Annotated in this window: 47 protein-coding genes and 1 pseudogene (1 of these 48 running past the window's edge); 25 read left to right on the top strand and 23 right to left on the bottom strand. The window is 34.2% G+C overall.

Translation table 11 applies throughout. The annotated features are described in order from the left end of the window. Positions 1-75: 75 nt before the first annotated feature. From AAYQ05_RS08525 to AAYQ05_RS08535, 3 genes are all read right to left on the bottom strand, one after another. The gene (locus AAYQ05_RS08525; protein ID WP_343542645.1) at positions 76-291 is read right to left on the bottom strand and encodes a hypothetical protein; all 216 of its coding nucleotides are present in this window, start codon (positions 289-291) and stop codon (positions 76-78) included. 451 nt (positions 292-742) lie between these two features. Then, positions 743-1,747 (bottom strand): LLM class flavin-dependent oxidoreductase, encoded by a 1,005-nt coding sequence (locus tag AAYQ05_RS08530; RefSeq protein WP_343542646.1) that lies wholly within the window; start codon positions 1,745-1,747, stop codon positions 743-745. A 95-nt stretch (positions 1,748-1,842) separates the two neighbouring features. Further along, the gene (locus AAYQ05_RS08535; RefSeq protein WP_343542648.1) at positions 1,843-3,057 is read right to left on the bottom strand and encodes a polysaccharide deacetylase family protein; all 1,215 of its coding nucleotides are present in this window, start codon (positions 3,055-3,057) and stop codon (positions 1,843-1,845) included. Positions 3,058-3,224: 167 nt separating this feature from the next. Here AAYQ05_RS08535 and AAYQ05_RS08540 point away from each other — a divergent pair, with 167 nt between their 5' ends. The 4 genes from AAYQ05_RS08540 (at position 3,225) to kdpA (ending at position 7,286) form a co-directional block, all read left to right on the top strand. Then, the gene (locus AAYQ05_RS08540) at positions 3,225-4,568 is read left to right on the top strand and encodes a sigma-54-dependent transcriptional regulator (protein WP_343542650.1); all 1,344 of its coding nucleotides are present in this window, start codon (positions 3,225-3,227) and stop codon (positions 4,566-4,568) included. A 352-nt stretch (positions 4,569-4,920) separates the two neighbouring features. After that, positions 4,921-5,202 carry a DUF7674 family protein gene (locus AAYQ05_RS08545; protein WP_343542651.1) on the top strand — a complete coding sequence of 94 codons (282 nt, stop codon included), beginning with the start codon at positions 4,921-4,923 and terminating at the stop codon, positions 5,200-5,202. A gap of 182 nt (positions 5,203-5,384) precedes the next feature. After that, a complete protein-coding gene (kdpF, locus tag AAYQ05_RS08550) occupies positions 5,385-5,462 on the top strand; it encodes a K(+)-transporting ATPase subunit F (RefSeq protein WP_343543137.1) in 78 nt (25 codons plus the stop codon). A 105-nt stretch (positions 5,463-5,567) separates the two neighbouring features. Then, entirely contained in the window at positions 5,568-7,286 is a 1,719-nt protein-coding gene (kdpA, locus tag AAYQ05_RS08555) for a potassium-transporting ATPase subunit KdpA (RefSeq protein WP_343542653.1), read from the top strand. A 97-nt stretch (positions 7,287-7,383) separates the two neighbouring features. Here kdpA and AAYQ05_RS08560 read toward each other — a convergent pair whose 3' ends face one another. Beyond that, the gene (locus AAYQ05_RS08560; protein ID WP_095928794.1) at positions 7,384-7,743 is read right to left on the bottom strand and encodes a four helix bundle protein; all 360 of its coding nucleotides are present in this window, start codon (positions 7,741-7,743) and stop codon (positions 7,384-7,386) included. Positions 7,744-7,811: 68 nt separating this feature from the next. Here AAYQ05_RS08560 and kdpB point away from each other — a divergent pair, with 68 nt between their 5' ends. The 8 genes from kdpB to AAYQ05_RS08600 all read left to right on the top strand — a co-directional run bounded on the left by kdpB (position 7,812) and on the right by AAYQ05_RS08600 (position 16,486). Beyond that, a complete protein-coding gene (kdpB, locus tag AAYQ05_RS08565; protein ID WP_343542655.1) occupies positions 7,812-9,869 on the top strand; it encodes a potassium-transporting ATPase subunit KdpB in 2,058 nt (685 codons plus the stop codon). Between the two features lie 136 nt (positions 9,870-10,005). Further along, positions 10,006-10,557 (top strand): K(+)-transporting ATPase subunit C, encoded by a 552-nt coding sequence (locus AAYQ05_RS08570; RefSeq protein WP_343542656.1) that lies wholly within the window; start codon positions 10,006-10,008, stop codon positions 10,555-10,557. A 377-nt stretch (positions 10,558-10,934) separates the two neighbouring features. After that, positions 10,935-12,014, top strand: a complete 1,080-nt coding sequence (locus tag AAYQ05_RS08575; protein WP_343542659.1) for a porin — start codon at positions 10,935-10,937, stop codon at positions 12,012-12,014. A gap of 82 nt (positions 12,015-12,096) precedes the next feature. Then, on the top strand, positions 12,097-13,221 hold the full coding sequence (locus AAYQ05_RS08580; protein WP_343542662.1) for a sensor protein KdpD: 1,125 nt from the start codon (positions 12,097-12,099) through the stop codon (positions 13,219-13,221). Between the two features lie 76 nt (positions 13,222-13,297). Next, positions 13,298-15,013: a sensor histidine kinase gene (locus AAYQ05_RS08585; RefSeq protein ID WP_343542663.1), complete on the top strand. Its 1,716-nt coding sequence runs from the start codon at positions 13,298-13,300 to the stop codon at positions 15,011-15,013. A gap of 59 nt (positions 15,014-15,072) precedes the next feature. After that, entirely contained in the window at positions 15,073-15,309 is a 237-nt protein-coding gene (locus AAYQ05_RS08590) for a hypothetical protein (RefSeq protein WP_111376112.1), read from the top strand. Beyond that, entirely contained in the window at positions 15,291-15,590 is a 300-nt protein-coding gene (locus AAYQ05_RS08595) for a type II toxin-antitoxin system RelE/ParE family toxin (RefSeq protein WP_343542669.1), read from the top strand. The genes AAYQ05_RS08590 and AAYQ05_RS08595 overlap by 19 nt, the downstream gene beginning before the upstream one ends. 134 nt (positions 15,591-15,724) lie before the next feature. Continuing rightward, a complete protein-coding gene (locus AAYQ05_RS08600) occupies positions 15,725-16,486 on the top strand; it encodes a phosphatase PAP2 family protein (protein ID WP_343542671.1) in 762 nt (253 codons plus the stop codon). Between the two features lie 155 nt (positions 16,487-16,641). Here AAYQ05_RS08600 and AAYQ05_RS08605 read toward each other — a convergent pair whose 3' ends face one another. Genes AAYQ05_RS08605 through AAYQ05_RS08615 form a run of 3 tightly spaced genes read right to left on the bottom strand, consistent with a single transcriptional unit; the run spans position 16,642 to position 18,433 of the window. Continuing rightward, positions 16,642-17,091 (bottom strand): GNAT family N-acetyltransferase, encoded by a 450-nt coding sequence (locus AAYQ05_RS08605; protein ID WP_343542673.1) that lies wholly within the window; start codon positions 17,089-17,091, stop codon positions 16,642-16,644. 12 nt (positions 17,092-17,103) lie between these two features. Beyond that, positions 17,104-17,631, bottom strand: a complete 528-nt coding sequence (locus tag AAYQ05_RS08610; protein WP_343542675.1) for a hypothetical protein — start codon at positions 17,629-17,631, stop codon at positions 17,104-17,106. Between the two features lie 28 nt (positions 17,632-17,659). After that, positions 17,660-18,433, bottom strand: a complete 774-nt coding sequence (locus AAYQ05_RS08615; RefSeq protein WP_132989572.1) for an XRE family transcriptional regulator — start codon at positions 18,431-18,433, stop codon at positions 17,660-17,662. Positions 18,434-18,523: 90 nt separating this feature from the next. Here AAYQ05_RS08615 and dinB point away from each other — a divergent pair, with 90 nt between their 5' ends. The 6 genes from dinB to AAYQ05_RS08645 all read left to right on the top strand — a co-directional run bounded on the left by dinB (position 18,524) and on the right by AAYQ05_RS08645 (position 26,116). After that, positions 18,524-19,705: a DNA polymerase IV gene (gene dinB / locus AAYQ05_RS08620; RefSeq protein WP_343542680.1), complete on the top strand. Its 1,182-nt coding sequence runs from the start codon at positions 18,524-18,526 to the stop codon at positions 19,703-19,705. Next, positions 19,705-22,758, top strand: coding sequence for a DNA polymerase III subunit alpha (locus AAYQ05_RS08625; protein WP_343542681.1), 3,054 nt, complete (start codon positions 19,705-19,707; stop codon positions 22,756-22,758). Before dinB ends, AAYQ05_RS08625 begins: the two co-directional genes overlap by 1 nt. Positions 22,759-22,879: 121 nt before the next feature. Next, positions 22,880-24,259 carry an exonuclease domain-containing protein gene (locus AAYQ05_RS08630; RefSeq protein ID WP_343542682.1) on the top strand — a complete coding sequence of 460 codons (1,380 nt, stop codon included), beginning with the start codon at positions 22,880-22,882 and terminating at the stop codon, positions 24,257-24,259. Between the two features lie 40 nt (positions 24,260-24,299). Next, positions 24,300-24,926, top strand: a complete 627-nt coding sequence (locus tag AAYQ05_RS08635) for an alpha-ketoglutarate-dependent dioxygenase AlkB family protein (RefSeq protein WP_177210624.1) — start codon at positions 24,300-24,302, stop codon at positions 24,924-24,926. Positions 24,927-25,083: 157 nt separating this feature from the next. After that, a complete protein-coding gene (locus AAYQ05_RS08640) occupies positions 25,084-25,545 on the top strand; it encodes a DUF1810 domain-containing protein (protein WP_177210625.1) in 462 nt (153 codons plus the stop codon). 160 nt (positions 25,546-25,705) lie between these two features. Next, complete coding sequence (locus AAYQ05_RS08645; RefSeq protein WP_343542686.1) at positions 25,706-26,116, top strand: MFS transporter; 411 nt, start codon at positions 25,706-25,708, stop codon at positions 26,114-26,116. Positions 26,117-26,180: 64 nt separating this feature from the next. Here the strand turns inward: AAYQ05_RS08645 and AAYQ05_RS08650 are convergent, their stop codons facing one another. After that, positions 26,181-27,593 carry an APC family permease gene (locus tag AAYQ05_RS08650; protein ID WP_281631401.1) on the bottom strand — a complete coding sequence of 471 codons (1,413 nt, stop codon included), beginning with the start codon at positions 27,591-27,593 and terminating at the stop codon, positions 26,181-26,183. A 336-nt stretch (positions 27,594-27,929) separates the two neighbouring features. On the opposite strand from AAYQ05_RS08650, the gene AAYQ05_RS08655 reads away from it, so the two are divergent. The 4 genes from AAYQ05_RS08655 to AAYQ05_RS08670 all read left to right on the top strand — a co-directional run bounded on the left by AAYQ05_RS08655 (position 27,930) and on the right by AAYQ05_RS08670 (position 31,399). Continuing rightward, a complete protein-coding gene (locus tag AAYQ05_RS08655) occupies positions 27,930-28,316 on the top strand; it encodes a DUF5958 family protein (RefSeq protein WP_343542690.1) in 387 nt (128 codons plus the stop codon). Between the two features lie 105 nt (positions 28,317-28,421). Continuing rightward, complete coding sequence (locus AAYQ05_RS08660; protein ID WP_343542691.1) at positions 28,422-29,180, top strand: methyltransferase domain-containing protein; 759 nt, start codon at positions 28,422-28,424, stop codon at positions 29,178-29,180. Positions 29,181-29,595: 415 nt separating this feature from the next. After that, positions 29,596-31,020 carry a sensor histidine kinase gene (locus tag AAYQ05_RS08665; RefSeq protein WP_343542693.1) on the top strand — a complete coding sequence of 475 codons (1,425 nt, stop codon included), beginning with the start codon at positions 29,596-29,598 and terminating at the stop codon, positions 31,018-31,020. Next, on the top strand, positions 31,010-31,399 hold the full coding sequence (locus tag AAYQ05_RS08670) for a response regulator (protein WP_343542694.1): 390 nt from the start codon (positions 31,010-31,012) through the stop codon (positions 31,397-31,399). Before AAYQ05_RS08665 ends, AAYQ05_RS08670 begins: the two co-directional genes overlap by 11 nt. Here AAYQ05_RS08670 and AAYQ05_RS08675 read toward each other — a convergent pair. Next, a complete protein-coding gene (locus AAYQ05_RS08675) occupies positions 31,396-32,553 on the bottom strand; it encodes an NlpC/P60 family protein (protein ID WP_343542695.1) in 1,158 nt (385 codons plus the stop codon). The two genes, AAYQ05_RS08670 and AAYQ05_RS08675, sit on opposite strands and share 4 nt — an antisense overlap. A 245-nt stretch (positions 32,554-32,798) precedes the next feature. Here AAYQ05_RS08675 and AAYQ05_RS08680 point away from each other — a divergent pair, with 245 nt between their 5' ends. Beyond that, positions 32,799-34,178: a Kelch repeat-containing protein gene (locus AAYQ05_RS08680; RefSeq protein ID WP_343542696.1), complete on the top strand. Its 1,380-nt coding sequence runs from the start codon at positions 32,799-32,801 to the stop codon at positions 34,176-34,178. A 70-nt stretch (positions 34,179-34,248) separates the two neighbouring features. Here the strand turns inward: AAYQ05_RS08680 and AAYQ05_RS08685 are convergent, their stop codons facing one another. The 4 genes from AAYQ05_RS08685 to AAYQ05_RS08700 form a co-directional block, all read right to left on the bottom strand. Beyond that, positions 34,249-36,513, bottom strand: coding sequence for an aconitate hydratase (locus AAYQ05_RS08685; protein WP_343542697.1), 2,265 nt, complete (start codon positions 36,511-36,513; stop codon positions 34,249-34,251). Positions 36,514-36,640: 127 nt separating this feature from the next. Further along, the gene (locus AAYQ05_RS08690; protein WP_343542699.1) at positions 36,641-39,412 is read right to left on the bottom strand and encodes a bifunctional aconitate hydratase 2/2-methylisocitrate dehydratase; all 2,772 of its coding nucleotides are present in this window, start codon (positions 39,410-39,412) and stop codon (positions 36,641-36,643) included. Positions 39,413-39,792: 380 nt separating this feature from the next. Then, entirely contained in the window at positions 39,793-40,746 is a 954-nt protein-coding gene (locus AAYQ05_RS08695) for an AAA family ATPase (RefSeq protein ID WP_198857519.1), read from the bottom strand. A 78-nt stretch (positions 40,747-40,824) separates the two neighbouring features. Continuing rightward, positions 40,825-42,255 (bottom strand): peptidylprolyl isomerase, encoded by a 1,431-nt coding sequence (locus tag AAYQ05_RS08700; RefSeq protein WP_343542704.1) that lies wholly within the window; start codon positions 42,253-42,255, stop codon positions 40,825-40,827. A gap of 610 nt (positions 42,256-42,865) precedes the next feature. On the opposite strand from AAYQ05_RS08700, the pseudogene AAYQ05_RS08705 reads away from it, so the two are divergent. Continuing rightward, positions 42,866-43,024: pseudogene (locus AAYQ05_RS08705) on the top strand (alpha-amylase domain-containing protein); the annotation flags it as partial. A 148-nt stretch (positions 43,025-43,172) separates the two neighbouring features. After that, entirely contained in the window at positions 43,173-44,765 is a 1,593-nt protein-coding gene (locus AAYQ05_RS08710; RefSeq protein WP_177210637.1) for a peptide chain release factor 3, read from the top strand. 90 nt (positions 44,766-44,855) lie between these two features. Here AAYQ05_RS08710 and AAYQ05_RS08715 read toward each other — a convergent pair whose 3' ends face one another. From AAYQ05_RS08715 to secE, 10 genes are all read right to left on the bottom strand, one after another. After that, on the bottom strand, positions 44,856-45,590 hold the full coding sequence (locus AAYQ05_RS08715; RefSeq protein ID WP_343542707.1) for a hypothetical protein: 735 nt from the start codon (positions 45,588-45,590) through the stop codon (positions 44,856-44,858). A gap of 350 nt (positions 45,591-45,940) precedes the next feature. After that, a complete protein-coding gene (locus AAYQ05_RS08720; protein ID WP_055094614.1) occupies positions 45,941-46,252 on the bottom strand; it encodes a DUF3467 domain-containing protein in 312 nt (103 codons plus the stop codon). Between the two features lie 10 nt (positions 46,253-46,262). After that, positions 46,263-50,570 carry a DNA-directed RNA polymerase subunit beta' gene (rpoC, locus tag AAYQ05_RS08725; protein ID WP_343542712.1) on the bottom strand — a complete coding sequence of 1,436 codons (4,308 nt, stop codon included), beginning with the start codon at positions 50,568-50,570 and terminating at the stop codon, positions 46,263-46,265. A 259-nt stretch (positions 50,571-50,829) separates the two neighbouring features. Beyond that, positions 50,830-54,642, bottom strand: a complete 3,813-nt coding sequence (rpoB, locus tag AAYQ05_RS08730) for a DNA-directed RNA polymerase subunit beta (RefSeq protein WP_281631391.1) — start codon at positions 54,640-54,642, stop codon at positions 50,830-50,832. A gap of 265 nt (positions 54,643-54,907) precedes the next feature. Then, positions 54,908-55,279, bottom strand: coding sequence for a 50S ribosomal protein L7/L12 (gene rplL / locus AAYQ05_RS08735; protein WP_008466917.1), 372 nt, complete (start codon positions 55,277-55,279; stop codon positions 54,908-54,910). Between the two features lie 92 nt (positions 55,280-55,371). Next, positions 55,372-55,875, bottom strand: coding sequence for a 50S ribosomal protein L10 (gene rplJ / locus AAYQ05_RS08740; RefSeq protein WP_111422296.1), 504 nt, complete (start codon positions 55,873-55,875; stop codon positions 55,372-55,374). Positions 55,876-55,897: 22 nt separating this feature from the next. Further along, the gene (gene rplA / locus AAYQ05_RS08745) at positions 55,898-56,587 is read right to left on the bottom strand and encodes a 50S ribosomal protein L1 (RefSeq protein ID WP_025572415.1); all 690 of its coding nucleotides are present in this window, start codon (positions 56,585-56,587) and stop codon (positions 55,898-55,900) included. Positions 56,588-56,600: 13 nt separating this feature from the next. Beyond that, the gene (rplK, locus tag AAYQ05_RS08750; protein WP_008466923.1) at positions 56,601-57,038 is read right to left on the bottom strand and encodes a 50S ribosomal protein L11; all 438 of its coding nucleotides are present in this window, start codon (positions 57,036-57,038) and stop codon (positions 56,601-56,603) included. 67 nt (positions 57,039-57,105) lie between these two features. Continuing rightward, a complete protein-coding gene (nusG, locus tag AAYQ05_RS08755) occupies positions 57,106-57,657 on the bottom strand; it encodes a transcription termination/antitermination protein NusG (protein WP_008466925.1) in 552 nt (183 codons plus the stop codon). Positions 57,658-57,667: 10 nt separating this feature from the next. Then, positions 57,668-57,671 carry the end of a preprotein translocase subunit SecE gene (gene secE / locus AAYQ05_RS08760; RefSeq protein WP_008466927.1) on the bottom strand. 194 nt of this gene lie beyond the right edge of the window, so only the last 4 of its 198 coding nucleotides appear in the window; its start codon lies beyond the right edge, outside the window — the gene reads right to left on this strand; it ends in the stop codon at positions 57,668-57,670.

Below are 57,671 nucleotides of genomic sequence, written 5' to 3' on the forward strand. Positions count from 1 at the left end.
AGAAAGCATTTCCGAATCCCGCAAGCTTTTCCGAATCTTTTTTTTCTGAAAATTTCTTTTCTTCAGATCCTTCCTTCATGCCGGTATTTCGATGAACGCCTTCGCTGTTGCGGGTGCAAAAGTAGAACCTTTTTCCGCTTTTCCAAGCTTTTTTACCGGGTTTTTTTGATCTTTTTTCGCCTTTTTTCTTAACGCGCTGATAACAGACGCTTTACAGTCCGAAGTTTTTTGCCTCTCCGTAGCTTTTTTCTGAACTGCGCCGCGGTTTTCATGATTTTGGGACGTTTTCATCTGCAGATTTTATCGGGTTTTTAGGCTTTACCCACTCTTTTCCGGAAAAAAGACAGGGTTCAAGGCTTCCTTAAAATGCATTTTCTGATCCCGCAAAGGCGCAAAGGCGCCAAGTTTTCCCTTTTTGGGCTCTATTCTGCTTAGGATTCATCTCCATCCCGCATCATTTCTTCTGAAAACCGATGCCCCTAGCCCCGATAGGAGCGGAAATCCTTTTGCTTTTTTCTTTAAAAAGCAAAAGATTGAAGCGCATAGCGGGAAATAGCTCCTTATTAAGGCACATTACAATTCAAAAACGCTACAGCTGTGCTTAGCAGAACAATCGAGTTTTTCTCCTTATATATATCTATAAAAAATAAACCCGACAGATTTTAAAAAACTATCGGGTTCGAAATAAGAATTATTCTTATATATAATAGAGAGAAAAAACTATACTATATATAATACTTATTTATTCATTCAAAGCATCTATTACCTCTTTGGTAATTTGAATGCTTTTTAACTTGGCCTGATGATCGAAGATTGGACTTGTCACCATTAGTTCGTCAATTCGGGCATAGTCAATAAACTTTCTCAAATCGGCTACTAGCTGTTCTTTGTTCCCTGTAAAAGTTCCTGCTGTCATTTGATTCACATGAAAACGTTCTGCTTCGTTCATAATATCATCTAATGACGAAACAGGAGGCTGCAAACCTTTGCGATCATTTCTAATTAGGTTTAGGAACATTTGATACAAACTTGTAGATAGTAATTCTGCTTCCTCATTTGTATCTGCTGCGATGATATTTACACACGCCATTGTTTTGGGTTTGTCTAAATACTCCGATGGTTGGAAATTTTCTCTGTAAAATTCAAATGCCTGGATCATTAGTTTTGGCGCAAAGTGTCCTGCAAAAGCATAAGGCAATCCATAAGCCGCCGCTAAAGCAGCACTGTCCATACTTGACCCTAAAATCCAGATTGGCACATTTAATCCTTCGGCTGGAAATGCACGAACTTTTCCTGTAGCATTTTCAGATGAAAAGTATTCTTGAAGCTTGCTTACATTTTGCGGAAATCGCTGTGCTTGTTCGAAAAAGTCTTTTCGAATCGCTTCAGCAGTTGGCTGATCTGTTCCTGGAGCTCTTCCTAAACCTAAATCAATTCGGTTGGGGTAAAGAGTTTCTAGTGTTCCAAATTGTTCTGCTACTACCAAAGGTGAATGATTTGGAAGCATGATTCCGCCAGAACCTACACGAATATTCTGGGTTTGACTTGCTACATATCCAATTAAAACAACCGTCGCTGTACTTGCAACGTGTGCCATATTGTGATGTTCTGCCAGCCAAATTCTTTTGTATCCTAATTTATCGGCTAATTGCGCAATGTCTTTTGTTTTTTGGAATGTTTCTGTTGCATTACTATCTTCAGTGATAATCGCAAGCTCTAATATTGAGACTGAAATTGGGTTTTTCATATAAATTAAGGCTAAAATGCAAAATTAACTCATTTATGCGAATGCCTTTTGTTTTCTAATGTTAATAGAATTATAATATTTGTAGCTACAAATGTTTATTGTTTCAATTTCAGATGAATTAGTTTATGGTTTGTTTTACCATCATCTTTAATAATTAAATCTTTGCCAGATTCTATTTCAAATTTTGAAGAAGCATCAATCAGTAGTGAAATTTCACGATATCTAAATACTTCAGGAATTTCAGGAATTACAATTTTCACTTCTACATCTTTTCCTTTTTGCTTGTAATCTATTTTTATTCGGTCTCTTAACCAAATATATTCGTAAACTTCTTGCCATGACGCCATCCAAATAGAATCGTTTCCTTTTTCTCCGTATTTGTTGGCAAGCGTTGTCATATAATATTTGAAATCTGGAAAACGCATGCTTAAATTCCACAAGTTTGTATTTCCCGTTCCGTGCGTGAATTCGTTAAACCAAATTGGATTTGGCTGTTTTACAATCGAATCTAAAGTTTTTAGATAACGATCCATGGTTTTAAAAGTGATTGTATCATTTGAACTCTGAACAAAAGTTCGAGCAGAAATCATTTTATCTAAATCTATTTTTGAATCCACTTTAAAAACGGGTCCTACACCGTAATAAGAAGCAACAGATAAATTTCCATTGGCCAAAGCCTCTTTTTCATATTCCAAATAATATTTCTCATCACCTTCTCCACCTGGAACTACAAAATGCGACATTGCAAAATCAAGATTCTGTTTTATTGAGGTTGTATTTTCGGTTACCTCAGCCAAATAATTTGTTCCGTGTTTTGTTGCATGATGAAAACCATGGTTTAAAATATCCCAACCGGCGTTATACATTTCTTTGATTTCAGGCCAGGAAAGATGCCCACGATTTTCTGGCAAATCTCGAATTGCGCCACCATTAATAGCCAATGCCAATTTAAACGGAATTTTATTTCCAAATCCGTCCGAATAATAAAGACCACTTGAAGTTGTTCCGTCTCCGCCTTGATCAATTTTCCATTCGTTTTTATCTGGATTACTGATTTTTCCGCCATTCAATAACGGAAATGCAGTTAAGTATGCTGACCGATATCCATCATCGAGCGTAAAACTATAAGCGAAATGTTTGTTGTATTTTAAAGGAGTAACTTTAATTTTGACTTTTTCTTCCGATTTTAATTTTATTTTGAATGAAATCGTTTTTGATTTTGAAGAATCTTTTTGAATAATTCCGTTTGAAAAACCATTAAAGCTTCCAAAGATCACGGCAGCGATAATAAGTAGAATTCGTTTTGACATAAATTTTAGTGGTTCTTTTACGATCTAAAAGTACATTTCTTTTTGAAAAAATATTTTAAAACTGATCCTGTCCTTAAAAATAATTTGTTCTGAATCAAAAAAGAGAACAGATTTTAAGCCTAAATTTGTACATCAAAACACCAATTCGGTTTTAGCTTATCTGCAAAATGACACACAAAATTTTAATTATAGACGACGAAGAAAAACTGAGAAGTCTGCTAGCGAGAATTATAAAATCAGAAGGATTTGAAGTTTTTGAAACCAAAGATTTAAAATCGGGTTTTAAGAAATTGGAACAAACCGAAATTGACGTCGTTTTGTGTGATGTAAAACTGCCGGATGGAAATGGTGTTGATTTTCTTCAGAATATAAAAGGAAGTTTTCCTTTGACAGAAGTTATTCTGCTGACTGCTTTTGGAAATATTCCAGACGGCGTTCAAGCAATGAAAAATGGTGCTTTCGATTATATTGTAAAAGGCGACGATAACGATAAAATTATTCCGCTTCTTTATAAAGCCGTAGAAAAAGTACAATTGCAGAAAAAAGTTCAACAGCTTGAAAAACGAATCAATGATAAATATTCTTTCAATACCATTATTGGAAAATCAAAAGGAATTGAACAAGTTATTGATTTGGCTCAAAAAGTAGCCAAAACCGATTCGACTGTTTTACTTATGGGAGAAACTGGAACGGGAAAAGAAGTTTTTGCACAAGCAATTCATGAAAACAGTAATCGTGCAGGGAAATCTTTTGTGGCATTAAACTGCAGTACTTTCACAAAAGAAATTTTAGAAAGCGAACTTTTTGGTCATAAACAAGGCGCTTTTACGGGAGCTGTAAAAGATAAAAAAGGTTTTATTGAAGAAGCAAACGGCGGAACTTTATTTCTGGATGAAATTGGTGAAATGCCAATTGATCTTCAAGCCAAATTATTGCGGGTTTTAGAAACAAGCGAATATATTCCAGTTGGAGATACGACTCCTAAAAAATCAAATTTCAGATTAATTGCAGCTACAAACCGAGATTTAAAAACAGAAAGCGACGAACATCGTTTCCGTTCTGATTTGTATTTCCGTTTGAATATCTTCGAAATTAAACTGCCTTCTTTAAGAGAAAGAATTAAAGATATTCCGCTATTGGCCAATTATTACGTGAAGCAATTTTCTGAAAAAACGAATAAAAAGGCATTACAGATTGCAGATGACTTTTTACAAAAACTGGAAAACTATTCTTGGCCAGGAAATATTCGTGAACTTAAAAATGTAATCGAAAGATCGGTTATTTTGAGCAATGGAGATATTTTGACTTCGGATGTTCTGCCGTATGAAATGCAACATCAGACTGAAAATAATTCAAAACCCATGTCGGCTTTCTCGATGCAGAGTGTTGAGAAATTGCATATTCAGAAAGTTTTAAATTATACAAAAGGAAATAAAGCTGAAACGGCACGATTATTAGAAATTGGGATTGCTACCTTATATAGAAAGCTAGAGGAATATGGGATTCAATAACAATTACAAAAAATCAATTTTCAAAGCTTCAGAGAAGCGACATATTTATAACATAATTTAACCGCATTTATTAAAAGCTCCAGCGGAGTGGCACCCACACAATCTAAAAAAATATGTCACCCCGCTGGGGTTCTGATAAACATGGTTTCATTATTTTCTATAAACATGTCGCTTCTCCGAAGCTTAAATAACATATCAAAACGAGAAAAGCTTATCAAAATGATAGGCTTTTTTTATGCCTAATTTTTGGCACAAAGCTACATTCCTTTTATTCACAACACTTTACACATAACCTGATTATTTCGGAACATATTTTGGCATAAGGAGAGAGAACATTAAAAATTCATTCCAAATGAAAAATCAAGTAACCTCAATCTACAAACAAGCCGAACGGTTTGCTGAGATAACCAAAAAATCTATTATTTCTGGAAATATCGTCAGAGCGAAAAAATGTCTAGCTCTTGCCGAACGTTTGTTTATAACTGGAAGCATCGAAACTAAAAATGCAATTTCTAACGTATACGTTTTTTCGGTTTCGTCTTTTATGGAAATGCGTAACTGCAATATTTCACATCTTTTCCCTCAAACTCTTAAAGCGGAATATATTAAGCAGGTTAATGCTTCGGGAGTTTAATGTGAAATGTTGTTTGTGAGATGTGAGATGTACTGATCACTTTTCACAAATTACAATTTACAAATCTAAAATCTAAAATCTAAAATAATTATCCTATGATCACTTTTCTTTTACTCGCATTAGCTGTTGTGCTGTTTGCCATTTGTTTTCTGTCAATTGAATTCTTTGAAAAAATCTAAATCATGACTACACTATTTATCATTTCAATCGCCGTTTTCGTGTATTTGATTTATGTACTAATCAAACCCGAAAAATTTTAAATCATGTAAAAAGTGAAATGCTTTAAGTGAAATGTAAACGCAAATTTTATTCATCAACTCATTTTACAAATCACCTCTCATTTTTCACTAAAAAATATAAAAATTATGAACACAGAATTATTAGGCGTCATTGGTATTTTTATCGTAACTATTGTTTTAGCGATTCCTTTAGGAAAATATATTGCTAAAGTTTATTTAGGAGATAAAACTCTTTTTGACCCGATTTTCAATCCAATTGAAAAATTTATTTTTAAAATCAGCGGTATTAATTCGGCTGAAGAAATGAACTGGAAGCAACACTTAAAAGCACTTTTGAGTATCAATATGGTTTGGTTCTTTCTTTGCTTTTTTGTCTTATTGTTTCAGGGTTCTTTACCTCTTAATCCAGATAACAACCCTTCAATGACGCCAGATCTGGCATTTAACACTGCTATTTCATTTTTAGTCAATTGTAACTTACAACATTATTCAGGCGAAAGTGGGGTTTCTTACCTTTCGCAAATCGTCTTGATGTTCCTTCAATTTGTTTCTGCCGGTATCGGAATGGCTGCGGCCGCCATGATTTTTACAGCAATGAAAGAAAGAACAACAGAAAAACTGGGTAATTTTTATAATTATTTCATCAAAAGCTGTACTCGTATTTTATTGCCGCTTTCAGTAATTGTGGCTATCGCACTAGTATTTAGCGGAACTCCGATGACTTTTGAAGGTAAAGATGCCATTACAACACTACAAGGTGATCACGTAGAAGTTTCTCGCGGACCAGCAGCAGCGTTTATTGCGATTAAACATATTGGTACAAATGGTGGTGGTTTTTTTGGAGCCAACTCCTCACATCCATTAGAAAACCCAACTTATTTTACTAACGGAGTTGAACTTTGGGCCCAAATGATTATTCCGTTTGCGATGATTTTTGCTCTTGGATTTTACCTCAACAAAAGAAAATTATCCAATATTATTTTTGGTGTAATGACAGTTGGATTTTTACTCTTGGTTGTTCCAACCGTTATGAGTGAAATCAACGGAAATCCTGCCATCGAAAAAATGGGTATCGCACAAGCAACCGGAGCGATGGAAGGAAAAGAAGTTCGGTTTGGCCCAGCAATTTCAGGATTCTGGAGTATTGCTACAACGGTAATTTCTACAGGTTCTGTAAATAGTATGCACGATAGTTCTATGCCTATTTCTGGTGCTATGCAATTATTATCGATGATGGTAAATGCCTTTTATGGCGGATGCGGTGTTGGTATTTTGAACTACTACATTTTCATTATTCTGGCTGTATTTATCTCGGGATTAATGGTTGGTCGAACTCCCGAATTTTTAGGCAAGAAAATCGAAGCGCGGGAAGTTAAAATTGCGGCTTTTATCGCCATTCTTCATCCTTTATTGATTTTAGCAGGAACTGCTTTAGCGTCATATTTTGCTGCGCATGATACTGCAATGGGTTATTGGTTTAACGGAAATGCAACTGGCTGGTTAAATAATCCTGGTAATCACGGATTTTCTGAAATGTTATACGAATATACTTCGAGCGCCGCTAACAATGGTTCTGGTTTTGAAGGTTTGGGAGATAATAATCCGTTTTGGAATATTACAACTGGAATTGTATTGTTGCTAAGTCGTTTTATTCCAATCATTGGTCCATTGGCAATTGCAGGTTTATTGGCAGGTAAAAAATACATTCCAGAGAGTGCAGGAACTTTAAAAACGGATACCTCAATTTTCGGAATCATGACTTTTGCCGTAATCGCAATTATTGCTGCTTTATCATTCTTCCCAGCGCTGGCACTTGGGCCTTTAGCAGAGTATTTTGGTATGTAAAATGTGATTTGTGAAAAGTGAGATGTAAAAAAAGAAATCAAATTAACTCTCATAATAACAGCTTACATCTCACTTTTAACATCTCACAAAAAACAAATCATAAACGTGCTTCAAGATTCTTGATTAATCCATAAATAAGTTTCCCTATGATATCTAATTTTTCAATCAATTGTTCACATTCTTTTTCATTGAAAAAATCTAACTCCTTGCTCAATAAAATTAAAGTATCGAGTTCTGATAAAGAACCTAGAGAAATATGCAAAAAATGGATAAACTCTTTTGTTCCTTTTCTTGCTGCTCCTTCGGCAATATTAACAGGTACAGAAACAGAAGCTCTGCGGATTTGTGAAGTAATTCCAAACTTTTCCTCCGAAGGGAATTGTCTTGTAGCTAAATAAATTTCTTTAACGAATTCAAAACTTTTAATCCAAGAATTCAATTTTTTGTGTGGTTTCATATTTAAAATAATTATTTACAAAAGTAGGAAATTTCACATTTTACATTTAACATTTTACACAAAGAAAAATGACAACTAATAAATCCACATCATTGTTTGAAAGTAAACAGGTAAAAGAAGCCTTAGTGCAGTCTTTTGTCAAACTGAATCCCAAAATGATGATCAAAAATCCGGTAATGTTTACCGTAGAAATTGGAACCGCAATTATGTTTGCTGTCTGCGTTTCGATCTTAATGGGCGCAAATGACCAAGGAAGTTTTACTTATAACTTAATTGTATTTTTAATTTTACTGGCTACACTTTTATTTGCCAATTTTGCCGAAGCTATTGCCGAAGCGAGAGGAAAAGCACAAGCCGACAGTTTAAGAAAAACAAGAGAAGAAACTCCTGCAAGACAAATTATGCCTAACGGAGAAATTAAAAACATAAGTTCTTCAGCATTAAAAAAAGATGATATTTTCGTTTGTGAAGCTGGCGATTTAATTGCTGCCGATGGTGAAATTATCGAAGGTCTGGCTACAATCGACGAAAGTGCCATTACCGGAGAAAGTGCTCCTGTAATTCGGGAAGCTGGCGGAGATAAATCATCTGTAACTGGAGGGACAAAAGTATTATCTGATAAAATTAAAGTAAAAGTAACTTCTGAACCTGGCGAAAGTTTTTTAGATAAAATGATTGCTTTGGTTGAAGGTGCGAGCCGTCAGAAAACACCAAACGAAATCGCCTTAACCATTTTATTAGCCGCATTTACTTTAATTTTCGTGATTGTGTGCGTTACGCTAAAACCGTTTGCCGACTATGCCAACGCACCCATCACGATTGCGGCTTTCATTGCTTTGTTCGTTTGTTTGATTCCAACTACAATTGGAGGATTGCTTTCTGCGATTGGGATTGCGGGAATGGACAGAGCTTTACGAGCTAATGTGATTACAAAATCGGGTAAAGCGGTTGAAACAGCTGGGGATATTGATGTTTTGCTTTTGGATAAAACTGGAACTATTACAATTGGAAACAGAAAAGCAACCAATTTTTATCCAACAAAAGGAATCTCTTTTGATGATTTCGTTAAATCGGCTGTGTTGAGTTCGCTTGCAGATGATACTCCGGAAGGGAAAAGTATTCTCGAACTTGGTAAAACGTTAGATGTAAATAGTAAAATGCAGTCAGACATTTCACTTCTTACAGAAAACATCTCACACAGTATAAAATTTACTGCAGAAACCAGAACTTCTGGTGTCGTATTAAAAGACGGAACAAACATTAGAAAAGGTGCTCAGGATGCTGCGAAGAATATTGCACAGCAAGCCGGAAATTCTTTCCCTGAAGATACTGCGCAACAAGTAATCACTATTTCATCGAACGGAGGAACTCCATTAGTAGTAATTAAAAACAATGAAGTTCAAGGTGTTATTGAACTTCAGGATATTATCAAAACCGGAATGAAAGAGCGTTTTGAGCGTTTACGCAGAATGGGTATTAAAACGGTAATGGTTACGGGTGATAATCCGCTTACGGCCAAATTTATTGCCGAAGCTGCTGGTGTTGATGATTTTATTGCCGAGGCTAAACCTGAAGATAAAATGAACTACATCAGAAAAGAACAAGCTGAAGGAAGATTGGTTGCCATGATGGGTGACGGAACAAATGATGCTCCTGCCCTTGCCCAAGCGAATGTTGGTGTTGCGATGAACAGCGGAACTCAAGCGGCAAAAGAAGCCGGAAACATGGTCGATCTTGACAATGATCCAACGAAACTAATTGAGATTGTTGAAATTGGAAAACAGCTTTTAATGACTCGAGGAACTTTAACTACTTTTTCTATTGCAAATGACGTTGCGAAATATTTTGCTATTGTTCCGGCACTTTTTATTACTGCGATTCCTGCGCTTCAAGGTTTGAATATCATGCATTTGCATAGTCCAGAAAGCGCGATTTTATCGGCTGTAATTTTCAACGCGATTATCATTCCGATATTGATTCCGCTTGCACTGAAAGGCGTTGATTATCGTCCAATTGGAGCAAGTGCAATCTTAAAAAGAAACCTTTTGATTTATGGTCTTGGTGGATTGATTGTTCCTTTTATCGGAATCAAACTGATTGACGTGATTGTTGCACTCTTCATGTAAAAAATTAAACCCGACAGGTTTTTAAAACCTGTCGGGTTTACAGAACTCAAATAAAAACATTGGTTCTGAATTGCTAAATTCTAAGAAAAAAAAACTTAGAACCTTAGCAACTTAGTCCCTTAGAATCTTCAAAAAAATGAAAAATCTATTTTCTATAATAAAACTTACTGTGGCTACTTTAATCTTGTTCGCAGTTATTTATCCTTTAGCGATTTACGGAATCGCACAAATGGCTCCAAATCAAGGAAAAGGAGAAACTATTTCGGTTAACGGAAAAGTCGTTGGATATCAAAAAATTGGTCAGAAATTCGATAAGTCGAATTATTTCTGGGGAAGACCTTCGGCTGTTGATTATAACGCGTCGGGAAGTGCGGGAAGCAACAAAGGTCCAAGCAATCCTGATTATTTGGCTCTGGTTCAAAAAAGAATTGATACACTTTTATTGGTTCATCCGTACTTGAAAAAATCTGATATTTCGTCGGATATGGTTACGGCTTCTGGAAGTGGTTTAGATCCGAATATTTCTCCGCAAGGGGCTTTGATTCAGGTGAAACGAATTGCTAAAGAAAGAAATTTAGCTGAAGCTAAAGTAAAAGCTTTGGTGGAATCTAAAATTAATACGGCTGTCGTTGGTCCGGAAACAGTTAATGTTTTGGAATTGAATGTGGCTTTGGATGCGCTTCGCTAGAAAAGGTTCTGAGGTTCTGAGTCGCTAAGGTTCTAAGGTTTTCTATGCGCATTCTTGTCATTTTGACGAAGGAGAAATCTTCGCAAGAAGCTCCGTAAAGAATGTCAATCTGTGTCGATCTAGCAACGAAGATTTCTCCTTACGTCGAAATGACAAAACGAGACGTTGAATCAAAACTTAAAAAATTAAATACCTACAAGGTTTTGGAAACCTTGCAGGAAACGAAAACGCCTTTTTACCCCAAATGCCCTAGCCCCGATAGTAGTGGAAATCCTTTTTCTGGTCTCGTTTAAAAAAACGAGACCAGGAAAAGATTGAAACGGATAGCGGGATTAGCTCCTAAAAAATCTACTAATAAATAATTGAATACCACAAAAATGAAAAAAATAATACTTACTGCTTTAATCGCTTTTGGTTTTAGCAATTTACAAGCACAAGAAGAATCTAAAAGTCCATTGACATTTTCGGGATATGTTGACGCTTATTACAGTTATGATTTCGGAAAACCAGAAAATCATACTCGGCCAAACTTTTTTTACAGTTATAATAAAAGCAACGAGGTAAACCTGAATTTAGGCATGGCGAAAGTGAATTATTCGAAAGAAAATATTCGAGGAAATTTTGCATTGATGGCGGGAACTTATGCCGAGTATAATATGTCTGCCGAACAAGGTTTATTGAAAAATGTTTACGAAGCGAATGTTGGTGTAAAGATTTCGAAAAACCATAATTTATGGATTGATGCGGGAATTATGCCTTCGCATATTGGTTTTGAGAGTGCGATTGGAAAAGACTGTCAGACTTTAACTCGAAGTATTCTGGCTGAGAATTCTCCTTATTACGAAACGGGAGTTAAAATTGGTTACACTTCTGAATATGGAGAATGGTATTTAGCCGGAATGTACTTAAACGGCTGGCAGAGAATTGAAAAAGTAGAAGGGAATCAAACGCCTGCTTTTGGAACTCAGGTTACGTACAAACCGTCTGATCGGGTTGCTTTGAACTGGAGTACTTATGTTGGAAATGAACAGCCGGATATTGATAAAAAATGGCGTTATTTCAACAACTTTTACGGACAATTTAAAGTAACGGAAAAGACAAATATTACAGCTGGTTTTGATATTGGATCTCAGCAATCGGCTAAATATAGTAACAAATACGATACTTGGTTTTCGCCCGTTTTGATTCTGCAATACAAACCAGTTGATAAGATTCAGCTTGCCGTGCGAGGTGAATATTATAGTGACGAAAAAGGTGTGATCGTAGCAACGGAAACGCCAAATGGTTTTAAAACTTACGGATTTTCAGCTAACTTTGATTACTTAGTTACTGATAATGTTATGTTTAGAATTGAAGCAAGAAATCTTTCAAGTAAAGACGAAATCTTCGCCAATAAAGACAATCTCCCAACGGATACGAATACGTTTGTAACGACTTCGCTGGCGATTTCATTTTAGCTTTAGGCTATAGGCTTTAAGCAGTAAGCTTTTTAAAGTTATACTGCCTAAAGCCTAAAGCTTATCGCTTAAAGCAAAAAATATGGAAAACGAAAATAATAACGCACAACACTTTCTCGATTTAATTCAGAAATCACGAAAAGGGAAGTTTAAAATCTACATTGGTATGAGCGCCGGTGTGGGCAAAACTTTTCGTATGCTTCAGGAAGCGCATTCGTTATTGAAAAACGGAATCGATGTGAAAATTGGCTACATCGAAACGCACATGCGAAAGGAAACGCATGAATTATTAGCAGGTTTGCCGATTATTCCAAGACGGACTATTTTTTATAAAGGAAAAGAATTGGAAGAACTCGATGTTCAGGCAATTATCAACCTTCGGCCGGAAGTGGTTATTGTAGATGAACTGGCACACACGAATGTTGAAGGAAGCAAAAATGAAAAACGCTGGCAGGATGTTCTAGAAATTCTGGAAGCTGGAATTAATGTGATTTCGGCTGTGAATATTCAACATATTGAGAGTTTAAATGAAGACGTAAAACGTATTACAAACATTGATGTTCAAGAACGTATTCCGGATAATGTTTTGCGATTGGCAGATGAAGTCGTCAATATTGATTTAACTTCAGAAGATTTGATTGCACGTCTGAAAGAAGGAAAAATTTATACTCCGGATAAAATTCAGACGGCTTTGACGAACTTTTTTAAATCGGAACAGATTTTACAGCTTCGAGAATTGGCTTTGAAAGAAGTAGCAAGTCAGGTGGTTCGAAAAGTTGAAAATGAAGTTCCTAATCTTCATGCTTTAAGACATGAAAAATTATTGGCTTGCATTAGCAGTAATGAAAAAACAGCCAAAATTATAATTAGAAAAGCAGCAAGATTAGCAAGCTATTATAATGGTTCTTGGTATGTTTTATATGTTGAAACTCCCAAAGAAAGTAGTAATAAAATTGCACTAGACAAACAAAGACATTTAATTAATAACTTTAAACTCGCCGTGCAATTAGGCGCGGAGGTTATTAAATTGGAAGATTCAAATATTACAGATGCTATTTTGAAAACAGTAGAAGAAAAACAAATTACAACTGTGTGCATCGGAAAACCACATTTTAATTTGTTTAAAGTAATTTTGTCTACAACAATTTTTAGGCGTTTGCTAAACAAACTGTCTTTATCTAATGTTGATCTTGTGATATTATCGTAAAATGTTTTATGTGAGATGTAAGATGTTGTTTTTCATTTCACCTTTTACAAACAACATTTCACACAAAAAATAAAATATGAGAATTAAAACCAAATTGAATCTGGGTGTTGGATTATTATTTTTAATGATCATCATTCTTTCGTTAGTGAGTGCTTATTCTGTTTTTCTGATTAAGCAGGACACCGAGAATATTCTGAAATCCAATTACAATACTTTGGAATATTCTAGAAATATGATTTTTGCTTTGGATGGAATGAAATCGGGTTCAACAGAAACGATTCAGAGTTTTGAGGAAAATCTCGAAAAACAGACTCAAAATATTACTGAACCAGGCGAAAAACAAGCTACTGAAAAACTTAAAACGAGTTTTGCTCTTCTGTCCAAAAACAATTCTAACGAAACTATAAAAATACAGATTCGTCAGGATATTTTTGCGATTATGAAACTAAATCTGGATGCCATAAAACAGAAAAGCGATATTGCCAAACATTCGGCTGAAACAGCCAATTTGTCGATTGCCATTGTAGGAACTTTATGCTTTCTGATTGCTTTTAATTTATTGGTCAATCTGCCTAATAATATTGCCAACCCGATTAGAGAATTAACGCTGAGTATTAAAGAAATTGCGAATAAAAATTATTCTGAAAGAGTTCATTTTACGAGCCATAGCGAATTTGGTGATCTTGCAAAATCATTCAATACGATGGCGCAAAAACTTGAAGAATATCATGATAGCAATGTTTATAAACTTCTTTTTGAGAAAAAAAGACTGGAAACCCTAATCAATAATATGAATGATCCCATTATTGGTTTGGATAACGAAGGAATTGTTTTGTTTGTGAATGATGAAGCGCTGAAAATTATTGGTCTAAAATCCGAAGATATTATTGGAAAACCCGCTGCTGAATTGGCGGTTTCTAATGATTTAATTCGTTCTTTAATTCTAAAAGAAAGTGAAACTCCGAAAAAACAGCCTCTCAAAATTTTCGCTCACGGAAAAGAGAGTTATTTCGAAAAAGAGATTCACAACATAACCATAACGCCAACTGGCGAAGAAAAAGAAATTAATATTGGTGACGTAATTATTTTACGAAATATTACGCTTTTTAAAGAATTGGATTTTGCTAAAACGAATTTCATTGCCACCGTTTCACACGAATTAAAAACGCCGATTGCTTCTATAAAATTAAGTCTCCAATTGCTTGAAAATGGAAAAACGGGCGATATGAATGACGATCAGAAACAACTGGTTGAAAGCATAAAAGATGACAGTCAGCGCTTATTGAAAATTACAGGCGAATTACTGAATTTATCGCAATTGGAAACTGGAAATATTCAGTTGAATATTGGAAAAAGCAATCCTCACGAAATTGTGAAATATGCTGTTGAAGCAGTAAAGGTTCAGGCAGATCAAAAAAAGATTCAGTTAGTTGTTGATGCCGATGAAAACCTCAAAAATGTAAAAGCCGATGCCGAAAAAACAGGCTGGGTTTTAATTAATTATTTATCTAATGCCATCAGATATTCGTCTGAAAAAAGTACGGTTCTCATTAAATTAAAAGAAGAAAATAGTCAAATGGTTTTTCAAGTTATCGACACCGGAAAAGGAATTGACACAAGATATAAAGACAAGGTTTTCGATAAATATTTTCAAGTTCCAGGAAGTCAGAAATCTGGAACAGGATTAGGTTTAGCAATCAGCAAAGAATTTATTGAAGCACAAAATGGAAGTGTTGGTGTTGAGAGTAATTTGGGATTGGGAAGTACGTTTTGGTTTTCGTTGAAAGTATAAATTATTTAACAGTATTTTGAAAATAAATCTTTAATTTTGAGTATTAAAAAGAATTTGATATGGACATGACAGCGCAAATAAAAGAAAATTTGATCTCCAGAATTAGAGATTCTAAAGACATGAATTTTTTGAAAGCACTTCAAACTATTTTTGATTCTTCAGAACAGTCATTATATGAATTAAATGCTGAACAACAATCTTCTATCGAAACAAGCCGAAATCAGATAAAAAATGGCGAATTTCATAAAAATGAAGATGTAATTTCAGAGATGAGAGAATGGCTAAAAAAGAAATAATCTGGTCTGATCTTGCTAAACTTGAATTTTCAAATGTTCTTGAGTTTTATGTTTTCAGGAATGGAAATTCTGATTACAGCTTAAAAATTCTTGAAGAAGTTGAAGATTTATTAGAAACTCTTTCTAATAATGAGTTTATTGGAAGACTTACTTCTAATAAAATCACTCGTGTTATTCCAATGAAAATTTATTTGATTTTTTATGAAATTAATAACAATCAAATAGAAATATTATCTTTTTGGGACAATCGTCAAAATCCTGAAAAAAGGAAAATAAAATAAGGCTCTTATTTAGCCAATCTTAATCCAATTACCTTATTTAAACCCAACAAATTAAAGTTCGCTTAAGGTTCAATTAAGCACAAAATACTAGGTTCAAAACATTCGTTAATTTGTAAAATATAACAGCCACAAAAATGTTCTACAAAGCGATTTTCCTTCTATTTTTTTTCGGATTCTTTTCTGCCATTGCGCAGCAAAATGATTCTATTGCAAAAATTGACAGTACGTCAAATCATTTGAAATTCAATTACAAACAGCTAATTATTCCATCGGTTTTAATTGGTTATGGCATAATTGGAATTGGAAATGATCAGCTCCTAAGTTTTAATCATCAAATCCAAAATGAGGTTACTGAGGATATTGACAACAAAATTACTATTGATGACTTCTCTCAATATGCACCTGCTGCCTCTGTTTATGCTTTGAATGCTTTTGGAGTAGAAGGAAAAAATAACATGCGTGATCGTTCGGTCATATTTGCAACTTCGTATATCATTATGGCAACAACGGTTTTAAGCTTAAAATCGATTGTGCATGAAGAAAGACCAGATGGAAGTTCTAATAATTCTTTTCCTTCTGGGCATACTGCAACTGCTTTTGCCGGAGCCGAATTTTTATATCAAGAATACAAAGACAAATCGATTTGGTACGGAATTGCAGGTTACGCCGTTGCAACTGGAACAGGACTTTTTAGAATCTACAACAATCGCCATTGGCTAACCGATGTCGCTGCCGGAGCGGGAATCGGAATTTTGAGTACCAAAATTGCTTATTGGATTAATCCGTATATCACAAAAAAACTATTCAAATCATCAGCCGAAAATAAATCGACTTCTATGATAATGCCTTTCTATAATGGACAGCAATATGGTTTGGGATTTGCTAAAGTTTTTTAGATTTTTTTTGCCACAAAGACACTAAGTAGCAAAGTTTTTTAAAGCTACGGATTGCACAGTTTAAAAGGATTTTTGAATGGCTTTATGTAAATTTATTAGCCACGAATTTTAATTTAAAATAATTCGTGAATTCGTGGCGGATTTTTTCTTCAAAATTATAGCTTCATTTCCATAATCGGCATGAATCTATTTTTTATTGAAGTTTCAAATTCTCCGATTTTTCTAAATCCAATTTTCTGGTAAAATTGTTCGGCATTTGGTTCTGAATCTAAAATGATTTTTTGATATTTTTCATTTCGCATTCTTTCCAAAAAATCATTCATTAAGAAAGAACCAAATCCTTTTCCTATATATTCAGGCAAAATAAATAAGTTGTCTAGTTTTACCTGATTGTTTTCCAATCTTAAATAAGAATAATAGCCTATAATCTGATTTTCATCAATCAAATTAAAAACAGAATTTGTTTCTATATAATCTATTTTGATTGTTAGATTATTATTCCATTTCTCCATTTGCTCATCCGAATATCCCCAATACGCTTTTGACTTTTTGGTAATTTCTGTTAAACGGATATGATCTTCTATTTTAGCTTTTTGGATGTTCATTAAAATATCGGTTTAAAGTAATTTTCTATTTTCGGCAATTGCTTTTTTATATTCGATTGAATCCATTTTTTGCAAATTATCAATCAAATAATCTATTTGTGCCAAACCTATTTCTTTATATCTTTTGACGTGTTCTTCGCTTAATTTAATTTCTCTTTGGACATCTGCTATTCCGCCTAAAAAACACCAAAGAAAATATTCTTCATTAAATATTCGAAATACAAAATTCCAATCTTCAAAATATAAAATCTGTCCTTTTATAGCCGTAAAATCTAAATAATTTTCAGCATATCGAAAGCCTTCAAAAGCTTTGTTTGTAATTCTAATACTGACAAAACTCTTTTTACTGATTATTTCATTAATATCCTTAACAGTCTTTTCATCAACACGATATGAAAATCGTAGCTCATCAAGAAATTCTTCATCACTAATAAAACCAATTACTCTTAAAAACCTATGAAATCGTTTATCCCACTCTGCAAGTGTTAATTCTGTTCTTGTTATAAAACTTACTGTGCCTGTATAAACAATAAATATCATTATTTTTAATTTCTATAGTTAATGAACCTTAAGTATTCGAAGTATTATTCTTAATCTCTCGAACTTCCCTTTTCAATTCTAAAAGTAAATCTTTCATCTCTCCAGTTTCCGTTGTTTCTTGTTTTTTATCCGAGCGGCCGATATTACATTCGTATTCCCAAATCTCGAGAATATCAGAAGCCTTCACTTCATAATTCGGATAAAAGCTGTTATCAGACTCTAAGACCAAACTGTTTTTTTTGTTTTTATTGAGACGTTTATACACCATTCCTTCACTTTTAGTAATCAGAATATAGGTTTTGCCGTCCATCACCTCTCCTAGCTTTTCTACGTAACGGCCAATAATAATCGAACCATCTTCGTGCGGAGGCATTGAATCGCCTTCAACGGGAAATCCGCGGTGTTTTCCAGGGCCTAAAAACGGAAGTGTAATTTGCTGTAAACTTTCAATATATTCTGGGTCGGCATATCCGTTTAGGTAACCTGCTTTTGCTTTTTGAGATACAATTTCAATAAAATTTTCTCCAAAACTATCCACTTGAATGGGTAAAATAAGTCGGTTGCCTTCTAGTTTTATCAAATTTTGCACATCAATTTTACGGATATCGACAGATAATATCAAGTCGATACTCATATGAAAATATAATGCAATCTTCTTTAAAATGTCATACGGTGCTTCCGAAGTTCCGTCTTCGTATTTCACGTATCTTCCTCTTGTAATACTTAGGTTTTCAGCTAATTTTTCTTGTGATATTTTATGCTTAACCCTTAGTGCTCTGATGTTGTCTGAAAATAAGGACATAATTAATTTGTTATAATTTGGAACAGCAAATATACAAAAAATTGTTACCACCTGTACTAATTTTGTTTCATACAAAAACAAAAGGAAAAAATGGCACGGGCAATTGTACATATGGATTTGGATACCTTTTTTGTATCCTGTGAAAGACGCACCAACTCTGAACTTAACGGTATTCCGCTTATTATAGGTGGCGGAGACCGTGGCGTTGTGGCCTCTTGTTCGTATGAAGCCCGTAAATATGGAGTCCGTTCTGCGATGCCGATTCGTATGGCGTTAAAACTTTGTCCCGACGCAAAAGTGATGAAAGGCGACATGGAATTATATTCGCAACTTTCTCATGATGTTACCGAAATTCTTCAGGAAAAAGCACCTGTTTTAGAAAAAGCCAGCATCGATGAATTTTATATGGACATTACCGGAATGGATAAATTTCACGGCAGTTATAAATGGACGAATGAACTGGCTCAAAAAGTCATTAAAGAAACCGGACTGCCTATTAGTTTTTCATTATCCATCAATAAAACGGTTTCTAAAATTGCAACCGGTGAAGGCAAACCTATCGGGAATCTCGAAATTCCGGAACAAGAAGTACAAGATTTTTTAAATCCGCTTTCGATTCAGAAAATTCCAATGGTTGGAGCAGTTACTTTTCAGCTTTTGTCCCGAATTGGCGTTCGCAAAATTCAAACTTTGGCCGAAATGCCAGCTGAAGTTTTACAACAAATGATTGGCAAAAATGGTTTGGAACTTTGGAAAAAAGCGCACGGAATTGACCACACGCCTGTCGAACCTTATACCGAAAGAAAATCAATTTCGACCGAAACGACTTTCTCACAAGATACTATCGATCTTGCAAAACTGCGAAGAATATTATTAGGAATGGTCGAAAAACTGGCTTTCCAGCTTCGTGCTGAACAATGGCTAACCTCAACGGTTACGGTTAAAATACGTTATGCCAATTTTGATACCGAAACCAAACAATGTAGAGTAGCTTATACCTCTGCCGATCATATTCTGACTAAAAATGTAATAGAACTTTTTGAAAAAGTCTATCAGCGTCGTATGCGTCTGCGCTTGATTGGTGTTCGCTTCAGCGGATTGGTACGCGGAACGTATCAAATTGATCTTTTTGAAGATACTCAGGAAATGCTTTCACTTTATGAAGCGATGGACAAAATGAAAAGCCGTTATGGTTTTGATGCCGTAATGCGTTGTGCCGGAGCTCATTTTAAACCAAACACTAAAGATGAAATTTTAAAACGAAAAAAATAATGTACCTTAATTGTCATTCTTATCATTCGTTACGTTACGGCACAATTCCGCTTAAGGAATTGATTGCTGAAGCCGTTTTGCATGATATTAAAGCAATGGCATTGACTGACATTAATACCGTTACCGGAATTTACGATTTCATAAAAGCGTGTCAGGAAAAAGGAATCAAACCTTTGGTTGGAATGGAATTTCGATGCAATCATGAATTCCGATATATTGGTCTGGCGCAAAATGCGGAAGGTTTAGCTGAAATGAACAGATTCTTGACGGAATATAATTTCAGCGGAGAAACTTTGCCTTTACGTGCTCCAAAATTCGAGTCGGTTTTTGTGATTTATACTTTAGAAAATGCTCCTGAAACACTTTTTGAAAATGAATTTATCGGAGTTCGCCCTGAAGAAGTTTCGAGTCTTTTGACTTCAAAACATAAAAACAAAATCTCCAAAATGGTGATTTTACAGCCTGTAACCTTTAGAAATAAGAAAGAATACAATCTGCATAAAGTGCTTCGTGCTATTGATACGAATATTATTTTATCGAAACTTACAGAAGCAGATTATTGCAAAGTTTCTGATGTGATGAAACCTGTAGAATCGATTCTTCCATTCTATGAAAAATATCCTGAAATTATTTTAAATACAAAACGTATCATTGACGATTGTAATTTTCAATATGATTTTTCGGCTAAAAGAAATAAAAAGTTCTATACTGAAAATCGTCAGCAAGATTTAGAAAAACTGACCGAATTGGCTTGGGAAGGATTTGAAAAACGTTACGGAAACGAAAATATTGAAGCAAAAGCCCGAGTAAAAAAAGAATTAAAAGTTATTGACGAATTAGAATTCAGCGGTTATTTTTTAATTACTTGGGATATTATTCAATATAGCAATAGCCAAGGTTTTATGCATATTGGTCGCGGAAGCGGTGCCAACAGCATCATTGCCTATTGTCTCGGAATTACCGATATCTGCCCTATTGAACTCGATCTCTATTTTGAACGTTTTTTAAACCTCAACCGCAAAACGCCACCTGATTTTGATATTGATTGGAGCTGGCAAGAACGCAACACAATTCTGGAATATATCTTCAAAAAATACGGCAGAGATCATGTGGCATTTTGCGGTACCAATGTCGAATTTAAATACCGTTCTATTTTTAGAGAAGTCGGAAAGGTTTTTGGTCTTCCGAAAGAAGAATTAGATCTTTTGGCAAAAAATCCAGAAGAACTTCATCCAACCAATAAAATTGTAAAATTGGTTCAGGAATACGGACAAATGATGGGAAAATATCCCAATCAACGAAGCATGCATGCGTGTGGAATTTTGATTTCTGAAGAACCAATTACCAATTATACGCCTCTGGAAATACCTCCAAAAGGTTTTCCAATCGTACTTTTTGACATGCATATTGCCGAAGAAATTGGTTTTGATAAATTCGATATTCTAAGTCAGCGCGGTATTGGCCATATTGATGACAGCGTAAAACTGATTGCCAAAAATCGAGGCATAAAAGTTAATATTCGTGATACTTCTATTTCTAAAGACGAGGCTGTTTGCAATTCTTATTTAGCAAAAGGACATACTATTGGTTGTTTTTATATCGAAAGTCCTGCTATGCGTGGTTTACTGCGCCGTTTAAATTGTGATAACTATAAAATTCTTGTTGCCGCGTCGTCTATTATTCGTCCTGGAGTAGCACAATCGGGAATGATGAAAGAATATATTTTCCGTCATAATAATCCAACTCAGTTTGAATATTTTCATGAAGTTTTCAAGGAACATCTTGGCGAAACTTACGGGATTATGGTTTATCAGGAAGATGTGATTAAAATCGCCCAGCATTACGGCGGACTTCCCGCTCCTGACGGTGATATTCTTCGTCGTGCCATGTCGGGAAAAGGAAGATCTTTGGAAGCGTTGCAGAAAGTAAAAGACAATTTCTTTGCGAGCTGTGCTCAAAAAGGACATCCCGAAACTTTGAGTCAGGAAATTTATCGTCAGATCGAATCTTTTGCGGGATATTCTTTCTGCAAAGCACACTCAGCTTCTTATGCGGTTGAAAGTTATCAAAGTTTGTACTTGAAAGTTAATTATCCTGTTGAATTCATGACAGCGGTAATCAACAATCAGGGCGGATTTTACAGAACTGAAGTTTATGTACACGAAGCAAGAATGTCTGGCGGAACGATTCATAATCCGTGTGTAAACAAAAGCGAATATCAAACGACTTTGTATGGTACCGATATTTATTTAGGTTTCATGCACATTCAAAGTTTGGAATCTAAAATTGCTCATTTGATTGAAGAAGATCGAAATAAAAAAGGTGATTTTAATTCTCTGGAAGATTTTATCAACCGAATTCCAATTGGAATTGAAGGCGTTAAAACCCTGATTTTTATTGACGCATTTCGTTTTACAGGCAAAACAAAAAATCAGCTTTTGGTCACTGCCAGTCTACTGTTGAATAATTTTAAACCTAAAAATAGAGATTTAAAATTACTGCAGGAACCTGTTAAAGAATACAAACTTCCAAAATTAGAACGTTCCGTTTTTGAAGATGCTTTTGATGAAATCGAATTATTGAGTTTCCCCGTTTCATGTACTGTTTTTGATCTTTTACAAACCAAACACCGCGGTGATGTGATGGCGAAAGATTTGGTTCAATATCATAAAAAACAGGTTCGAATGCTGGCCTATTTGATTTCCAGAAAACACGTCCCTACAAAAAAAGGCACCATGTATTTTGGAACTTGGATCGATCATGAAGGCACTTATTTTGATACGGCACATTTTCCTGATAGTCTGGAAAAATATCCTTTTCAGGGCGGAGGCTGTTATCTTTTGTTAGGAAATGTCGAAGTCGATTATCATTTTCCGACTATCACAATAACCAAAATGGCAAAAATGCCTTTTATTCCAGATCCGCGTTATATGGATTCTAAAGATCAATACAGAACACAAAATCAGATAAAAGAAGATGTGAGTTTGACGCATCGTGCGCCTTATCCACAAGGACATGAAATTAATCTGCCGAGACACCGAATGAAATTTTAAATGAGTACAATGATTTAACACATAGAAAAATAGTTTATTAGCTTGTAGAGATTGCCAATTTTAATTTTAAATCTATGTGTTAAATTTTAAATAACTAAAGAACAACTTACGTTATATAAAGATGAAAAATACGGAATATGCTATAGTCGATATTGAAACCACAGGTGGAAATGCCAGTGGCAGCCGCATTACAGAAATTGCGATCATTATTCATGATGGTAAAAATGTGCTGGATCGTTATGAAACACTTGTAAATCCTCAACAGGACATTCCTCCTTCTATTTTTGGATTAACAGGAATTAATAATGAAATGGTAGCCAATGCGCCAATCTTTGATGATATTTCAGAAAAAGTTTTGGAAATGCTTACTGATCGTATTTTCGTTGCACATAATGTCAATTTCGATTATTCATTTGTTCATCATCAATTGGAACAGTCAGGTTTTAAATGGTCTGCTAAAAAACTTTGCACCGTTCGAGCAGCTAGAAAAATCAAACCGGGATTGGGTTCTTATAGTTTAGGGAATCTTTGCAATTCTTTAAATATCAATTTAGAAAACAGACACCGCGCCGGCGGAGATGCCGATGCTACTGCTTTGCTTTTTTCGCTTTTATTAGAATGGGATGACGCCGGAGAAATCGAGAAAATGATCAAAAAAACAGCACAAGATCAGCGTTTACCTCCTAATCTTCCACCAGATGACTTTAATAATTTACCCGAAAAACCAGGTGTCTATTACTTTTATAATCAGCAAAAAAAAGTGATTTATGTTGGAAAAGCCATCAATGTAAAGAAACGTGTAGCATCTCATTTTAGTGGTAACAATATAAATCCGCAGAGGCAGCACTTTTTAAGAGATATTCACGGAATTTCTTTTGAAATCTGCGCTACCGAATTAATGGCGCTTCTTTTAGAATGTACCGAAATCAAAAAACTTTGGCCAACTTATAATAGAGCTTTAAAACGTTTTGAAGCCAAATTTGGAATTTACCAATACGAAGCTAGAAATGGCTATAAATATCTTGCCATTGGCAAAGTAAGTAAGTTTCAGGTTTGTATTCACGAATTCAGCAGTTTGCATGAAGGTATCAATTTACTTCGAAACCTTGCCGAACGTTTTGAAATCGATCATCGTTTCTGTAAATATTCAAAATCTGAGGATGGCGAATTTTTCTACAATAATAATGTGCAAAGTCTGCCCGATGCTATAATGCATAATGCACAAGTCGATAATGCTATTGATTATCTATTGAATAATAGACCTTCTTTTGCCATTATTGACAAAGGAAAATCAAAAGAAGAACGCAGTTGCATTTGGATTGAAAATGGGCATTTTTACGGGATGGGGTATCTTCCTTCAGATGTTTCGATTCATGAGCCTTCAGACGTAAAAAATTATGTTACGCCTTATAAAAGCAATCAATACATTGAGCAACTGATTTTTTCTTATGCAGAAAAGCATCCTAGAAAAGTATTCTTTAAAAAACATTTCTTAGTCTAAAATCAAATTAGAGAAAAATAGAGCTGTAAAAATCAAAATTATGACACTATTTACCGACACCGAATTATTTACCACTGGACACGGAGGTAAAAAAATATTTGATCTTCCGGATTGCGAACTAATTCTGATTGAAAATTTCTTCAGCAAAGAAGAATCAGATTCTTTTTATGAAAGAATACTGCGCAAAACGAAATGGAGAGAATATGAAATGGAAATTTATGATAAAACCTATACTGTTCCCAGAATGATTGCATGGTATGAAGATAAAGACAACGAAGGAGCAGATCCAAACGGACCTGACTGGACGTATGAATTGTTAAAAATCAGAGGCCGCGTGGAGAAAGAAACTCAGCTTGATTTTAACAGTCTTCTGTTAAATTTATACCGAAACGGGAAAGATGGTGTAGGCTGGCATAGCGATCGGGAAGACAAATCTGGTAAAGATCCGATTATAGCTTCTGTGACTTTTGGGGAAACTCGAATGTTTAAACTTCGCCATAAATTTAGAAAGGATATTCCGTTAGTTGAAATTCCGCTTCATCATGGTTCTTTTCTACTAATGGCGGGAACTACGAATAGTTTCTGGCAGCACCATGTTCCGAAAACGGCACGTAAAGTTTTGCCCAGAATAAATTTAACATTCAGACAAACGCAACGTAATACGTAATACATTCAGAACTAAAAACTAGCTGATTTATTAGCTCAATCCCTATGAGGAAAATTCTGTCGAAAAAAGTTAAAATACTGATTGTATGAACGTTTTATTAGGCTGAACCTTCCTTTTTTACTATTTTTGCAACCTTTTAAAAAAATATAATACCGTAATGGCTTATTCAAACAACGATTTAGCGCGCTTCTTAGATGCGCAAAACAAACTTTATCTTACTGCTCTTTCTGAAATCGGAAAGGGGAAAAAAGAGACGCATTGGATGTGGTTTATTTTTCCTCAAATTAAAGGATTGGGTAAAAGTGATACTGCAAATCTTTATGCCATTAATGATTTAAAAGAAGCTACAGATTATTTGGAGCATCCTATTTTAGGAAAACATTTGATTGAAATTTCAGAGTTATTATTAACCTTTAAGATGAAATCGGCTGATGGAATTTTTGGTGACTTAGATGCACGAAAATTACGTTCTTGCATGACTTTATTTTCATTGGTAGAAAATGCAAATCCGATATTTCAGGAAATTTTGGAGGCTTTCTTCTCTGGAGAAACCGATCCGCTTACTTTGTCTATTATTAATTCAACTATAAAATCTGTTGATGAGCCGGTTGAAATATAACTAGAGTTTACAACGATTATTTACATTTAAAAGACACTACTTATAGTGTCTTTTTTTTGTTTATGGCTATACTATTCACTAAAACCAATATCATAAACTGTTTATTTAAAAGTAATTAATCTTAACTTGCATAAAGTTAACCTCAAATCTAAACCAAATCATGACCGAAAAAATCAAAGCTTTACAAATTATCCATCTCGCCATTTGTGCAGGAACCATCATCGCTTATTACATTATTGGAGATCTTTCACTTGAAACGCTACATGTACCTGTTATTGATACAGCTTCAATAATATATCTTGCTATTCCGATTCTAGCAATTGTTTTAAGCAGTATATTATTTAAAACACAATTAAAGCAGATTGATCCAAAGTTAAAACTCGAAGATAAAATGCCTATATATCAAGCTGCCTCTATTATGCGATGGGCGGTTCTTGAAGGCGCCGCTTTTTTGATTTTAATTTTAAAACCCGATTTTATATTATTTGGAATTCTGATATTAGTTTATCTGATATTTCTCAGACCTACCACAGAGAGAATTGACAATGATTTATCGAATACAAACAATTAAAAAAACAAAAAGTGCCTTGCAATAAAAGGCACTTTTTTATAGATAAAATTTGAAATTTTTGAATCTATTCTTCTTTCGGTTTCGTTAAGTAATAAACTGGAATTCCAGTTAACATAATCAACACTCCCCAGCCGCAGGTTGAGAATTTTGTAATTAGTAACGCAATACAAATTGCCGACGCTACAACAATATATAGCATTGGTAAAAATGGATATCCAAATGCTTTATAAGGTCTTTCTGCATCTGGCATCTTTTTTCTTAGAATAAAAATTCCGTAGATGGTCAGAATATAAAAAATCAATACGATGATAATTACAAAATCAAGCAAATCACCATATTTGCCTGTCAAGCACAAAGCCGAAGCCCAAATACACTGCGCCCAAAGTGCCCAAGCAGGAACGCTCGAACTATTTAAAACAGCAGCTTTTTTGAAAAACAAACCATCTTTTGCCATCGTATAATACACTCTCGCACCCGCCATAATTAATCCGTTGTTGCAAGCAAAAGTCGAAATCATAATCATAATTGCAATAATCAAGGCTCCGACATTTCCAAAAATATAATCTGAAGCCACAACTGCAACACGATCAAACTTTGCTGTTGCTATTTCATCAAACGGAACTACGGCCAAATACATAAGATTTGTTACAACATATAGAGAGGTTACAATAAAAGTTCCTAGAAAAAGACTAAGACCTACATTTCGTTTAGGATTTTTAATTTCACCAGCGATAAAAGTCACACCGTTCCAAGCATCACTAGAGAATAAAGATCCAACCATTGCAGCCGAAATTCCAGAAATTAAAGCTGTTCCACTAATTGGCAGCCATGATCCGCTTTCTTTGTCAAACGTTCTTGTGCTCCATCCGTCTGCCCAGTTTGCATCCCAAACAGAAGCTTTCGCAGCAAGGGTTAATCCGAAAACGACTAATCCAAGAAGCGATAAAATTTTAATTATCGTTAAAACGGTTTGCAGAATTTTTCCATTTTTGACTCCTCGGCTATTGATAAAAGTTAGAATGATAATAGTTAAAATCGAAACTAGCTGAGCTGCATTCAGTTTAAAAGCTCCCAGTTCGTAAAGAATATTCTCATCACTCAAAGGTTCATACAAATAAGCTGCAAATTTAGAAAAAGCCACTCCTACTGCCGCAATAGTTCCAGTCTGAATAACTGCGAAAAAACTCCAACCGTACAAAAAGGCAATTAGTTTATTATAGGCTTCTTTTAAGTAAACGTATTGCCCGCCAGCTTTTGGAAACATCGCACTCAATTCGCCATAGCTCACCGCCGCGACAACGGTAATAAATCCAGACAAAAGCCAGATTAATGTAAGCCATCCTGCCGAGCCTACTTGTCGGGCAATATCGGCACTTACAATAAATATTCCGGATCCAATCATAGAGCCAACCACAAGCATGGTTCCGTCTAAGAGTCCGAGTTCTCTTTTAAAATGTTCTTGGTCGTTTTCTTGCATTTTTATTGGTTTAGGTTGGCTAAAGATATACTTTTTTCTGAAATCTTAATCTTTAAATTATAAATTCCATAAATTCTTAAAAAAGACCATATTTATCAAGATTTAACCCTAATCTTTATTAAAATCTTTTGAGCGTATACTTTTGGGTCGGACTATTCACTTTATCTTTTATGGTTCCTGATAGTTATCGGGATTGCTACAAAAGGATGCTGTTGTCATCCCTAAAGCAAACAAAAAGTGCATTCAAAAACGATATATAAATCAACATTAGTAATTTCAACTTTTATATATTTGATTTCTACGAATTGCCTAATGAAAATAAAGAATTTGGAAAGAATGGAAGAAATAATCAATAAAATTGCTCAAGACAAAATGGATTTCAATATTGGTTTAGAACTATTATTGGATAAGAATAGTTTTGACAAGATTTTTGAAACACTTCAAGTTTACATTTTAAATTCTATTCCAAATAAAACTGATTATAATTCAGAAACTTATCAAAGAGCAATAAATAGTATTCCCCTAAAACCAACTTGCACGCCAATTATAATTTTAAAAAATTTCTCGACCAAAATTGCTTTCAATAAATTGGCTTCCTTGCCCGAAAATGAAAATAAAAAAGTAATAACCTCTTTACTTTGGATTTTTAAAATTACAGATACAGAAAGAAGAAATACAGAATGCAAAAACGGCTGCGGTCATTTTTGGCATGAATTAGAATAACTTTAAATGAGTTTTTCAATTTTAATTGTAAAACAACAGAATAATCTTTTTCCTTGGTTTTGAAGCATTAGAAATTTTCCTTATTTTTAAAAGAAAAAGAAAATCATGACTTGGGATCCAAAAAAATATAATGAGTTTAAAGAAGAACGTTCTAAACCTTTTGACGATCTAACAAGTCATATTATTGATAAACCCAATTTGAAAGTTATAGATCTCGGATGCGGAACGGGTGAACTTACTCAAAAATTGCATCAAAAACTAACCAATCCAACTGTTCTTGGTATTGATAATTCTGTCGAAATGCTGGCAAAAGCTCCAGTGCAAGAAAATCTTGAATTTAAAGAAAAAACGATTTTAGAACAAATCAACGACGAAACCAAATGGGATTTGATCTTTTCAAATGCGGCCTTACAATGGATTGATAATCATAATGAACTTTTTCCTCAAATTATCTCCCGAATAAATCCAGGCGGACAATTGGCAGTTCAGATGCCACAGCAAAATGAAAACATCTTGAATAAAATACTTTTACAGCTTGTTCAAGAAGAACCTTTTGCTACGTATCTCAAACATTGGACACGCCCTTCTCCAATATTGGCTTTAGATGATTACGCTAAAATTCTATTCGAAAATGGCGGTACCGATTTGGTTCTCTACGAGAAAGTTTATCCCTTAATTTCTAGTCAAAAGGACGATTTTTTTGACTTTATTTCCGGTTCGGCATTAACTGTTTATCAAGAAAGATTAAAGGAGCAGGAATTTGCAGCATTAACAGCTGAATTCAAAAAAAGAATAGATGCCTATTTTCCTGTCGTTCCATCTATTTACGCATTTAAAAGACTGATTATTTACGCTAAATTTTAATCATACAATCTAAACAAATTCATTACCAATCTTTAAACAAAAACGAGATTTACTGTTTTTTGCATAACGCCTGTTTTTATTGCTTTTTTATCTTCAAAATTGAAGTTAAAACTCTCTTCTTTTAGTTCAAAAACTGCTAAAATCTTGTCTTAAAAAGCAAAACATACTAATAACCAAATAATTAAACAAAACTAAATAAAATAGAAATATTTTTGTCTCAGGATGGCTTTTTACATAAAAATCATAAGATAAATTTTATTATATTTGAGATAATCATTTTAAAAGCATCAACAAACAGGAAAATACATTAACAAGTGTTTAATATTTAAAAAATAAATAATTGTCCCATTTTTTTATTTTTTTTGACAAAAACATGCAAAAGGCACTTTATTATCAACCTACTAATTTTAAGATTATGTCTAAACTGCAAGCTTTAAAAAACTTTCGTTTTCCAAATGTTTTTATCCTTATTTTAATCGTTTTTATTTCCTGTGCATTATTAATCTGCATCAACTTTTTTACCATTAAAATTTTATCTGCTAATAGAGCTTATGTCAACGGAGAATCGCATTATTCAAAAGGACAAAAAGATGCATCAAGACATTTAATCACTTATTTATTTACTAAAAATCATGCGCAATGGAAATTGTATCTTGAAGAATTAAAAGTGCCTCAAGGAGATGGCATTGCAAGAATTACACTTTTGAAAGCTGGAGATAATAAGATTGCAAGAAAGGGATTTCTGATTGGGAGAAATAACGAAGATGATCTTGATGACATTATCTGGTTATTTGACAACTTTAAAGATGTAAGTTTTTTATCTAAAGCGATCAAAGAATGGGGAAAAGGAGATAAATTAATTTTTGACTTATTTGTTATCGGACAGCAGATCAATGCCAAAATAGAGCGCAATTTATTAAGCCCAGAAGATGAAAAAAAATACTTAAACGAAATTAGTACAATAAGTGACCAATTAACCATTAATCAGCGTAATTTCTCAAATACACTTGGCGAAGGAACTCGAAAAATAAAAGATCTACTCATTATTACAAACATCTTTTTCATTCTAATTATAATCTGCAGTGTTTGTTTGTATTATTCGATAATGGTCAAAAGGTTATTGATTTCAAAAAAAGAAACAGAAGTAAAAAATGAAAATCTTATTATAGTAAATCGCGAATTAGACCGATTTGTTTACAGTGCTTCGCACGACTTGAGATCTCCCATTACTTCATTAAAAGGCCTTATTGAAATAACTGCACTAGAAGACGATGTAGAACAAGTTCGAGATTATTTACAAATGATGCATCAAAGTCTTGCCAGACAAGATCAATTTATTAGCGACATTATTGATTATTCTAAAAACAAAAGAAAAGAAATAATAATGGAACCGGTAAGTCTTAAAGAGTTATGCAATGAAGCTATCCTGCAATTAATGCATATTGAAAATGCTAACAGGATTAAATTCACACAAGAACACTTAGTAGACCAAATTGAAAGCGATGGCCTTCGTTTAAAAATCATTATTAACAACCTCCTTTCAAATGCTATAAAATATGCAGATTGCAGCAAGCAAGAAATGTTTATTACCATAAGAACTTATTTTAGCGAAGGCTTAAATAAAATTGAAGTATCCGATAATGGAATCGGAATTCATGACGATCATAAAGCTAATATTTTTGACATGTATTTTGGAACTAACAAAAATAAAGGTTCCGGATTAGGCTTGTATATCGTAAAAGAAGCAGTTGAAAATATTAAAGGAGACATTTCCGTTTTTTCTGAAAGCAGAGTTGGAAGTAAATTTATAGTAACAATACCAAATTCATATGCCGTATAGATCTCAATTTGTAATTATAGAAGACAATCTGATTGATCAATTTGTCACTAAAAAACTGCTTAAAAAAGGGCTAGACATTAATCCTGTTTATATAGCCAATAATGGAAAAGAAGGAATGAACTGGTTACTAAAAAATCAGAATCAAAATCCATTAATTATCCTTTTAGACATTCAGATGCCTATTATGGACGGATTTGAATTTTTGAAAGAATTTGACCGGCTGCCAGAAGATATAAAACAAAATATTGAAATTTTTGTGCTTTCTTCGACCTTAGATAGTGATGAAATCAAGAAAGTAAAAGAAAATAAGTACGTCACTGATTTCTGGAATAAACCTTTTAGATTAGAAATATTGAAAAGTGTATTTCTAGAAGCTTAATTCAAAACGCGGTTTACTTGAGAAAATGTTCTTGTGTAATATGGTTCTTTTGTTGAAGAAATCATCACACCGCCGTGAGTAGATGAATGCACAAATTTAATTTCACCATCAACATTTTCAACAACCATACCTACGTGATTTATATGACGTCTACCATTGGTTCTAAAGAAAATTAAATCGCCTTTTTGCGCTTCGTCTGAAGTTACTTTTGTTCCTATTCTAGATTGCTCTATTGAACTTCTAGGAAGTTTAATATCAAAATTACCGAAAGTACAAAACATTAATCCTGAACAGTCAAACCCCGCTTTTGTTGTTCCGCCTGATCTATATCTCGTGCCTATATTTTCTGTTGCACTTGCGATAAGCTGATCAATTAACACCGAATAATTTCCTGTTCTCACAAGAGTTGAATCTCTTTTTATTTCCTGATTTGCAGTTGTTTCTGCTATTTGACTAGAAGAAACGTCAGTTTGCACGTTGGTCTCTTGCACTGTTTTTGCGGCTTGAATTGCATCTGCTTTTTCTTTTGGAATGCGAATTTTCAACAAATATCCAACAGGGACTTTACCTTTAATTGAAGGATTCTGGCGTTCTAACTCTGCAACTGTAATACCATATTCTTTAGAAATGCCATATTTCGTTTCTTTTGACTTCACTTCCCTAATAAGCTCTACATCTGTCGATACTACTTCAGCATTAGTTTCGATTGGTTTTTCATTTACTAAAGCTACATCCGAAGGAATAATAATCTGCTGTCCAATTTTCAGTCCTTCTGTTTCCAAAAGTGGATTTGCTTTCTTTAAATCATCAACAGAGACATTATATTTTTTAGAAATTCCCCAAAGCGTTTCTTTGGAAGCTACTTCATGAGTGCCAGAAGTATTAGAAGTATTATCATTTACTGCAACTTCAACATTTTTAGTCTTTACTTTTGTAGTGGTTTTATTTTTATTCGGGATTAAAAGGATTGAATTTAGTTTTAATATTTTAGGAGCATTTGGGTTTGCGTCTGCGATATCTTTTACTTTTACTCCATATTTTTTAGCAATAACAGAAAGGTTATCTCCTTGTGAAATTTTGTGCTTAATAAAATTATCCTGCGCCAAAGCTCCTACACTGAAAAAAAACAATACTATTATTAACCTATAAACCATATTCCCTATTTAAAAGTTTTTACCCTTTTTTTAATGTTATACCATAATCTGAACTCAAAAAAGACAAATATATTGCCTAAAAAGCGAATTTAACTTTTTAATGTAAAAAAACCTGTGTTTTTAACAATTATTTTACCTCGAATTAACAGTCTCTGCATAAAAATTAATCCAACTTTTTGAAAGGCAGTTTTTTACAAAACATATATTTTTTTATTAAATTTAACCTAATAAAAAACCTAGATATTTTGAAAAATCTATTCTATCTCATCATTTTCTTTCCTTTTATTACAAATGCGCAAATTATAAAGGGAATGGTACTCTCTAAAAAAAACAAAACAGCTTTAGAAGACACTAACATTACCAGCATATCAGGAAGTTTTGGAACTTTAACGAATAGCAATGGCGAATTTACCTTAAAATTGCCCTCTAATTTCAAAGATCAAGATAGTTTACAATTTTCGCATATTGGATTTATTACCACAAAAATTGCTTTAAGTGATTTAAAAAAAGTAGACTTCAAAATTTTTCTTCAAGAAACTATAGAAAATTTAAAAGGCTTAGTTATTACTAAAAATCGCAAATTAAGATTAAAATCTAAACTGAACACAACCAAATTAGCTCCTTTACAATATAGAATTACCTCTTTTGGATCAATTTTACAAGACAGCAAAATCTATATTATAGGCGGAGATGCAAGCTATAAAACAGATCCTTGGGAAAAAGTCAAACGAGAACGGCCGGATTTTACTTTAAAAGATTACCTCAGAGAAATTCGCAATAATCCAAATTATTTCTCTTATAAAGAAAAATTACTGGTATACGACATACAAAATAATTCTTGGGAAGAATCAAATCTAAAATTCAAAAAAAGAGCTTATCACAACCTCAATTATTACGACGGTAAAATCTATATTTTAGGCGGAAAAAAAATTTCTGATAATGGAATTTTTGAATACCTACAAAATGAGATTGAGGTATTTGACACTAAAAAGCAAAGTATTACAATTGATAAAACAAATCCGCATCAAGCATCTAATGCTGCGGCATTTACCTACAATGACAATATAATTGTAATTGGAGGCTCAATAAAAATGAATGATAAAGACAAAAAGACATTTACAAATAAAGTACACCAATACAATATCACTTCTGGCTATTGGTATGAGCTTGCAAGTATGCCAGTAGCTAAAGAAACTTCGGGCGTTCTAATAGCTGATAAAATTTATTTAATTGGAGGAAACAATGACACCCCTTTATCTCAAATTGAAACCTTTGATCTAAAAACTGAAAAATGGCAGACTGAAGGAGAATTATTTACAGGATTAGAAAGACCAGCTGTAACCTTTCATGAAAATATAATTTATTTCTTTGAAAACAATCAGGTATATCTTTATGATATTAAAACAAAACAATTAAAGGAATATCTGGTTGATATTCAATTAAAAGGTTCTAGCATGCATTATTACAACAACAAATTATACATACTTGGCGGAACTCTTCAAGATGACTTCTCAAACACTCCTTCTCAAAATATTTACAGCATTGACATAGAAGAATTTGACAAAACGCAACTCAATCACATCAAAGTTTTATCATCTGGCTTGAATTTATCTACCGCAAACTAGTAAACCAAATTAATCATAATAAAAAATGCCCTGTAAAAACAGGGCATTTTACAATATATAAATCTAAAAATTAAGCTTTTCCAGCTGCAATTAAGTTTAATGCAGAACCTGCAACAAACCACCCAATTTGTCCTTCATTATACGTATGGTTAGCCAAAATAATATCTTTGGTGCCATCTGCGTGAACAAATTCTAATGTCAATGGTTTTCCTGGAGCAAATTCTGTTAAATCTAAGAAGTTAATAGTATCATCCTCTTGGATTTTATCATAATCAGCTTCGTTTGCAAATGTCAATCCTAAAAGACCTTGCTTTTTAAGGTTTGTTTCGTGGATACGCGCAAAAGATTTTACCAATACTGCTTTAACTCCTAAGAAACGAGGTTCCATAGCGGCGTGTTCACGAGATGAACCTTCGCCATAATTATGATCTCCCACAACAATCGAAGGCACTCCAGCCGCTTTGTACGCACGAGCAACTGCAGGAACTGCATCATATTGTCCTGTTAATTGATTTTTAACCGAATTTGTTTTTTGGTTATATGCGTTTACAGCACCAATCAACATATTATTTGAAATATTATCTAAATGTCCACGGAAACGTAACCATGGTCCTGCCATAGAAATATGATCTGTTGTACATTTTCCAAAAGCTTTGATTAACAATTTTGCACCTGTGATATTTTTCCCATCCCAAGCATCAAATGGAGCCAATAATTGTAAACGTTCTGATGTTGGATTTACAACAACCTGAACTCCTGAGCCGTCTGCTGCCGGAGCTTGAAATCCTGGATCTTCGGCATAGAATCCTTTAGCAGGAAGTTCATCCCCAGTTGGAGCATCAAGCATCACTTCTTCCCCATCTTCGTTAATCAACTTATCTGTTAATGGGTTAAAACTTAAATCACCCGCGATTGCCATTGCGGTTACCAATTCCGGAGAACCAACAAAAGCCAATGTATTAGGATTACCGTCTGCACGTTTTGAGAAGTTACGGTTGAAAGAGTGAACAATGGTATTTCTTTCTTCTTTTTCAGCTCCTTCTCTGTCCCACATACCAATACATGGTCCGCAGGCATTGGCAAAAACAGTTGCACCAATTTTATGGAATGTTTCAATAAATCCGTCTCTTTCGATCGTTGAACGAACTGTTTCAGAACCCGGAGTAATGGTAAACTCTGCTTTTGTTTTTAAGTTTTTAGCGGCAACTTGTCTTGCTAAAGAAGCAGCACGAGAAATATCTTCGTAAGAAGAGTTGGTACAAGAACCAATTAAACCAACCTGAATTTGTAATGGCCAGTTATTTTTAATTGCTTCTTCTTTCATTTTAGAAATTGGAGTCGCTAAATCTGGTGTAAATGGTCCATTTAAATGTGGCTCTAATGTAGATAAATTGATTTCGATAACTTGATCGAAATATTGTTCTGGATTTGCATAAACTTCCGGATCTCCTGTTAAGTAAGATGCTACTTTATCAGCTGCATCAGCAACATCAGCTCTATTTGTTGAACGCAAGTAACGACTCATAGACGCATCATATCCAAAAGTTGAAGTTGTTGCTCCAATTTCGGCACCCATATTACAGATCGTTCCTTTACCCGTACAAGACATCGCTGTTGCACCTTCGCCAAAATATTCAACAATGGCTCCCGTTCCTCCTTTTACAGTTAGAATACCAGCCACTTTCAAAATAACGTCTTTAGGAGCTGTCCATCCTGATAATTTACCAGTTAACTTAACTCCAATCAATTTAGGAAATTTAAGTTCCCAAGCCATTCCAGACATTACATCAACAGCGTCGGCTCCACCAACACCAATTGCTACCATTCCTAATCCTCCTGCGTTTACAGTGTGAGAATCGGTACCAATCATCATTCCACCTGGGAAAGCGTAGTTTTCAAGTACTACTTGGTGAATAATTCCGGCTCCTGGTTTCCAAAAGCCAATTCCGTATTTATTAGAAACAGACGATAAAAAATCAAAAACCTCATTACTTTGTGTTTTTGCTCGGGCCAAATCGGTTGCAGCATCTACTTTTGCCTGAATCAAGTGATCACAGTGAACCGTTGTTGGTACTGCTACTTTAGATTTTCCTGCATGCATAAACTGCAATAATGCCATTTGTGCCGTTGCATCTTGACACGCAACACGATCTGGTGCGAAATCAACATAATCAACTCCTCTGCCAAACGCCTGAGTCGGATTTCCATCCCAAAGGTGATTGTATAAAATTTTCTCTGTCAATGTAAGTGGACGTCCAACAATCTCTCGTGCTTTATCAACACGATTTGGCATGTTTTCGTACACTTTTTTAATCATTTCGATATCAAAAGCCATAAGTCCTATATTATTTTTTGTTTTTTTATTTTATTTTGAACATGACAAGTTACAAAAAATAGAAGAGCTATAAAAGAAAAAGCCCGAGTTTATCACTCGGGCTTTTGATATATTAATAATCGTAAGATTACATTACTAATGATTTATTAGAAGGAGCAAACTTAGTCAAGTTGATACCTTCTACTGCAGTTGTATATTCTGCTAATGTTGGAGTTCTTCCTAAAATTGTAGATAAAACTACAACTGGTGTTGAAGAAAGCAATGATTCTCCTTTTTTACCTTCTTTATCTTCCACAACTCTACCTTGGAAAAGACGCGTTGAAGTTGCCATTACAGTATCTCCTTTTGCTGCTTTTTCTTGGTTACCCATACAAAGGTTACATCCTGGACGCTCTAAATACAACATGTTTTCGTATTCTGTACGCGCAGCACCTTTTGGAGCATTATCGTCAAATTCGAAACCAGAATATTTTTGTAAAACTTCCCAGTCACCTTCAGCTTTTAATTCATCTACAATGTTATAAGTTGGAGGAGCAACAACAAGAGGCGCGTTGAATTCAACTTTTCCTGTTTGTGCTTCTACATTTTTCAACATTTGAGCAAGGATTTTCATATCTCCTTTGTGAACCATACAAGATCCGATAAATCCAAGATCTACTTTTTTCTCACCTCCGTAGAAAGATAACGGTCTGATAGTATCATGAGTATATCTTTTCGAAACATCAGCATTATTTACGTCTGGATCGGCGATCATTGGCTCAGCAATTTGATCAAGATCAACTACTACTTCAGCATAATATTTAGCATTTGCATCTGGAGTTAAAGCTGGTTTTTCAGCCGATTTAATCTCAGCAATTCTCTTATCAGCTTTGTTGATCAATCCTTGAAGAACGTGTTTATCGTTGTCCATACCTTTGTCGATCATGATTTGGATTCTGCCTTTAGCAATCTCCAATGATTCGATCAAAGTATCATCTTCAGAAATACAGATAGAAGCTTTTGCTTTCATCTCTGCAGTCCAGTCAGTGAATGTAAACGCTTGGTCAGCAGTAAGTGTTCCAATGTGAACCTCGATAATTCTACCTTGGAAAACATTTTCTCCTCCAAATTGGTGAAGCATTTGAGCTTGAGTAGCATGAACCACATCACGGAAGTCCATATACCCTTTCATATCTCCTTTGAAAGTAACTTTTACAGATTCTGGAATTGGCATTGAAGCTTCTCCAGTAGCCAATGCAAGAGCAACAGTTCCTGAGTCAGCACCAAAAGCAACACCTTTTGACATTCTTGTATGAGAGTCACCACCAATAATGATAGCCCACTCATCAATAGTAATATCGTTAAGTACTTTGTGGATTACGTCAGTCATTGCATGATAAACGCCTTTTGGGTCACGAGCTGTGATCAAACCAAAATCATTCATAAATTTCATCAATTTAGGAATATTAGCTTGCGCTTTTTTATCCCAAACAGAAGCAGTGTGACAACCTGATTGATAAGCACCATCAACAATTGGTGAAATTACTGTTGCAGCCATAGATTCTAATTCCTGCGCAGTCATAAGACCTGTAGTATCTTGAGAACCCACAATGTTTACTTCTACACGAACGTCAGAACCAGCGTGTAAAACTTTACCTGGAGCGATACCAACAGCATTTTTATTGAAGATTTTCTCAACAGCTGTAAGACCTTGTCCTTCGTGAGAAACCTCTTTTGAAGGCGCATACACTAAAGGAGCTTCAACATCTAAAACTTTCGCCGCTAATGTTTGAAGTTTTTTACCAAATACGATAGCGTAAGAACCACCTGCTTTGATAAATTCCATTTTTTGAGGAGTAAATGCTTTAGAAATGTCGATCAATTCCTGATCTCCATTATAAAGTTTTTTCTCTTTAATATTGATAGTCAAAACTGTTCCTGTTGCAACAGAGTATGTTTGCTCAAGAATTGGTTCGTCATTTTCATTACGAATAACATTTCCTTCTGTATCTACTTTTTTAACCCAGTTTTTAAGGTCTAGACCAATACCACCAGTCACATCAACAGTTGTTAGGAAAATTGGAGAAATTCCGTTTGTTCCACCAACAATTGGAGCAATATTTACGAATGGAATATAAGGACTTGCTTGTTTTCCAGTCCAAAGCGCCACGTTGTTTACACCTGACATTCTAGAAGAACCAACTCCCATTGTTCCTTTTTCAGCGATTAACATTACGCTTTTATCTGGATGCTGTGCTTGTAACGCTTTAATTTCTTGTTGCGCTTGAGGCGTAATCATACATTGTCCGTGAAGTTCACGATCTGAACGAGAGTGAGCTTGATTTCCTGGAGAAAGTAAATCTGTTGAAATATCACCTTCACCAGCAATAAAAGTAACCACTTTAATTTCGTCTGCTACTTCTGGAAGTTTTGTAAAAAACTCAGCTTGAGCATAACTTTCAAGGATTTCTTTTGCAATTGCATTATCATTTTTGAATGCCTCTACTAAACGATCTGTATCTGCTTCGTAAAGGAAAACTTGTGTTTTAAGAACATCTGCAGCTTGTTTTGCGATTGCTGCGTCATTTCCTAAAGCTAAATCTAACAATACCTCAATAGAAGGTCCACCCTTCATGTGCGATAATAATTCAAAAGCAAAAGTTGGAGTAATTTCTTTTACTATTGATTGACCTAAAATAATTTCTTTTAAAAACTTAGCTTTTTCACCTGCTGCACTTGTCGTACCTGGTAAAGTATTGTAAATAAAAAACTTAAGAGAGTCTTCGCGATATGCGTTATCAACATCTTTAATTTGAGAAATGATTTCGCTTAATAATTCAGCTCCGTCAATTGGTTTTGGGTGCAACCCTTGATTTTTTCTTTCTTCAATTTCTTGAAGGTAATCCTGATAAATATTCATAATAAAAGCGGATTTATTTTTTTGATGCAAATTTAAGCATTAAAGACGATAATTAAAAAAAATTTAATAGAACTAGCCTTTTGAAAAATTATTATTGCTAAAAAACGATTTTCACTGCTTGTTTTTACCAAAAACTCAATTTTATATTAAAATAATGAATTATTAACATTTAAAAATCCTTTCTTTAACAAAGTCGAAATTTGATGTTATAAAGGAAGTGAGATTTTACCTCCATTTTCACAAAGAATCTTTCTAAATAAGCAATTATAACGTTATAGTTGGGATTTAAAACGTCATCTTGAAAAGCTTTTTCGAGTTTCTAAAAACAAAAAATCCTGACAATAAATTGTCAGGATTACTATAAATGCAAATTTTAGATTTTACATTAGTTTTTTAATAATCACCTCTTCTGTTATACCTTCAGCATCTGCTTTATAATTCTTTATAATTCTATGACGAAGAATTCCTGTTGCTACTGCCTGTACATCTTCAATATCTGGCGAGAACTTACCATTAAAAGCTGCATGCGCTTTTGCTGCTAGGATTAAATTCTGTGAAGCTCTTGGCCCTGCTCCCCAATCTAAATAATTTTTCACAAAGTCATTAGTCAAACTATTATCTGGACGAGTTTTACTCACCAAAGTCACTGCATATTCAATAACGTTATCTGCAACTGGGATTCTACGAATCAGGTGCTGAAAATCGATAATTTCCTGAGCATTAAATAACGGATTAATTTCTGTTTTAACATCAGAAGTTGTTCGTTTCACAACCTGAACTTCTTCTTCAAAAGTTGGATATTCTAATTTGATAGCAAACATAAAGCGGTCCAATTGCGCTTCCGGCAATGGATAAGTTCCTTCCTGTTCAATAGGGTTTTGAGTTGCCAAAACAAAATAAGGCAAATCTAATTTATGATGTTGTCCTGCAATCGTAACCGATCTTTCCTGCATAGCTTCTAACAAAGCCGCTTGTGTTTTTGGAGGTGTTCTGTTTATCTCGTCAGCCAAAATAATATTAGAGAAAATTGGACCTTTAATGAACTTGAAATTCCTATTCTCATCCAAAATTTCGCTTCCTAAAATATCCGAAGGCATTAAATCTGGCGTAAACTGAATTCTCTTAAAATCTAGACCTAAAGCCTGAGACAGAGTATTTATCATTAAGGTTTTTGCCAAACCAGGGACCCCAATTAAAAGCGCGTGTCCCCCAGAAAATATACAAAGTAAAATTTGATCTACAACGGCATCTTGCCCTACAATGATTTTCGCTATTTCTTTTTTTAATTCGTTTCTTTTTTGAACTAAATTGTGAATTGCTGCTACGTCAGACATTTATGAATGTATTTAAAATTAAAAAGAGTTAATTCTATGAAATCATAAAACTAACTCTTTTTATTTATTTATTAAAACTTATTTTTTCAGCCAGTTGTTCGCAAAAGAACAATCTTTATATTCTCCAATGATCTTGATGTAAGTATCTTTAATTTTAGTATCAAACCATTTTGCAATTGCATTAATCTGTTTTTCTTTTAATGCCAATTCTTTAATCTTAGTATAATCCTTTGCATAATCAGCTGTATGCTCATCAATTCTGTTTGTAACCGTAATTAACTTATACGTTTTTTTACCTTTATCATCTGTATTTAAAAGTGGCTGAGAAACTTCATCTCCTTTTAAATTTGAAACTTGGCTATATAAAGTCGGATCCATTTTAGTCAACTCAAAACGAGCATCTTGTGTTGTTGGATTCACCAATGTTCCACCGTTTGTTCTAGTTTCCTTTTCGTCAGATTCTGTTCTTGCAGCTTCAGCAAAAGTCAATTCTTTATTAACAATTTTATTTCTAATATTGGTAATTCTTTCTTTTGCTTCTTTTAGAGCCGCTTCTGACACGGTTGGAGAAATCAAGATATGACGAAGCTCAACTTCCTGTCCTTTAATTTTTTCCACCATGATAATATGATATCCATAGATTGTTTCAAAAGGCTCTGAAATTTCTCCAGCCTGCAAACTAAAAGCGACATCTTTAAATTCTTTGACAAAAGGAGTTCTTCTTGTCATTTTGTAGTATCCCCCATTTGGAGAAGATCCTGGATCTTGAGAATATAAAACTGCCTTTGTAGCAAAACTAGATCCCTCAAGAACATCTTTTCTTATCGCATTTAATCTATCGATAACTTTCTGTTTGTCTTCTTTAGAAATTTTAGGCTCTACCACAATTTGTGCTACCTCCATTTCGGCACCAAAAGTTGGCAATTCATCTTTTGGAATTTTCTTGAAGAAATTTCTAACTTCCTCTGGAGTGATCTCAACATCTTTAATAATCTTATCTCTCATCTCTGAAGCTAGCTTTTGCTCCTTCAAGATATCTGCAAAATAAGTTTTAAATTCTTCTACAGAACTTTTTTTATAGTATTCAACTACTTTATTGATATCGCCAACTTGCTGTGTCATGTAGTTTAGACGCTCGTCCATCATACTTCTAACTTCAGCATCACTCACAATAATACTATCTTGAATAGCTTGGTGAGCATATAATTTGTCTTCTAAAAGTTTACCAAGCATTTGGCATCTTGTAATATCTTTTATAGATCCACCTTGAGCAGTAATTTCTAAAAATCCTTTATCGATATCAGAATCTAAAACAATATAATCTCCTACTGTCGCAATAATTCCATCGATTTTCAATTTTCCGCCAGAAGGAGCTTCAACTGGTTTTTGAGCTACAACATCAGGAATAATTTCTTGCGCTGTGATAATTGGAGTAAAAAAAAGAAAAAAACAAATTGTTAGTGCAAACTTGAAATCAATTGTTTTTAGCTGTAATTTTTTTAATAACATTATTTTAATTTTTATTTGAATGTAAGCCTGTTTTAGATAATCACTCTCAAATTATGTATGCTCAACTTAAACATAAATAATTAAAGTATAGTTCTTTCGTAACTTATAACGAACAAAAATAACAATTCAATTACATAATCCAACTATCCGATATACTATTAACAAAAAATTATAGGATAGTTTGTTACACTCAAACAAAATGAGCCATTTTCATTTTCTTAATTTAATGAAAGACAAATTTTTAAGTTGGTTTCAAATTTTAAATTTAAGAACTAAATAAACTCTTAATTATTAGCACTCTAAAAAAAGTTCTCAACACTACAACGCTTTTGCAACGAGCATTCTTCTCGCAAAATAAAGTTATATCAAAAAAAAAAAAACACTTTAGATAGATAATTAATAATTTACAGTACAAAAAAACAACAACATCCATCTTTTTAGACCTAAATTTCATCAATTACAAAACTTACTATTTAACTAAACTAATTAATAGGATTCGAATATAAACGTTCTAAAATGATTGGGTTAACAAAGTCAACAGTTCGGTATTTGACTTTGCTTGTTACTACAAAATGAATAATCCTTTTATCAGAAATAATTTAAAAATTAAGACGTTTGGCAAGAAAGATGGACTCAAACCAACTTGGCAAATACTCAAATTAAAGATTTTACAGGAAACTCAACTTGGTACTCGACAACTCAAGCCGATAAATGGGTAAAAATACAATGTCCCTCAAAAGGATGTTCAATTTGGTCAATTAATCAGTAATTTTAAAAATGACTATTTATGGCTGTTGAAAAACAGCCATATTTTTTTCTAAAAAGCTACCTAATAATAAAGACTTCCCAAATTTAAGAAGTGAATATTTTTATAAAGCCGTATTTAATAGTACTTTTGCAACCTATTTATACGAAATATGAGCTTTTTAAAAGAAATACAACGCAGAAGAACATTTGGAATTATCTCGCATCCCGATGCTGGTAAAACTACATTAACGGAAAAATTACTGTTATTTGGAGGGGCTATTCAGGAAGCTGGAGCGGTAAAAAATAATAAAATTAAAAAAGGAGCAACGAGTGACTTTATGGAAATCGAACGCCAAAGAGGTATCTCGGTTTCTACTTCTGTACTTGCTTTTAATTATAAAGATAAAAAAATCAATATCTTGGATACTCCTGGACACAAGGATTTTGCCGAAGATACTTTTAGAACTTTAACTGCTGTTGATAGTGTAATTGTCGTAATTGACGTTGCAAAAGGGGTTGAGGAACAAACTGAAAAGTTGGTTGCTGTTTGTAGAATGCGTAACATTCCGATGATTGTTTTCATCAATAAATTAGATCGTGAAGGTAAGGATGCTTTCGATCTAATGGATGAAGTAGAACAAAAATTAGGTTTAAAAGTTACGCCTTTAAGTTTCCCAATCGGAATGGGCTATGATTTCCAAGGAATTTACAATCTTTGGGAAGAAAACATTAACCTTTTTAGCGGAGACAGCCGTAAAAACATTGAAGAAACAATTGCGTTTTCTGATGTTCAGAACAATCCGGAATTAGATAAAATTGTTGGTGAAAAAGCAGCTAATAAACTTCGTGAAGAATTAGAATTGATTGACGAAGTATATCCAAAATTTGAACGTCAAGATTATTTGGATGGAAAAATCCAGCCCGTATTCTTTGGTTCTGCTTTGAATAATTTCGGGGTTCGTGAGTTGTTAGATTGTTTCATTACAATTGCGCCCTCTCCAAGACCAAAAGATTCTGAAACTCGTACAGTTGAACCTACTGAAGAGAAGATGACTGGATTTGTTTTCAAAATCCACGCAAACATGGATCCTAAACACCGTGACCGTTTAGCCTTCATCAAAATCGTTTCTGGAACTTTCGAAAGAAACAAACCATATTACCACGTTCGTCAAAAGAAAAATTTAAAATTCTCAAGTCCAAATGCCTTTTTCGCTGAGAAAAAAGAAATCGTTGATATTTCTTACCCAGGTGATATTGTAGGTTTGCACGATACAGGAAACTTTAAAATTGGAGATACTTTAACTGAAGGCGAAATCATGAGCTTTAAAGGTATTCCAAGTTTCTCTCCAGAGCACTTTAGATACATCAATAATGCTGATCCAATGAAAGCGAAACAATTGGAAAAAGGAGTTGACCAGTTAATGGATGAAGGAGTTGCTCAGTTGTTTACTTTAGAAATGAACAACCGTAAAGTTATCGGAACTGTTGGTGCACTTCAGTACGAGGTAATTCAATACCGTTTAGAGCACGAATATGGAGCAAAATGTACATACGAAAACTTTCCTGTACATAAAGCTTGCTGGGTAAAACCTGATGATGCTAAAAATGAAGAATTCAAAGAATTTAAACGTATTAAGCAAAAATTCTTGGCTCATGATAAATACGGGCAATTGGTTTTCTTAGCTGATTCTGATTTTACTATTCAGATGACACAAAGCAAATATCCAACTGTCAAATTGTATTTTACATCTGAGTTTGATTAAATAAACTTTCTTTAGATAAAAAAAGAAAAAGGCTGTCAAATTTTATTTAGACAGCCTTTTTTATTTACATCCCCCAATGTAAATTTAATATTACTCCGTATAATTAATTCCCAATCCGCCGGCAATATATATTCTGTTAAGTTCTTCTGAACCAACGATTATATTTTTCATTAAAACATTATTTTTAATTGATTTCACATCAAAGGATATCTCTTTTGAAAGGTAATAATCATTAGCCGTGATTGTAACCATTAACGTTTTACTATTCTTTAGAACCTTCGATTCTATAGAAAACTCTCCTGTTTTATAATTTACTTTTACAGGATTTTGCGAGCCACTAAAAGCAATCATTAAATTAGAATAAGTCTTTCTGTCAAAAGATTTATTGGTTTTTGCTTCTAATAATTTTCCTTTAATTATTATTGAAACTTCTTCATTTTGAATTTGATTGTAAGCCACCTTACCTACTTTATATACATCTGGTTTAGGGCAGCTTATTTCTGTTTTAATAGGTTCTTTTTCTTGTGCAACAAGATTTGATGCCAACAAAACAGACGCAGCAACAGTCGCATATTTTAAACTATTTATTTTAGAAGTTTCATTATAAACAAATTCCTCTTCCAACTGCTTCGTTTTTAATCGTGCGCAGATATTTTTATCCTTATTTTCATTAATAAACTTAGCTACTTCTGAATTTGTCTTTTTACTCAAATCGATAACATTCTTCATACATGAATTACAGAATGAACCCTGTGAGTTTGGAATCATTTTATCAAAATTTTCAGAACAAGGAGTTGCAATTTCTAAGGTGAATTTCTTTTTCATACTCTATTATATATAAGTTAAAAACTTTCGAGAAGCTTCTTATTTATATAGAGTATTGATTTAATAAAAAGGTTGGGAGAACAAAAAAATATTTTTAATGCTCATTATAAAGATCTCATTTTTAAACATAAAAAAAGCGCTAATATTTAAATTAGCGCTTTTTTATAATTTGAATTAATCAACCTTACTAAGTCATTATATTTCAAAATTTAATCTTTTTTAGGCTATAGCAAGTTAAATAAATACTTTCTTGAAAAGAAAATTACCCGACTAAAGTAAATTAAATCCGATAAAATGCTTTTTTTCATAATCCATAAAAAAAGCCCCTTAAAAAAGGGGCTTTTAAAAATTTATGCTTGTCCAGTTGGACCAAAATTAAGCGGAATTGGTGCTTGTTCCGTTTCTTTGATTTCGCCATGAGCTGCCTCAAATCTATGGATATTTTCACCTATTGCTTTTAATAATCTTTTAGCATGTTGTGGTGTCAAGACAATTCTTGACTTTACCTTGGCTTTAGGAATACCTGGCATAATGCTTACAAAATCTAAAACAAACTCTGATGATGAGTGATTGATAATTGCAAGATTAGAATAAATTCCTTCTGCAATAGTTTCGTCCAACTCAATATTAATTTGCTCTTGTTGTTGTTTCGGATTACTCATAGTTTCCTAATTAATAAATGTATTCTTCTTTATTAGCCATCATTTCGTTGTAATCATCTTTAGATCCTACGATAGTGTTATCGTACTCTCTCATACCAGTTCCCGCAGGAATTCTGTGTCCAACAATTACATTTTCTTTTAATCCTTCTAGATCATCTACTTTACCAGCTACTGCAGCTTCGTTAAGTACTTTCGTTGTCTCCTGGAATGAAGCCGCAGAAATAAATGATTTAGTTTGTAACGAAGCTCTTGTAATACCTTGTAAAACTGGCGTTGCAGTTGCAGTAATTACGTCTCTTGCTACAACAAGATTTTTATCTGTACGTTTCAATAATGAATTTTCATCACGTAACTCACGAGGTGTAATGATCTGACCAGGTTTTAATACTGAAGAATCTCCAGCATCTTCTACCACTTTCATACCATATAATTTATCGTTTTGAACAATAAAGTCTTTAGTATGAATTAATTGATCTTCTAAGAATAAAGTATCTCCTGGATCCTCAACTCTTACTTTACGCATCATTTGACGAATTACAACCTCAAAGTGCTTATCATTAATTTTTACCCCTTGCAAACGGTAAACCTCTTGAATTTCATTTACCAAATACTGTTGAACAGCAGCTGGACCTTGAATTCTTAAGATATCATCTGGTGTAATAGCACCATCAGACAATGGAACTCCCGCTCTTACGAAGTCATTTTCTTGTACTAAGATTTGGCTAGAAAGTTTAACTAAATACTTTTTAATCTCACCAAATTTAGACTCGATAACGATCTCACGGTTACCTCTTTTGATTTTACCGAAAGATACAACTCCATCAATTTCAGATACAACTGCTGGGTTTGAAGGGTTACGAGCCTCAAGAAGCTCAGTAATTCTTGGTAAACCTCCCGTGATATCGCCTGCTTTAGAAGAACGACGTGGGATTTTTACTAATACTTTACCTGCTTTAATTTTCTCGCCATTTTCAACCATTAAGTGTGCACCTACTGGTAAGTTGTAAGAACGAATCAATTCACCTTCTTTACCATAAACTAATAAAGTTGGGATTAATTTTTTGTTTCTAGCCTCAGAAATTACTTTTTCCTGGAAACCAGTCTGCTCATCGATCTCAACCATGAACGATTGTCCTTGCTCTAAATCCTCGTAAGCAATCTTACCTGTAAACTCAGAAACAATTACACCGTTATATGGATCCCATTTACAGATTACAGTTCCTTTTGCTACAGTTTCTCCATCTCCAACGAAGATACTAGAACCGTAAGGAATATTATGTGTATTTAAAACAATTCCAGTTTTCTCGTCAACTAATTTCAGTTCAGTTGAACGTGAAACTACGATATCAACAGAGTTTCCTTCTCCATCTTCACCTTTAACTGTTTTTAAATCTTCAATTTCAAGTCTACCTGCGAATCTTGTAACAATACTAGACTCTTCAGAAATACCTCCAGCAACCCCTCCAACGTGGAACGTACGAAGTGTCAACTGTGTACCTGGCTCTCCAATAGACTGAGCTGCAATAACTCCGACAGCTTCACCTCTTTGTGTCATCTTACCTGTAGCTAAGTTTCTACCGTAACATTTAGCACAAATACCTTTTAAAGCTTCACAAGTTAATGGAGATCTAACTTCTACTTTTTCAATTGGAGAAGCTTCGATAGTTCTCATAATTGCTTCAGTAATTTGCTCTCCAGATTTAACCATTACTTCGTTAGTAAGAGGATTGATAACGTCTTGTAATGCAACACGTCCTAAAATTCTCTCTCCTAAAGATTCAACGATTTCCTCATTTTTCTTCAATGCCGCAACTTCAACACCTCTTAAAGTTCCACAATCTTCGATGTTAACAATAACATCTTGAGAAACGTCATGAAGCCTTCTTGTTAAGTAACCAGCATCGGCCGTTTTAAGAGCCGTATCCGCAAGACCTTTACGAGCACCGTGAGTAGAAATGAAGTACTCAAGGATCGAAAGACCTTCCTTAAAGTTAGAAAGAATCGGGTTTTCAATAATCTCACCACCGCCAGCAGTAGATTTTTTAGGCTTAGCCATCAAACCACGCATACCAGTTAACTGACGAATCTGTTCCTTAGAACCCCTCGCCCCAGAGTCAAGCATCATATATACAGAGTTGAAACCTTGTTGGTCTTCTCTAATATTTTTCATTGCTAATTCTGTTAACTGAGCATTTGCTGAAGTCCATACGTCAATAACTTGGTTGTAACGCTCGTTATTTGTGATAAGACCCATGTTATAGTTAGTTGAGATACCTTCAACTTGCTCTCTAGCATCTGCAATTAACTTCGTTTTTTGTTCTGGGATTCTAATATCACCTAAAGAGAATGATAAACCTCCTCTAAATGCGAATTTATAACCCATATCTTTCATATTATCCAAGAAAGCTGCCGTTGTAGGTACATCAGTCACACTTAAAATGTGTCCGATAATATCTCTAAGGTTTTTCTTTGTTAATACGTCATTGATATATCCAGCTGCTTCAGGTACTACTTCGTTAAATAATACACGTCCTGCAGTTGTTTGAATAATTTTGTACACTAATTCTCCAGCGTCATTAAAATCTTTTGCTCTAATTTTCACACGAGCATTCAATTCTAATCTTCCTTCGTTTAATGCAATGTTTACTTCTTCAGCAGAATAGAAAGTCAAATCTTGACCTAAAATTTTGTGATCTTCTGTAGAAATACGCTCTTTGGTCATATAATATAGACCCAAGACCATGTCCTGAGAAGGTACAGTAATTGGAGCACCATTTGCAGGGTTCAAGATATTGTGAGAAGCCAACATTAATAATTGTGCCTCTAAAATAGCTTCTGGTCCTAATGGTAAGTGAACCGCCATCTGGTCACCATCGAAATCGGCGTTGAAAGCCGTACATACTAATGGGTGTAACTGGATCGCTTTTCCTTCAATTAATTTTGGCTGGAAAGCCTGAATACCAAGTCTGTGCAAAGTAGGAGCACGGTTCAGTAATACTGGGTGTCCTTTAATTACATTTTCTAAAATATCCCAAACTACCGGCTCTTTTTTGTCAATGATTTTCTTAGCAGATTTTACTGTTTTTACAATACCTCTTTCAATCAATTTACGGATAACGAAAGGTTTGTATAATTCAGAAGCCATATCTTTTGGCAATCCGCACTCGTATAATTTTAACTCTGGACCAACGACAATTACCGAACGAGCAGAATAATCCACACGTTTTCCAAGTAAGTTTTGACGGAAACGTCCTTGCTTACCTTTTAATGAGTCAGATAATGATTTTAATGGTCTGTTAGATTCTGTTTTAACAGCAGAAGCTTTACGTGTGTTATCGAATAATGAATCTACAGATTCTTGTAACATACGTTTCTCGTTTCTTAAGATAACTTCTGGAGCTTTAATCTCCATTAATCTTTTCAAACGGTTATTACGGATGATTACACGACGATATAAGTCGTTCAAATCTGAAGTTGCAAAACGACCTCCATCAAGCGGCACAAGCGGACGTAATTCTGGTGGAATAACTGGAACCACTTTCATGATCATCCACTCAGGACGATTTTCGCGGTTTTCGTTAGACTCACGGAAAGACTCAACAACTTGTAATCTTTTTAAAGCTTCAGTTTTTCTTTGTTTAGAAGTCTCGTTGTTAGCGCTGTGTCTTAATTCATAAGATAAAGCATCTAGGTCAATACGAGCTAATAAATCCATAATACACTCTGCTCCCATTTTGGCAACAAATTTGTTTGGATCTAAATCATCTAAATATTGGTTTTCTTGCGGAAGAGTATCTAAAATGTTTAAGTATTCTTCTTCAGTTAAGAAATCTAATCTTTGTAAAGATTCTCCATCTGCATTTTTAGCAATACCAGCTTGGATTACTACGTATCTTTCGTAGTAAATGATCATGTCTAATTTCTTAGATGGAAGACCAAGGATATAACCAATTTTGTTTGGAAGAGAACGGAAGTACCAGATATGAGCAATTGGCACAACAAGGTTGATGTGTCCTACTCTATCACGACGTACTTTTTTCTCAGTAACTTCAACACCACAACGGTCACAGATGATACCTTTGTAACGAATTCTTTTATACTTACCACAAGCACATTCGAAATCTTTTACTGGTCCAAAGATTCTTTCGCAGAAAAGTCCGTCACGCTCTGGTTTGTGAGTTCTATAGTTAATAGTTTCTGGCTTTAAAACCTCTCCTCTTGATTCTTTCAAGATAGATTCTGGTGAAGCCAATCCAATAGAAATTTTGTTAAATCTTTTTACTGGATTCTTATCTTTATTGTTTCTGTTATTCATCATAGTTTTTACTATTGATTTATTTGCAATTAAAAAATTGAATTTAGATTTATAATCTACTCTTAAAAAATTAAGAGTTAATCATTCAGCTACTACCTCGGGTTACTTCTCTAAACCTCAAATTCTTGTTTGAAGTGCTAGTTATAAAATGCCTTGCATTGTTATAAAAAATCGGAACGGGTTACGGGTATAAATCTTTAAAAACTTATTATAAATGAGTAATCAGTCCCATTAAAAAATGAGACTGATTCCAAAACTTTTATTATTCTTCCAAACGAAGATCTAAACCTAGACCTTTCAATTCGTGCATTAATACATTGAATGATTCTGGTAAACCTGGTTCTGGCATAGTTTCACCCTTAACGATAGCCTCGTAAGTTTTAGCTCTACCAATAACGTCATCAGACTTAACAGTTAAGATTTCACGTAGTGTACTAGAAGCTCCATAAGCCTCAAGTGCCCAAACCTCCATCTCTCCAAAACGCTGACCTCCAAATTGAGCTTTACCTCCAAGTGGCTGTTGCGTAATCAATGAGTATGGTCCGATAGAACGTGCGTGCATCTTATCATCAACCATGTGTCCTAATTTAAGCATGTAAATTACACCCACAGTCGCTTTTTGTGCAAAACGCTCACCAGTTCCACCATCATAAAGATAGGTATGTCCAAAACGTGGTACGTTAGCCTCATCAGTCAAAGCGTTGATCTCGTCAAGAGAAGCACCGTCGAAAATTGGAGTAGCAAATTTTCTACCCAAGTTCATACCAGCCCATCCAAGAACAGTCTCATAAATCTGACCAATGTTCATACGTGAAGGTACCCCAAGTGGGTTCAATACAATATCTACCGGTGTTCCATCTTCTAAGAAAGGCATATCTTCATGACGAACGATTCTAGCAACAATACCTTTGTTACCGTGACGACCCGCCATTTTATCACCAACTTTTAACTTACGTTTTTTAGCGATATAGATTTTAGCCAATTTCAAGATTCCAGATGGTAATTCATCTCCAACTGTAATAGTGAATTTCTCTCTTCTTAAAGCTCCTTGTAAGTCGTTCAGCTTAATTTTATAGTTATGAATTAAATCATTAACCATTTTATTTGTAGCGTCATCAGCAACCCATTGACCTTTGCTTAAGTGAGCAAAATCTTCTACTGCGTAAAGCATTTTTTGAGTATATTTTTTACCTTTTGGTAAAACTTCTTCACCCAAATCATTCATTACACCTTGAGATGTTTTTCCGTTAACGATCAAGAATAACTTCTCAACTAATCTGTCTTTTAATTCAACAAATTTAGTTTCGAATTCCATTTCTAACGCGCCTAAAGCATCTTTATCCTGAGTACGTTTACGTTTATCTTTTACGGCTCTTGCAAATAATTTTTTATCAAGAACTACACCATGTAAAGATGGAGAAGCTTTTAATGAAGCATCTTTTACATCACCTGCTTTATCCCCGAAGATTGCACGAAGCAATTTCTCCTCTGGAGTAGGATCTGATTCCCCTTTTGGTGTAATTTTTCCGATCAAAATGTCGCCAGGTTTAACCTCGGCTCCAATTCTAATCATACCGTTTTCATCTAAATCTTTAGTAGCTTCTTCAGAAACGTTAGGAATATCGTTTGTTAACTCTTCGTTTCCTAACTTAGTATCTCTAACCTCTAATGAATAATCATCAACGTGGATAGAAGTAAAAATATCATCGCGAACTACTTTTTCAGAAATTACAATCGCATCCTCGAAGTTGTACCCTTTCCATGGCATGAACGCAACTTTTAAGTTTCTACCTAAAGCTAATTCTCCATTTTGAGTAGCATATCCTTCAGACAATACTTGTCCAGGAACAACTCTATCACCTCTTCTTACGATAGGTTTCAAGTTGATACTTGTACCTTGATTGGTTTTTCTAAATTTAATTAAGTTGTACGTTTTCTCATCAGCATCAAAACTTACCATTCTCTCGTCTTCTGTACGATCGTATTTAATAGTAATGATGTTAGCATCTACGTATTCAACAGTACCATGCCCTTCAGCATTGATCAATACTCTTGAATCTGAAGCTACCTGACGCTCTAAACCTGTACCAACAATCGGCGCTTCAGGACGGATCAAAGGAACTGCCTGACGCATCATGTTAGATCCCATCAACGCACGGTTCGCATCATCATGCTCCAAGAAAGGAATCAATGATGCAGAAATCGAAGCGATCTGGTTTGGTGCAACGTCTGTATAATGAACTACTGATGGCTCAACAACCGGGAAGTCACCTTCCTCACGAGCAATAACATTGCTAGCTGTAATTTTACCTGTAGCATCCATTTCAATGTTTGCCTGAGCAATCATTTTACCTTCTTCTTCTTCAGCACTTAGGTAAACTGGAGTACTTTCTAAATCAACTACACCATTAGTTACTTTACGGTATGGAGTTTCAATGAATCCCATTCCGTTTACTTTCGCATAAACCCCAAGAGATGAAATCAAACCAATGTTTGGTCCCTCAGGAGTTTCAATCGGACATAAACGACCATAGTGAGTATAGTGAACGTCACGAACCTCGAAACCAGCTCTCTCTCTCGAAAGTCCACCTGGTCCAAGTGCAGAAAGTCTTCTTTTGTGTGTAATCTCAGCTAATGGATTCGTTTGATCCATAAATTGAGATAACTGGTTAGTACCAAAGAAAGAGTTAATAACTGATGATAATGTTTTAGCATTAATCAAATCAATTGGTGTAAACACCTCGTTATCTCTAACGTTCATTCTCTCACGAATAGTTCTAGCCATACGTGCTAAACCAACACCGAATTGTTGAGACAATTGTTCTCCAACTGTTCTAACACGACGGTTTGATAAGTGATCAATATCATCAATCTCTGCTTTAGAGTTGATCAATTCGATCAAATATTTTACGATTGTAATGATATCCTCTTTAGTAAGCACTTGCTTATCCATAGGGATATCTAAATCTAATTTTTTGTTCATTCTGTAACGACCAACTTCACCTAAGTTATAACGTTGATCAGAGAAGAACAATTTATCTATAATACCACGAGCAGTTTCCTCATCAGGCGGTTCAGCATTACGCAACTGACGGTAAATGTGCTCTACAGCTTCTTTTTCAGAGTTAGTTGGATCCTTTTGTAACGTGTTGTGGATAATAGCATAATCTGCTTGGTTATTATCTTCTTTGTGCAACAAAATAGATTTAACGTTAGAATCGATGATCTCTTCAACATTATCTTTGTCGATAATTGTATCACGATCAAGGATGATTTCGTTACGCTCGATAGAAACTACCTCTCCAGTATCTTCATCTACGAAATCCTCGTGCCATGTGTTCAATACACGCGCAGCAAGCCTTCTTCCAATATATTTCTTAATACCAGTTTTAGAAACTTTAATTTCTTCAGCTAAGTCGAAAATTTCAAGGATATCCTTATCTCTTTCGAAACCGATAGCACGGAATAAAGTTGTTACAGGTAATTTTTTCTTTCTATCGATATATGCGTACATTACGCTGTTGATATCAGTAGAGAATTCTATCCAAGATCCTTTAAAAGGAATTACTCTTGCAGAATAAAGTTTAGTTCCATTTGCGTGGAATGACTGTCCAAAGAAAACCCCTGGAGAACGGTGTAATTGAGATACTACAACACGCTCGGCACCATTAATAACAAAAGTACCACTAGGAGTCATGTAAGGTATTGTTCCAAGATAAACATCTTGCACAATTGTTTCAAAATCTTCGTGTTCTGGATCTGTACAGTATAGTTTTAACCTAGCTTTTAAAGGCACACTATAAGTAAGACCTCTCTCTATACATTCTTGAATTGTATAACGTGGAGGATCAACAAAATAATCTAGGAATTCCAATACAAAGTTGTTTCTTGTATCTGTAATTGGGAAGTTTTCCATGAAGGTGTTGTATAACCCTTCGTTGCCTCTTTCGTCAGATTTCGTTTCTAATTGAAAGAAATCTTTAAAAGATTTAACCTGAACATCTAAGAAATCTGGATAGTCAGGGATATTTTTTGTAGAGGCAAAATTCAATCTTTCAGTCTGATTTGTTATCATCAATGGACAAAATTTTGATTAAAAAAAAGTAATTTTTGTTTGTGTAAAAACACACTGTTTAATCTATACTTTCTTATTATAATCAATACATCTTTAAAAATAAACTATAAAAAAAAGCCGATTTTCTTTCTTCGTATTGATCTAAAACTTTTTCGTATTTTAAACTATGGGATAATAAAACTTAATATATTTTATTATACGAAAAATGGTTTAGGTCTTTGAGTGTTAACTCAAGACCTAAACCTAGTTCTTAAACTGAGTTTAATTATTTAAGCTCAACAGTAGCTCCAGCCTCTTCTAAAGATTTTTTAAGACCTTCAGCCTCTTCTTTAGAAACACCTTCTTTAACGTTGCTTGGTGCACCGTCAACTACATCTTTAGCTTCTTTAAGACCTAAACCAGTTAATTCTTTAACTAATTTTACAACAGCTAATTTAGAAGCTCCTGCATCTTTCAATACAACTGTAAATTCAGTTTGTGCTTCTTCAGCAGCACCGTCTCCTCCACCAGCAGCAACTACTACAGCAGCAGCAGCAGGCTCGATTCCGTACTCATCTTTTAATATTGTTGCTAATTCGTTAACTTCTTTAACTGTTAAGTTAACTAATTGTTCTGCGAATTGTTTCAAATCTGCCATTTTTTCTATCGTTTAAAATGATTTGTGTAAAAAATATAATTTAATTATTGTGCGCTAATTAAGCAGTAAGGAAGCAAACCTCCTTACGATAATTACTCTGCTCCTTCTTCTTCGCTTCCAGCGAATTTGTTTTGTAAAGCAGAAATAATTCTTTGAGCTGGAGATTGTAATAATCCAATGATTTCTCCAATAAGCTCTTCTTTAGATTTAATTGTAGCTAATGCATCTAATTGGTTGTCCCCAATATATACTTCAGAGTTGATGTAAGCCCCTTTTAAAACTGGTTTATCAGATTTCTTACGGAAATCTTTGATAATTTTTCCAGGTGCGTTAGCAACATCAGAAATAAAGATAGCACTATTACCACTTAAAACTGTAGGTAAATCACCATAATCATTAGAAGAAGCTTCCATTGCTTTTGCAAGCAAAGTGTTCTTTACAACCTCTAATTTGATACCTGCTTTAAAACAAGCTCTACGTAAGTTTGAAGTTGTCTCTGCGTTTAAACCAGAAATATCAGATACATAAATGATATTTGTACCAGCTAACTGCGCAGTTAAATTTTCAATCGCGATTGATTTTTCTTCTCTAGTCATACTAAAAATTTTTAACTACCAATTATACTGCTTTTGGGTCTAATGCGATAGCAGGACTCATTGTGCTTGTAAGGTGAATACCTTTAATGTATGTACCTTTAGCAGCAGTTGGTTTAAGTTTTATTAATGTTTGAATAATTTCGTGTGCGTTGTCAACAATCTGCTCAGCTCCAAAAGAAACTTTACCGATTCCTGCGTGTACGATACCAGTTTTATCAACTTTAAAGTCAATTTTACCAGCTTTAACCTCTTGAACAGCTTTTGCAACATCCATAGTTACAGTACCTGTTTTAGGGTTTGGCATTAAACCTCTAGGTCCTAAAATACGACCTAATGGACCTAATTTACCCATTACAGCAGGCATAGTGATGATAACATCAACATCTGTCCAACCGTCTTTAATTTTTTGTAAGTAATCGTCAAGACCAACGTGATCTGCTCCAGCCTCTCTTGCTTCAGCCTCTTTATCTGGAGTAACCAACGCTAATACTTTAACGTCTTTTCCTGTTCCGTGAGGTAAAGTTACCACACCTCTTACCATTTGATTCGCTTTTCTTGGATCAACACCCAAACGAACTGCGATATCAACAGACTCATCAAATTTTGCAGAAGCAACAACTTTAATTAATGCAGCAGCATCTTTTAAAGAGTATAATTTGTTCTTTTCAATTTTTGAAGCAGCCTCTTTTTGCTTTTTTGTTAATTTTGCCATTTCTTTTTCTTAATTAAAAAGGAGCATCTCCTGATACAGTTATACCCATAGATCTAGCTGTTCCAGCAACCATACTCATAGCTTTCTCAATTGTGAAAGCATTTAAGTCTGGCATTTTGTCTTCAGCGATAGTTCTAATTTGTTCCCAAGTAACGCTAGCTACTTTTTTACGATTAGGCTCACCAGAACCAGATTTTAGCTTTGCAGCTTCCATTAACTGAACTGCTGCTGGAGGAGTCTTAACAACAAAATCAAATGATTTGTCTTTGTACACAGTGATTTGCACTGGACAAATTTTGCCAGGTTTATCTTGAGTTCTAGCATTAAATTGCTTACAAAACTCCATGATATTAACCCCAGCAGCTCCTAAAGCAGGTCCAACCGGTGGCGACGGGTTCGCAGCACCTCCCTTAACTTGTAGTTTAACTACCTTACTAATTTCTTTAGCCATTTTTAAAAAATTTAACACTGTAATCAATGGAAGCGATTACAATGGTTTATTATAGTGTAACAAAAAATTATACTTTTTCTACTTGCATAAAACTTAATTCTAATGGAGTTTTTCTTCCGAAAATCTTAACCATTACCTCAAGCTTACGCTTTTCTTCATTGATTTTCTCAACAGATCCATTAAATCCATTGAAAGGTCCATCAATAACCTTAACCGTTTCCCCAACACTAAATGGAATAGAACGAGTATCTGTATTTACAGCTAACTCATCTACTTTACCTAACATACGGTTTACTTCAGAAAGTCTTAAAGGAACAGGTTCTCCACCCTTAGTTTCTCCCAAAAATCCAATAACACTAGTAATTGACTTAATAATATGAGGGATTTCACCAACTAAGTTAGCTTCAATCATAACATATCCAGGAAAGTAAACTTTATCCTTAGATGATTTTTTCCCATCTTTTACAGTAACTACTTTTTCAGTAGGAACTAAAACTTGAGAAACATAATCCTCCATACCTAATCTCGCAATCTCAGTCTCGATATAAGCTTTCACTTTATTTTCTTGACCACTAACCGCTCTAACTACGTACCATTTTTTCACATTATTATCTGCCATCACAAAAAAATTAT

The organism is Flavobacterium movens (assembly GCF_039581425.1).
Classification (GTDB): domain Bacteria; phylum Bacteroidota; class Bacteroidia; order Flavobacteriales; family Flavobacteriaceae; genus Flavobacterium; species Flavobacterium luteolum.

Bases quoted from the DNA above. Each gene is read 5' to 3' on its own strand.
- rplL (WP_008466917.1), bottom strand. From the start codon at position 55,279: ATGGCAGATTTGAAACAATTCGCAGAACAATTAGTTAACTTAACAGTT.
- dinB (WP_343542680.1), top strand. From the start codon at position 18,524: ATGGCACGGGCAATTGTACATATGGATTTGGATACCTTTTTTGTATCC.
- AAYQ05_RS08600 (WP_343542671.1), top strand. From the start codon at position 15,725: ATGTTCTACAAAGCGATTTTCCTTCTATTTTTTTTCGGATTCTTTTCT.
- kdpA (WP_343542653.1), top strand. From the start codon at position 5,568: ATGAACACAGAATTATTAGGCGTCATTGGTATTTTTATCGTAACTATT.
- AAYQ05_RS08670 (WP_343542694.1), top strand. From the start codon at position 31,010: ATGCCGTATAGATCTCAATTTGTAATTATAGAAGACAATCTGATTGAT.
- AAYQ05_RS08660 (WP_343542691.1), top strand. From the start codon at position 28,422: ATGACTTGGGATCCAAAAAAATATAATGAGTTTAAAGAAGAACGTTCT.
- AAYQ05_RS08530 (WP_343542646.1), bottom strand. From the start codon at position 1,747: ATGAAAAACCCAATTTCAGTCTCAATATTAGAGCTTGCGATTATCACT.
- AAYQ05_RS08675 (WP_343542695.1), bottom strand. From the start codon at position 32,553: ATGGTTTATAGGTTAATAATAGTATTGTTTTTTTTCAGTGTAGGAGCT.
- kdpB (WP_343542655.1), top strand. From the start codon at position 7,812: ATGACAACTAATAAATCCACATCATTGTTTGAAAGTAAACAGGTAAAA.
- kdpF (WP_343543137.1), top strand. From the start codon at position 5,385: ATGACTACACTATTTATCATTTCAATCGCCGTTTTCGTGTATTTGATT.
- AAYQ05_RS08540 (WP_343542650.1), top strand. From the start codon at position 3,225: ATGACACACAAAATTTTAATTATAGACGACGAAGAAAAACTGAGAAGT.
- AAYQ05_RS08570 (WP_343542656.1), top strand. From the start codon at position 10,006: ATGAAAAATCTATTTTCTATAATAAAACTTACTGTGGCTACTTTAATC.
- AAYQ05_RS08645 (WP_343542686.1), top strand. From the start codon at position 25,706: ATGACCGAAAAAATCAAAGCTTTACAAATTATCCATCTCGCCATTTGT.
- AAYQ05_RS08665 (WP_343542693.1), top strand. From the start codon at position 29,596: ATGTCTAAACTGCAAGCTTTAAAAAACTTTCGTTTTCCAAATGTTTTT.
- AAYQ05_RS08715 (WP_343542707.1), bottom strand. From the start codon at position 45,590: ATGAAAAAGAAATTCACCTTAGAAATTGCAACTCCTTGTTCTGAAAAT.
- AAYQ05_RS08580 (WP_343542662.1), top strand. From the start codon at position 12,097: ATGGAAAACGAAAATAATAACGCACAACACTTTCTCGATTTAATTCAG.
- AAYQ05_RS08595 (WP_343542669.1), top strand. From the start codon at position 15,291: ATGGCTAAAAAAGAAATAATCTGGTCTGATCTTGCTAAACTTGAATTT.
- AAYQ05_RS08575 (WP_343542659.1), top strand. From the start codon at position 10,935: ATGAAAAAAATAATACTTACTGCTTTAATCGCTTTTGGTTTTAGCAAT.
- AAYQ05_RS08695 (WP_198857519.1), bottom strand. From the start codon at position 40,746: ATGTCTGACGTAGCAGCAATTCACAATTTAGTTCAAAAAAGAAACGAA.
- AAYQ05_RS08615 (WP_132989572.1), bottom strand. From the start codon at position 18,433: ATGTCCTTATTTTCAGACAACATCAGAGCACTAAGGGTTAAGCATAAA.
- AAYQ05_RS08720 (WP_055094614.1), bottom strand. From the start codon at position 46,252: ATGAGTAATCCGAAACAACAACAAGAGCAAATTAATATTGAGTTGGAC.
- AAYQ05_RS08700 (WP_343542704.1), bottom strand. From the start codon at position 42,255: ATGTTATTAAAAAAATTACAGCTAAAAACAATTGATTTCAAGTTTGCA.
- rpoB (WP_281631391.1), bottom strand. From the start codon at position 54,642: ATGATAACAAATCAGACTGAAAGATTGAATTTTGCCTCTACAAAAAAT.
- AAYQ05_RS08525 (WP_343542645.1), bottom strand. From the start codon at position 291: ATGAAAACGTCCCAAAATCATGAAAACCGCGGCGCAGTTCAGAAAAAA.
- AAYQ05_RS08585 (WP_343542663.1), top strand. From the start codon at position 13,298: ATGAGAATTAAAACCAAATTGAATCTGGGTGTTGGATTATTATTTTTA.
- AAYQ05_RS08625 (WP_343542681.1), top strand. From the start codon at position 19,705: ATGTACCTTAATTGTCATTCTTATCATTCGTTACGTTACGGCACAATT.
- AAYQ05_RS08710 (WP_177210637.1), top strand. From the start codon at position 43,173: ATGAGCTTTTTAAAAGAAATACAACGCAGAAGAACATTTGGAATTATC.
- AAYQ05_RS08560 (WP_095928794.1), bottom strand. From the start codon at position 7,743: ATGAAACCACACAAAAAATTGAATTCTTGGATTAAAAGTTTTGAATTC.
- rpoC (WP_343542712.1), bottom strand. From the start codon at position 50,570: ATGATGAATAACAGAAACAATAAAGATAAGAATCCAGTAAAAAGATTT.
- AAYQ05_RS08535 (WP_343542648.1), bottom strand. From the start codon at position 3,057: ATGTCAAAACGAATTCTACTTATTATCGCTGCCGTGATCTTTGGAAGC.
- AAYQ05_RS08590 (WP_111376112.1), top strand. From the start codon at position 15,073: ATGGACATGACAGCGCAAATAAAAGAAAATTTGATCTCCAGAATTAGA.
- nusG (WP_008466925.1), bottom strand. From the start codon at position 57,657: ATGGCAGATAATAATGTGAAAAAATGGTACGTAGTTAGAGCGGTTAGT.
- AAYQ05_RS08605 (WP_343542673.1), bottom strand. From the start codon at position 17,091: ATGAACATCCAAAAAGCTAAAATAGAAGATCATATCCGTTTAACAGAA.
- AAYQ05_RS08640 (WP_177210625.1), top strand. From the start codon at position 25,084: ATGGCTTATTCAAACAACGATTTAGCGCGCTTCTTAGATGCGCAAAAC.
- AAYQ05_RS08690 (WP_343542699.1), bottom strand. From the start codon at position 39,412: ATGAATATTTATCAGGATTACCTTCAAGAAATTGAAGAAAGAAAAAAT.
- AAYQ05_RS08635 (WP_177210624.1), top strand. From the start codon at position 24,300: ATGACACTATTTACCGACACCGAATTATTTACCACTGGACACGGAGGT.
- AAYQ05_RS08545 (WP_343542651.1), top strand. From the start codon at position 4,921: ATGAAAAATCAAGTAACCTCAATCTACAAACAAGCCGAACGGTTTGCT.
- AAYQ05_RS08685 (WP_343542697.1), bottom strand. From the start codon at position 36,513: ATGGCTTTTGATATCGAAATGATTAAAAAAGTGTACGAAAACATGCCA.
- rplA (WP_025572415.1), bottom strand. From the start codon at position 56,587: ATGGCAAAATTAACAAAAAAGCAAAAAGAGGCTGCTTCAAAAATTGAA.
- AAYQ05_RS08655 (WP_343542690.1), top strand. From the start codon at position 27,930: ATGGAAGAAATAATCAATAAAATTGCTCAAGACAAAATGGATTTCAAT.
- rplK (WP_008466923.1), bottom strand. From the start codon at position 57,038: ATGGCTAAAGAAATTAGTAAGGTAGTTAAACTACAAGTTAAGGGAGGT.
- AAYQ05_RS08650 (WP_281631401.1), bottom strand. From the start codon at position 27,593: ATGCAAGAAAACGACCAAGAACATTTTAAAAGAGAACTCGGACTCTTA.
- AAYQ05_RS08610 (WP_343542675.1), bottom strand. From the start codon at position 17,631: ATGATATTTATTGTTTATACAGGCACAGTAAGTTTTATAACAAGAACA.
- AAYQ05_RS08630 (WP_343542682.1), top strand. From the start codon at position 22,880: ATGAAAAATACGGAATATGCTATAGTCGATATTGAAACCACAGGTGGA.
- rplJ (WP_111422296.1), bottom strand. From the start codon at position 55,875: ATGACTAGAGAAGAAAAATCAATCGCGATTGAAAATTTAACTGCGCAG.